The sequence below is a fragment of the Aureimonas sp. D3 genome (genome assembly GCF_001463805.1).
Lineage (GTDB): Bacteria > Pseudomonadota > Alphaproteobacteria > Rhizobiales > Rhizobiaceae > Aureimonas > Aureimonas ureilytica_A.
This window is the reverse complement of record NZ_BBWM01000034.1, coordinates 1-54843: the sequence shown is the minus strand read 5'-3', so window position 1 is coordinate 54843 and position 54843 is coordinate 1. Positions and strand designations below refer to the sequence as shown.

The window sequence follows — 54843 nt, the reverse complement described above, 5'->3', positions numbered from 1 at the left end:
GGAGACCCGTGCCTTCGCCCTGGAGCATGGCTGCCACCATGTGATCGATCACTCGCGGCCCATGGCCCCGCAGATCGCCGAACTCGGCCTCGGGCCGGTGGACTATGTTTTCGCCCTGACCCAAACCCCTGCACATATGAATGACATCGGAGCGCTGATCCGCCCGTTCGGCGAACTCTGCGTGATCGACAGCGCCGCGCTGGACCTCGCGCCGATCCGCTTCAAGTCCGTTTCGCTGCATTTCGAGTACATGTTTACGCGGCCTCTCTTCCAGACCGCCGACATGATCGAGCAGCATCGGCTCCTGTCGGAGATTTCGCGATTGGTGGATGCCGGGCGGCTTCGCTCGACCCGCACGCGCACGCTTTCCCCCATCTCGGCCGCGACGATCCGCGAGGGCCACAGGCTCAGCGAGACCGGCACGATGCTCGGCAAGGTCGTCGTCGCCGGCTGGCCGGAGCGGGAGGACAAGGACGCCAGCAGCGCTTGATCGCCGGGCGCGCCGACCTGGCCACCCGCACGGTTTCGTGACCGGGAAACGTCGCGGATCGGCTCGCGCTCGACGTCCGGTGCTCCCATCTCCTTCGCGACCGCCCGGCAGAGCGGATGGAATTTCCAACGGAGACCAGAACCATGGGCTTTCTCAACGGGCTTCTCGGCCTTGCCAGCGATCTCGATGTCGGCAGCCTGTCGAGGGAACTGGAGCCGGTTCTCCTGCCCAACGAAGGGATCGAGATCGCCTTTCAGCTGATGCGGGACCAGCTCGTCTTCACCGACCGGCGCGTCATCCTGATCGACAAGCAGGGCATGACCGGGCGCAAGCGTCAGTATCATTCGATCCCCTATCGCGCCGTCACCATGTTCTCAGTGGAAACCGCCGGCTCGTTCGACACGGATGCCGAATTGCGCATCTGGGTGTCGGGCCAGACCCAGCCCTTCACGCAGAACCTGTCGCGCGGGGCCAACATTGCCGGCATTCAGAAGGCGCTGGCGGGCGGCGTGCTCGGGCGCGGCTGAGGGTCTGGCGAAGCGCGAAGCAGACGAGGCATTTTCGCGCGCGTCAAGCCGTTGCCGAGCCGGCGCCGAGGGGGTACGACCCTTCCCGATGAACCATGCTCTTGCCGAATCGCCGCGTGATTTTTTATCCCGCGCAGGATCGGAAATCGCCCATCATGGTTAATGCCAGATGAAGACGATCGCCGCAGAGATCCGATTGGCCGAGGCCCGCGACGCGGCGGGTCTTTCCCGTACACACGAAGCGTCTTGGCGCGGCACCTATGCCGGGCTGATCCCCCACAAGGCTTTGTCGCGCATGATCGAGCGCCGCAATCCGGCTTGGTGGGAGAGCGCGATCCACAATCAGGCGACCATTCTCGTCTTGCAATATGGCGGCGAAATGGGCGGCTATGCGACGCTTGGGCGAAATCGCACCCGCGCGCTGGGCGTGGAGGGCGAAGTCTACGAGCTTTATCTCCGGCCCGAGTTCCAGGGCATCGGATATGGGCGGCGGCTCTTCTCGGCCGCGCGCATGTTGCTCCGCTCGCGCGGCCTGACAGGAACCGCCGTCTGGGCGCTCGAGGACAATGACGGCGCGGTTCGCTTCTACGAGGCGGAAGGGGGTCTCGACGTCGCCTCGGGCACTGAAACCTTCGAGGACGTGACCCTGCGCAAACTGGCCTTTACCTTCGCCTGAGGCGGGTTTCCGATCTGGGTTCGAGAGGGCGAGGTCGGCGTCGCCTTCGTTTGGGGTCGGCCCAGCGCTGATCTTAACCTTCCAGCAAGGAAATCAGGGCCTCCAATTGCCTCGGGGCCGGCGAGCGGTTAGACACGCGCGACGCTTTCGAGGAGTTTTCCCATGCGCATCGACGCCATCGCCCGGGGCACGAACCCACCCGAGGACATCAACGTCATCATCGAGGTGCCGGTCGGCGGCCACCCGATCAAGTACGAGATGGACAAGGAGTCCGGCGCTCTCTTCGTCGATCGCTTCCTGTACACGCCGATGACCTATCCCGGGAACTACGGCTTCGTTCCCCACACGCTGTCGGACGATGGCGATCCGATCGACGTTCTCGTCTGCTCGACGCGCCCGCTCTTCCCGAGCTGCGTGATCAACTGCCGCCCGATCGGCGTCCTCAAGATGGAGGACAACAAGGGTCTGGACGAGAAGGTCATCGCCGTTCCCTCGCCGGCCCTGACGCAGCGCTACGTGAAGGTTGAGGAATATACCGACCTGCCGGAAATCACGCTCAAGCAGATCGAGCACTTCTTCGAGCACTACAAGGATCTGGAGCCCGGCAAGTGGGTGAAGATCGGCGGCTGGGGCGATGCGGCCGAAGCGCGCAAGCTCATTTCCGAAGCTGTGACGCGCTATGACGAAGCGTCCGAAAAGGAAAAGAACAAGACGCCGGTCGGCCAGGAAAACGCCTGATCGCGTGCTCCCATTGAGCCTCACAAATTGAAAAGGCGCGGGGCTCAGATCGAGCCTCGCGCCTTTTGCGTTGGGGGTCGTGACACGGCCGAGGCCGGATCGACACGCTCCACACGTTCGCGTCAGGCGTCTTGCGACGAGGCCGCGAGCGGATGCGCGCGCAGCGCCTCGTTCAGCCTCGCCTCGTCGCCCTCGAAGCGCAACCGCTTTTCCCGCCCCTTGGAGCCCGAGGCGATCGAGAGGCTGGATTTCGGAACACCGAGACCGTCCGCGATCACACGGATCAGGGCCTCGTTGGCGAGTCCCTTTTCCGGCACGGCCCGGACCCGCGCCTCAATGCGCCACCCCTCGGGCGAAGCCTCGATCCGGTCGATCCGGTCGCTCGACGCGCGCGGCGTCAGGCGCACGGACAGAAGCATCAGATGCCCGCGCGGTAGATCGCCGGCACGATGTAGAGATAGATCAGCTGCTGCAGGAAGAAGATCGCAATCAGCACCACGAGCGGCGACAGGTCGAGTCCGCCGAGATTGGGCAGCATATTGCGGATCGGCCGATAGAGCGGCTCCGTCATGCGATTGAGCGTATCGGTGACCGTGCGCACGAAATTGTTGCGATAGTCGAGAATGTTGAAGGCCAGCAGCCAAGACAGGATGGCCGAGACGATAATGATCCACCAGAGGATGTTGAGGATCAGAAGAACGACCTGAACGACGGCAAGCATGGGGAGCCTCTGGCTGATGAACCTTGTGTGCTATCGCACAATCGGTCAGGGAGATGGGGATTTTCCTAACGCAGCCCATCCCCATGCCGCCAATTTGAAGGCCGTGGGCCGAATCAGATGCGGCCGCTTGACAGTCACCCCCTCCCCGATCTAAATCCGCTCTCACCGGTGGACGGGGCTGTAGCTCAGTTGGGAGAGCGCGTCGTTCGCAATGACGAGGTCAGCGGTTCGATCCCGCTCAGCTCCACCATTTCACCGGCCTTCCAGACAGATTCGAAGTCAAGCAAGCGAAGCCGCTCCGTGTGTCGAGCGTGGCCGGGTTGCTGTCGCGCGGCAGGCGCGGGAATTGGCCTTTAGGCTCCGCTTCCCCGGTTTGCTCGGCGCCTTCCCCACGCGCCAGGACGCTTGATGAGCGCTTGCGCGTCTGGCCTGCGATCATCCACCGCGCGTATAGGTCTGCTGGCAACACGACGGGTAGAGCCAGCAAGCGCCTTTCCGATGCCGCGAGGCTTCCGATGCAGTGGGTGCCAGCGGCAGGGCCGAGGATTGGCAACGAAGCGACGGCGAAAAGCCGCCGGCCCGCCCCAAACCCCTCTCCAGCCAACAAGTCTCCAGAGAGACCCTCAACGCAGACAAAGCCCTCCGAAACGACACAGGCCGGACGGTTGCGCGCCCGGCCTGTCCTGAGAGGGCTTTGCGCGCCTTATCGGCTCATGCGCTCGAACCCGTCTCCGCCGTCGAGATCCAGCGAGAAGCCGCCGCTGCTCGCCGGCTTGGCCGCCGCAAAGCCCGCCGCCTGCGCTTGAAGCGAATGGACAGGGTTGGCGGCCGGGCCGCTTTCGAACAGATCGTCTTCGACGGATGCCAGCTTCACTGGCAGCTTGGCGGGGCGCGCAGACTTGGGCGCGCCGGCGGAGGCCGATGCGGCGGGCTTTGCGGCAGGCGAAGCCGTCGCCTTGGTCACCGTTTTGACCGGGGCCGCCGGCTTGCGCGCGGTCTTGCGCGCTTCGGTCTCGCGATTGGTGGCTTCGATCTCCAGCGCTTCGGCCTGGATCAGCGCGTCGCGCTCGGCATCCGTCATCCGGAAGTAGCCCGCGCGCTCTTCGAGGCGGCCCGCTTCGGACGCCAGTTGCTCGGCCGTCGCCGTCATCTCGTTGGCCGCGCCGGCATTGGCCTGCGTGACCTGATCCAGCTGCCCGATCGCCTGATTGATCTGCTCGATGCCGATCGACTGTTCGCGGCAGGCCGCCGAGATTTCCGACACCAGCTCCGCCGTCTTTTTGATGTCCGGCACCAGCTTTTCCAGACGCGAGCCGGCATCCTCGGCGACGATCAGCGTGCGGCTCGACAGATCGCCGATCTCGGTCGCCGCCGCCTGACTGCGCTCGGCGAGCTTGCGCACTTCCGAGGCGACGACCGCGAAGCCCTTGCCGTGCTGTCCGGCGCGGGCCGCCTCGATGGCGGCGTTCAGCGCGAGCAGGTCCGTCTGACGGGCGATCTCCTGCACCACGGCGATCTTTTCGGCAATCTCGCGCATGGCCTGCGTCGATTGCGCCACCGCATCGCCTGTGGTGCCGGCATGTTCGGCGGCCTGCGCCGCGATCTTCTCGGTGGTGGACGCGTTGTCGGCGTTCTGGCGGATGTTGGCAGTCATCTCCTCGATCGCCGCCGAGGCCTGTTCGGAGGCCGCAGCCTGCTCGGTCGAGCCGGACGACAGCTTCTCGGCGGTGGACGCCGAGCGGGCGGAACCGGCCGCAACCAAGGACGACGAGGCGCGAACGCCCGAGACGATTTCGGAAAGCTTGACCGTCATGTCGCTCATGGCGCGCTGGAGATCGGCCAGCTCGTCACGGCCCTTCACCTCGATACGCTGCGTGAGGTCGCCCGATCCGATGCGGCGCGCCAGATCCACGGCGCGCGACAGGCCGCGCGAGATCGACAGGCCAAGCCAGGCCGCCAAAACCAGACCGATCACGACGGCGCCGCCGACCAAAGCCGACAATTGCACGAAGGTCTGGTGGTCAGCCGCGTTGATTTCCGCTGTCAACGCGTCCATGCGCTTCTTCTCGCGCGACAGCTGCGTCTTCACTTGGCTGATCATGGCGACCATGGTCGGCTGCATTCCGCCACCCAAGATCGAACGCGCGCTCTCCAAAGCCTCGGCTCGCCGGGTCGGATCGCTCGCTGGGGTCGTCAGCAAGTCCGAAGCTTGCTTGGTCATCCGCAGATAGGTCTCGATACCACCCTTCAGCGTATCGACGGACGCTCGCTCGGTTTTGGGAGCCTGTTCGCGATATTCCGCGAGTGTGGCGAACGCGCTGTCGGCTCGATCCTGAATGGCCTTTTGCGTGTCGCCGAACGTGCTGCCGTCTACCGAAGGCAAAGTGTTGACCAGGCGCCCGATGTCGGAAACGGACGTGCGAACCGAGAGCAGCCGCTCGTTCTGCGCAATGGGCCCAGTTCGCAGAGCCTCCATCCGGTTCTGCGAGGCTTTCAGGTTATAGGCCCCGATCCCGCCCAGAAACAGGCTGAGACACACCATGACGGCAAAGCCACCGGCCAATTTGGTACGGATCGATAGTTTCACGGACCCCTCCTAAACTTCTGATAGGAGTAGAAGCCGAGAAGACTGCCAATCCGTGAAGCCGGCGCGAACACCTCGAATCGCAGTGAATCGTTTCTTGCTGCAGCGGGGCGCGGCATGGTGACGCATCGATGCATTTTCTCGCGCAGCGCGTGTGGTTCGCTCCCGGAAGCGAATGAAGCCGGAGGACGGGATTCGTTCAAAACCCGGCATCCGATCCGACGCGATTGCCTCACAAAGACTTGACGCCGGACCTCCGGTTATGAATCTCTGCCGCGACCGCGCGATCTGATCCGGACACGTGGCCACGCCTGCGTTTGCAGTGAAGTTTCGGCCGTCCCCGGCTGGAGCTTCGGGCGGCGCTGGCGATTCGCATGTCCCCAGTTCCCTCGAAAGGCGGCCCCTTCCCCTCCTCCCGCTTTGCCGAAGGCTCGGGCCCCACAAGGGTAGGCGCCAAAGGCCGGGCGACTGGCGCGCGAGACGGCCGGACCCATCATGCCGAGCGACGACGCACCTCTCTCCTCTCCCTCCGGCGACGCGCCGGTCCATACGCCGGTGGACGATCGCTTCGCCGCCTTCCGCAACAAACGCTTTCTTCGCTACTGGCTGGCCCGCTTCTTCGCCGCCTTCGCCGTGCAGATCGTCTCGGTCTCCGTGACGTGGCAGATCTATGCCCTGACGCGCGACCCGTTCGATCTCGGCCTGATCGGCCTGTGCCAGTTCCTGCCGGCCTTAGCGCTCGTGCTGGTGACGGGCCCGGTGGCCGATCGCTATTCGCGGCGCTGGATCATGGGCCTCTCGACCCTGGTGGAGGGCATCGGCGCGGCGCTGCTTCTGGCGCTGACCTGGATGGATCTCGTATCGCCCGTGCCGGTCTTCGTCATTCTGATCGGCTTCGGCATCGCGCGCGCCTTTTTCGGGCCGGTAGCCTCCTCGCTCGTGGTCAATCTCGTGACCAAGGACGAGTTGGCCAATGCGGTCGCCTGGAACTCTTCCTCCTGGCAGGTCGCCTCGATCGTCGGGCCCGTGGCGGGCGGGCTTCTTTACGGCCTGTCGCCCCATATCGCCTATGGAACGGCGCTCGCGCTCTTCCTGGTGGGCTCGGGTCTCGTCCTGTCCATCTCCGCGCCAGCGCAGCATTCCTCAGGCGAGCCGGCGAGCTTTCAAACGGTCGTCGCGGGCTTCCGCTTCATCTTCCGCGAAAAGGTGGTGCTGGGCGCGATCTCGCTCGATCTCTTCGCCGTGCTGCTCGGCGGTGCCGTCGCGCTCATGCCCGTCTTCGCGCATGACGTTCTGGGCGTCGGCCCTTGGGGCGCGGGGCTTTTGCGGTCCGCGCCCGGCGTCGGCGCCATTGTGACCGCCGCCTGGCTCGCCGCCCACCCCGTGCGTGATCGCGCGGGCCATATCATGTTCGTCTTCGTCGCCCTGTTCGGCGTGTTCACGGCGCTGTTCGGCCTGTCCACGACGCCCTGGCTGTCGATCCCCGCGCTCGCCCTCATGGGCGCGGCCGACATGATCTCGGTCTATATCCGCGAAACCCTGCTCCAGCTCTGGACGCCGGACGAGGTGCGCGGGCGCGTCAACGCGGTGAACGGCATTTTCGTCGGCGCATCCAACGAGCTGGGCGAGTTTCGCGCCGGCCTGATGGCCGCCTGGCTCGGCGCGGTCCCGGCCGTGGTGATCGGCGGGATCGCGACCGTGGCGGTCGCCGCCATTTGGTCGGCCGCCTTCCCGCAGCTGCGGCAGGCCCGCAGCCTCGCCGCACGCGAATAGGCCTCGTTCAAAACCGCAACGAAAAAGGCCGGGGCGGCGATCGCCCCGACCTTTTTCATGAGCTGAATGATGACGGCCTGTCAGTGGACGAGTTCGTCCTCCGCCGAGATCGGCGCGACGGGAGGCTCGGCGGAATGCGCGAAGGCGCGGTTCCAGGCGTCGAGCGAGGCGATCTTGTAGGCTTCGGCGAGCGTCGGATAATTGAACGTGTTGTCCATGAAATAGTCGATCGTGCCCTTCAGGTTGAGAACGGCCTGACCGATATGGATCAGCTCGGTCGCGCCCTCGCCCACGATATGGACGCCCAGGAGACGGCGGGTCTTCTTGGAGAAGATCATCTTCATCATGCCCCGGTCGAGGCCCATGATGTGGCCGCGCGAGGTCTCGCGGAAACGCGCGATGCCGCATTCATAGGGAATGCCGCGCTTGCGCACGTCCTCTTCGCTCATGCCGACGGTGGAAATCTCCGGCACGGAATAGATGCCATAGGGGAAGAATTCGGGCGGCGGAGGCGGCTGAAGACCGAAGGCGTGGCAGGCGGCGAGGCGGCCCTGCTCCATCGAGGTGGAGGCGAGCGAAGGAAAGCCGATCACGTCGCCCGCCGCGTAGATATGCGGCACGGCAGTCTGGAGCGTCTTTTCGTTGACGCTGATGCGCCCGCGCCGATCCACCTCCAGCCCGGCGGCTTCGAGGTTGAGGCTGTCGGTCGCGCCCATGCGCCCGGCGGCGAAGAGCAGCATGTCGCTGGTGACGTCGCGGCCCGTGGCGATGCGGCAGACCGTGCGGCCATTGGCGTCGAACTCGATCTTGGTGACTTCCGCCCCTAGGCGCAGCGACAGGTTCCGGTCGCGCAGATCGTGGACGAAATCCTCCATCAGCTCCTTGTCCACGAAATCGAGGAAGCTGGCGCGCGGCTCGACCAGCGTCACCTGCACCTCGAGCGCGGAGAAGATCGTGGCATATTCGACGCCGATGACGCCCGCGCCGATCACCGTCATGGAGCGCGGCAGCTTCGGCACGGAGACGATCTCGTCGGAATCGAAGACATTGGTGCCGTTGAACGGCACGTAGTCCGGGCGGAACGGCTTGGTGCCGACCGCGATCAGGATGAAATGGCCGGTGACGACGCGCTCGTCCTCGCCCTCGTTGCGCACGACGATTTCGTGCGGCGAGCGGAAGGAGGCCTCGCCGCGCATGACCTTGACGCCGTTGCGCGCGAACTGGTGGTCGAGCACGTCCACCTCGTGCTCCAGCGTCTTGCTCATGCGCGCCTGGATGTCGGCGGCCGAGATGTCCTGTTTCACGCGGTAGGCCCGGCCATAGAAGCCGCGTTCGCGCCAGCCCGACAGGTTCAGGACGGTCTCGCGCATGGTCTTGGAGGGGATCGTGCCCGTGTGGACGGACACGCCGCCGACGCGGCGATTGCGCTCCACGACGAGAACGGAGCGGCCGAGCTTGGCGGCCTGTACGGCAGCCCGGCGGCCGGAGGGCCCGCTTCCGATGACGATGAGATCATAAGTCGACATGCGGCCTCGCGTGGTGCTCGGGAGACGGAAAGGAGTGAGCGCCCTGCCGTCCTAAGTCTGTTCGTGCTCCAGACTTACACCCGCGTCTGCAAAGCCCGAGTAAACTTGGCGCTCTTTGCGATGCTCTTTGTTGCGGTGCGAAGCGCGCTTCACATCGGCGGCGGCGCGGCCAGCGTGCTGCCGCTGGCGCTGCGCCCGAAGATGACGGCCAAGAACTGCTCCAGCCAGCGCTTCACCGGCGCATCGTGAACGGCGCGGCCGTGAAAATGCTCGCGGCGCGGCTGTGCGCCCGGCAGCGACAAGCGCGCATGGCCGTGGGTCGTCCAGCGATGCAGCATGGCAAGCGTCAGCTCGGCATGGAACTGCACGCCGTAGGCATGATCACCGTAGCGCATGGCCTGGTTGGGGAAATCCTCGCCTTCCGCCAGACGCGTCGCGCCATGGGGCAAGCCGAAGCCCTCGCCGTGCCACTGATAGACCATGGACGGCCAGCCCGGCATCAGGGCACGCCCGGCCGCCGTCGCTTCGATCGGGTAATAGCCGATCTCCACCAGACCGTCAGGGTGCGGGCCGACGGGCGCGCCGAGATGTTTCGCCAGCATCTGCGCGCCGAGGCAGATGCCGAGAAAAGGGCGATTCTCCTTCAGCGGAATTTCCATCCAGTCGATCTCATGGCGCAGGTGCGCATCGGGATCGTTGGCGCTCGGCGGCCCGCCGAAGACGATGGCGCCGCGATGCCGCTCCAGCGTACCGGGCAGCTTTTCGCCCAGCACCGGGCGGCGGATATCGAGCCGGACGCCCGCCGCCTCTAGCACTTGGCCGACGCGCCCCGGCGTCGAGGTCTCCTGATGCAGAACCACCAGAACCGGCCGTGTTTCATGCGGATCGTGCAGCGTGAAGCGCTTGGGCGCGGCCGCGCTTTCGGAGCGCGAATGGGGAAGGAGATCAGCCATGCTGGGGCGTGCGTACCTTGTTCTGCGCCTCGCGCTTGGCCAGCATTCGGTCCCGGCTGGAAACGCCCAGAAGCTCGGCCACGCGCCAGACCACGTTATCCTCCAACTCGTGAACATCTCCGTCCGCGAAGACGATCTCCCATAGACGTTCCACGAATTGCAGACGCTCCTCGGCGCTCCAATGGCGCAGAAGGACATGCGTGAAGCGGAAGAGATCGACCGCCTCGGCATCGGCCTCGCGCCCGGCGCGCCGGACCTCTTCGGCCCGCCAGGGGGCAAGCCCGTAATCATGGATCAGGACATCGCGCAGCGCGTCGGTTTCGCTCCGGGTAAGCGTGCCGTCCGCCTCCGCCACATGGAACAGGAGCGCCGAGGCGGCGATCAGCGGATCGTCCTCGCCGCCGAGACGCCCGGTCGGCTCGCCCGACAGGTTGCGCAGGAAGTCCTTGAAGGCGTCGAACATGGGCGGCGTCCGGTCTGGGTCGTCGGGTGGAACGGGTCGGGTCGTCGATGCGGCTTAGGACTGCGCTTCGAAAACGGTCGAGAGCGGCCCAGAGTTCAATCTGTTTCGCTGTGACGCCAGTCCTTTAGAAACAAAAAGGCCCGGAGCGCTGGGCTCCGGGCCTTTTTGTTGTTCAGCGTGGCGCGTTAGCGTCGCTTCCCATGACCGGCGTCAGGCCGGCGTGCGCTCCAGCGAGGACTCGCTCTTGCCTTCAGTCTCGTGGTGAGCCGCGGCCGCTTCGTTCAAAGCGGCGGCTTCCGCTTCGTCCGCCGGCAAGCGCGCGTCGATGAAGACACGGCGGTTGGGGTCGGTGTTGGGAACATGCTGCATTCCGCGCATCATGCGCCCGACGCGGGCGACCAACGCCGGATCGCTGTCCTGCGGCACCGTCCATTCATAGGCGTCGAGGCGGCCCGTGGTCGGCGAGACCGGACGCCAGCCCTCGGCCGGCGCGCCGTCCACGGTCCAGGACGGGTCCTTGGGCGCGTGAAGGGCACGGCTCATCCACTGGCGCACCAGCGCGTCATTGCCGGTTTCGGCATCCTCGATATCGGCCAGAAGCAGATAGGCCGATTCGCGCGGCGCCTGCTCGGCCGCTGCCATGGCTTCGACGCGGGCCGTGCCGAACTCGCGCGCGTCGAGCGCGGCACGGGCGAGCGCCATGCGCGATTCGATATGGCCGGGTTGGAGGCTGGCGAGATGGCGCGCGCGCTTGAAGCGCTCGGCCACGCCGTCGCCCGGCCAGAGATGGATGTAGAGCGCGGCGAGCTCGGGATGCGGATTGGCCTTCCAGCCCGCTTCCAGCGCCTTCTGGGCCGCGCGATACTCGTTGAGCCGGATCATGGAACGCGCGGCGATGACGCCGGCGGGCACCAGATCGGGGGCGAGCTTCTGCGCTTCGCGGGCGGCGTTCCTGGCGCCGGCCGGATCGCTGTCGGCGAGTTCCTGCGCCTTGCCGGTCAGGAGCACGGCGCGCAGGCGGCGGCTTTCCGCCTTGTCCACCAGGCGCGAGTCGCGCTGCGCCTCCAGAATGTTCAGAGCGCCGTCATAATCGCCTTGCGCGGCCTTGAGGTCGAGAACCGCGCCGCCGGCCCAGGGCACATGCGGGGCGATGCGCACCGCGCGCTCGGCATAGGAGCGCGCCGCTTCCCGGTCGCCCAGGCGCTCGGCTTCGAGATACAGACCGCGAAGGCCGACCAGCCGGGTCTCGGGATCGCCTTCCAGCGTCTCGAAAATGGAGCGCGCCTTGGCGTGGTCGCCCTCGATCAGCGCGGTCTGCGCGTCGAGGAAGCGCACCATCGGCTCGCGCCGGTTGGAAAGCTGCTTCTGCGCCTGCTTGACGAGGCGGCGCGCCATGACGGCATCACCCGCGCCGGCGGCAATCATGCCGGCCGAAAGCGCGCGATAGCCCTTGTCGCGGCGGCGCGTCGAGAAGAAGCGCGACACGCGGTCGGGCGCCTTGAAGAAGCCGCGCACCAGCCAGAACAGAAGCACGGCCGCGACCACGAGCGCGATCTGAAGGATCACGAAGACGGTGAAGCTCGTGCCCACCTCCTGGCCTTGCCAGAGGATGGAGACGGAGCCCGGATGATCGGCCAGCCAGGCAAAGCCAAGGCCGCCCGCGAGCACGACGAGGAAAAAAGCGAGAATACGCAGCATGTCAGCCCTGCGACGCGGAAGCGCCGACGGCGCTGTTGATGGTCTGGCGAATGAGATCGTCCGCGCTGGCGCGGGCGCGAACCTTGTCGGCGAAGCCTTGCGAGACGGACTTGGCGGCCTCGGGCAGCTTGTCCCACTCGGTCAGCCAGCCGGCGAAGTCGCCGCGCTGGAGCGCCTCGTCCATGCGCGCGACGGCCGCTTCCGGCCCCGGAGCCTCGGCCGTCACGTTGGAGCCGGCGGGGCGAACGGTGACGAGCGAGCGCAGGCTGTCGAGAACCTGCGTCTTGACGTTGGCCGTGTTGTCGACCGGGCGCAGCGCGGTCAGGATCTGCGATTCCGCGTCGCGCCACTGGGTGTCCAGCGCGGCGGTGGTGGGAACGCCGGAGGCCGCGAAATTGCGCAGCGAGGCGACGGCCTCGCCCGTGTTGCCGCTCGCCTTGGCGAAGCTTTCCAGCTCCTGCATGAAGGGGCGACCGCTGTCGATCGCGCCTTTCAGCCCGGCCGCCGACAGAGCGATGGCGGCGCGGCGGTTGGCTTCCTCGATCGATTGGACGCGGGTGCCGATCTGGTTGACCGTTTCGCGCGTCTCGTTGGCGGCGGTCTGGGCGTTCTGGGCCGCCTGCTGCGCGTTCTGCGCGGCGGTCTGGGCCGCCGTGGCGGCGGTTTCTGCGCGGGTGGCGATGCCTTGCGCGTCGGTCGCGGCGGCTTCCGCCTTGGTGGCCGTGTCGCGCGCGCTCGTGGCCGCGTCATTGGCCTCCTTGGCGGCGGCGGCGGAATCGCCGTTGGTCTGCGCATAGCGCTCGTTGGCCGTGACCCGGTCCGAGAGCTGCGTGAACTCGGTGCGCGAGACATTGCCCGAGCCCGCGCCGCCGGCCGCTTGGGCCGACTGGAGCTGCTCGACCGTGCCGCGCAGATTGCCGATATCGCCGGTCAGCTTCTGCACTTCGCCGGCCGTGGCGAATTGCTGGGTCGGGACGGCCGCCTGTTGCGCCGCCGGAGGGCGAACCGCACCGGAATAAAGAAGCGCCGCACCGCCGCCGAGCGCGATCACCGCGCCCAGAAGTCCCGCGCCCAGAAGCGGGCCGAAGCCGGGGCCGCCATGCGAAGCGCCGGCCGCCGCGTGATAGGGGCTGGAGGTCAGCGGGTCGGGGCCGGCCGGCTCGGAATGCGTGCCGGGCAGAACCGTCTCGTCGTCCTCGAATTCGCCGAGATCGCGCCGCTTGGCCGCGACGCCATCCTCGCGCAGGGGATCGACCGGCTTGTCGCCCTCGGGCGAAAGCGGGTCGGCCGCGCCGGGCGAAAGAAGTCCGGCCTCGCTCGCAGCGCCGGACTCGGCGGGCGTGGTTGTAGCGGGCACGGAGGCGACAAGAGCCGGGTTCTCCAGCGCGTCGGCCGAGGCGCTGCCGCTGGCGATCTCGTTCTTGCGCTCGCGCGCCGCCGCGTCCTCCGCCGTGGCGGAGAGGAGCGCATCCTCGTGGCGCTCTTCCGGCGTCATGGCCTCGTCGCGGGGCCTCGTCGTGTCGTTCATCGAAAGCGTCTCGTCCTGTTGGGCCGCTGCGGCCGGGCCCGTCTCAATATCACTTTCGGCGCCCTCGGGCTTGGCGACGCGCTCGGCTCCGAGGTCGATCGTGGTTTCCGGTCGTGCGCCTGGCTTCGACCGGCGCGGACGATTGGCCATCCGAGAACTCCTTCATGTCGCATCCCATGGGCGGCTGGCTGGCGAACCGGCCGGCGCGAGCCGAATTCCCTTCGGCCGATGTATCGGACGAGTCAACGTCTCGATCTAGCGTGCGCTCCGCAAGCTGCAACGAAAAGATGCTCAATCGCGCCCTTCGCTCCAGTTTTTGATCGCGTCCACCAGCGAGACGAAGCGCGGAGCTTCGGCCACCACCGCATTCTTTCCAAACTGGGGCGAAAGTTCCAGTGCGATCGCGTCCGAAAGGCAGAAGAGTGCGACATCTTCCCCTAGGACATGACCCGCGCGTTCCGCGAAGCGCCCGAACGCCCGCGCCTGCCCGCGCGAGAGGATGAGCACGCCCTGCGCCGGCCCGCCGGCGCGGGCCTGTTCCAGCGTCGCATCGCTCGGCATGGCGGGCACCGTGTCATAAGCTTCCACCACCCGAAGCGGCAGGCCGGCTCTCGCAAAACCCGCTTCCAGATCGGGCAGGCGCACCCGCCCGGCAGCATAGAGAAAGGTCTCGCCCGCCCGCGTCGGCAGCATGTCGGCGAGGCCCACGAGATCCGCCGCCCGGCCCGGCCCCGCCCGCACATCGGCAAAGCCGGCCGCGCGCAGGGCCTCGGCCGTCATCTCCCCCACAGCCAGAACCGGCAGGGCACTGCCGAAATAATGGCGCGCGAGCCAGGGCACGGCATGGCGGCTGGTGACGACCAAGCCGGCAAGCGGGTTTTCGGGCGGCGCGGGGTCGAGCGGCGCAATCATGCTCAGCGGCAGGAGAACGGGTTCGAAGCCGGCTTCGCGCAGAAGCACAGCCGAGCGCTCGCCATCCTCGCGCTCGCGCAGAACCAAAAGACGAAGAGGAGGCCGCGTGCTCAGCGCCGCCAGCCCTCGAAGAACTCCGCCCCGGCCTCCGCCACCAGCCGCAGCGCCGCGTCCTCGGCCATGCGAAGCGCGTCGGCCCGGCTGCCTTCGACATGGGTCTCGTGCATCCGCGCGCCATCCGGCGTCAGGATCATACCGTGAAAGCGGAACTGATCGCCCTCCAGCGTGCCATGGGCGGCGATGGGCGTACGGCAGGAGCCGTCGAGAACCGCCAGAAAGGCGCGCTCGGCCGCCAGAACGCCGTGCGTGTCCGCATGATCGACGGCCGCGACGAGCGGGGCGATGCGCCCGTCCCCGTCCCGGATCTGGATGCAGATGGCCCCCTGCCCCGGCGCGGGCGGGAAGCTCTCGCTGTCCAGAATCTCGCTTGCCACCTCGGCGTCGCCGAGGCGCTTCAGCCCGGCCAGCGCCAGAAGCGTGCCTTCCACCTCGCCCGCGGCGAGCTTGGCGAGGCGCGTCTGCACATTGCCACGAAAGATCACGAGTTCGAGATCGGGCCGTATCCGGCGCAGAAGGGCCTGCCGGCGTAGCGAAGCCGAGCCGACGCGCGCGCCTTGCGGTAGGTCCGCGATGCGCGAGACCGAGCGGCCGATGAAGACGTCGCGCACATCCTCGCGCGGGAGATAGGCGGCGAGCGCCAGCCCGTCGGGCACATGGGTCGCCATGTCCTTGGAGGAGTGGACGGCGAGATCGACCCGCCCATCCAGAAGCGCTTCCTCGATTTCCTTGGTGAAGAGCCCCTTGCCGCCCGCCTCCGACAGCGCCCGGTCCTGAATCCGGTCGCCCGAAGTGGACAGGACGGTGATCGCGAAATCCTCCTCGCGCAGGCCATGCGCGGCCATCAGGCGAGCCCGCACCTCTTCGGCCTGCGCCAGCGCGAGGCGGCTGCCGCGCGTGCCGATGCGGATGGGCTGGGTCATGGGTCTGCCTTCCTTGCCTCAGGCTCCCGGCCGAAGGGAGCTTGAAGGGATCGCCGATCTGGAACCCTTCGAAACAGGGTCTTGCGCGTGTTCTGATCGCCTCCCGGCCTGTTTGCAAGTTCGCCGGTCTCGGAGGCTGCGCGGTTTTTGGCGAAGCGCGGACGCGTGTGGGATCGGCCATCGGCCTCGGGCGCGCGTCCGCGCTGGCGAAACGGCGTGCGAGACGTTATCTCGCGGGAGAAGACCTCAGCAAAAGAGCGGCTCGTCCCTTGCCCAGCGCCTCCCCCCCTGCCCGATCCGTCCGTCCGCTCGTTCTCGGCATCGAGACGAGTTGCGACGAAACGGCGGCGAGCGTCGTCGGGCGGGGCGCGGACGGGCGGCCCGTGGTTCTGTCCAATGTCGTGCTCAGCCAGATCGAGGAACACGCGGCCTTTGGCGGCGTCGTGCCGGAAATCGCCGCGCGCGCCCATGCCGAGAGCATCGGCCCCATCGTCGAAGCCGGCTTGGCGGAGGCCGGCGTCACGCTGGACGAGATCGACGCCGTGGCCGCGACCAGCGGGCCGGGCCTCGTCGGCGGGCTCATCGTCGGCGCGCTGGTCGGCAAGGCCATCGCCGCCTCGCGCAAGCTGCCCTTTCTCGCCGTGAACCATCTGGAGGGCCACGCGCTGACCCCGAGGCTGACGGATGCACTCGCCTATCCCTATCTCCTGCTGCTCGTGTCGGGCGGGCACACGCAGATTCTTCTCGTCTCCGGCCTCGGCCAGTACGAGCGCTGGGGCACGACGATCGACGACGCGCTGGGCGAGGCCTTCGACAAGACCGCCAAGCTCCTGGAACTGCCCCATCCCGGCGGCCCGAGCGTCGAGCGCATGGCGCGCGAGGGCGACGCCCGGCGCTTCGACCTGCCCCGGCCGCTGCGGGGCGAGAAGCGGCTCGACTTCTCCTTCTCCGGCCTCAAGACGGCGGTGCGCCAGATCGCGCTGGCCCACGCGCCGCTCAGCGAACAGGACGTGGCCGATCTCTGCGCCGGCTTTCAGCGCGCGGCGGCCGAGAGCGTGCGGGACCGCGTGACGCTGGCGCTCGCCCGCTTCCGCGAGACCTATCCCGGTCTCGAAGACCCGGTTCTGGCGGTGGCCGGCGGCGTCGCGGCCAATGGCGAAATCCGCGCGGCGCTGCGTGAGGCGACCGAGCGCCATGGCGTGCGCCTCGTTTCGCCGCCGCTGGCACTCTGCACCGACAATGGCGCGATGATCGCCTATGCCGGGCTGGAGCGGCTGGAAGCGGGACTGACCGACCCGCTCTCGGCCCCCGTGCGCCCGCGCTGGCCGCTGGACGAAACCGCCGCGCCGCTGGTCGGCTTCGGCAAGCGCGGAGCCAAGGCATGAGCGTCAGTGTGATCGGCGGCGGTGCCTGGGGCACGGCGCTCGGCGCCATGCGCGCGCGGGACGGAGAGCCCGTGCGCCTCTATGCGCGGGACGCCGAGAGCGTCGCGGCAATCCGAACATTGGGCGAGAATCCGCGCTATCTCCCCGGCATCGCACTGCCCGCCTCGCTGGAGGCGGTGAACGACTTGGGCCTCGCGCTGGAGGGGGCCAATATCGTGCTCCTCGTCCTGCCGGCGCAGGCGCTGCGCCTCGCCTGCCGCGACCTGAAACCGCATCTGAGACCCGGCGCGGCCCTCGTCCTCTGCTCCAAGGGGATCGAGCGCGACACCGGGCTCTTCGCCTCCGCCGTGGTGGAGGAGGAACTGCCGGGCCACCCCGTCGCGGTTCTCTCTGGCCCGAGCTTCGCCTCGGATGTCGCGGCGGGCCTTCCGACCGCCGTGACGTTGGCGGCCAGCGAGGGAGCGCTCGCGGCCAGCCTCGCACAGCGCCTGTCCTCGCCCGCTTTCCGCATCTACGCGGGGGACGACATTCTCGGCGTCGAGGCCGGCGGCTCTTTGAAAAATGTTCTCGCCATCGCGGCCGGGGCCAGTGCGGGGCTCGGCCTCGGCGCTTCGGCGCTCGCCGCCCTCGTCACGCGTGGCTTCGTGGAACTGCGCCGGTTGGGCGAAGCGCTGGGCGCGCGGCCCGACACGCTGCTCGGTCTGTCCGGCCTCGGCGATCTCGTACTCACCTGTTCGGGCGCGCAGTCCCGCAACTTCGCCTATGGGCTGGCGCTCGGCCGGGGCGAGGACACGCGAACCTTGAAGCTGGCGGAAGGCGTCTATTCCGCCGCCATTGCAGCTCAGCTGGCGCGCGAGCGCGGCATCGAAGCGCCGATCATCGAGACCGTGGCCGCGATGCTGGACGAGGGCCTGCCGGCGGCCGACGCCATGCGCGCGCTGCTCGCGCGCCCGCTCAAGCGCGAGTTCGATTGAAGCGCTGACGAAGCGCCCTCGATTGACAAAGCCCGTCGCCATCGGCCAGACGCGGGCAGCATCGCAGCCGGCTCCGGCCGGCCCATTCGGAGACGCCCCATGCTGTTTGCCCTTCTCTGCGAAGACCGCGCCGACGCCGGCTCGCTGCGCGCCGAAACCCGCCCCGCGCATCTGGAGCACCTGAAGGCGCTCGGCCCCGTCCTGAAATTCGCCGGCCCCTTCCTCGGATCCGATGACAAGCCGAACGGCAGCCTTCTCGTGGTCGAGGCCGAAAGCCTGGAGGCGGCCCGCGCGCTGGCCGATCAGGATCCCTATGCCAAGGCCGGGCTCTTCTCCTCCGTCACCGTCCGTCGCTGGAACTGGACCGTAAACAATCCCGAGCAGGCCTGACCCATGGCGTTCTGGCTGTTCAAGTCGGAGCCGTTCAAATGGTCCTTCGACGAGCAGAAGGCCTGCGGCGCGGCCGGCACGGAATGGACGGGCGTGCGCAACTATCAGGCGCGCAATTTCATGCGCTCCATGCAGATCGGCGAACGCGGCTTCTTCTACCATTCCAACGAGGGCAAGGCCGTGGTCGGCGTGGTGGAGGTCTCGGCCCTCGCCCATCCCGATTCCACGGCCGATGACCTGCGCTGGGAATGCGTGGACATCCGCGCCGTCTGCGACATGCCGAACCCCGTATCGCTGGATGTCGTGAAGGCCGAGCCGCGCCTGAAGGACATGGTGCTCGCCACCAATTCGCGCCTGTCGGTGCAGCCGGTGACGGAAGCGGAGTTCCACGTCATCTGCGAGATGGGCGGGCTCGATCCGGCCAAGGCTCTGGGGTGATCGAAGCGGCCGGCCCAAAGCGTCGCAGCGGGCCGGCGGAACCTCGGGCAGAACAGAACATTGTGGGAACAGACCCTATCAGGAGAGTTCCCATGACGTCATCCCAGCCCAAGGTCGACGCGCCGTCCAATGCCGAGAAGAACCCGGACGACTGGACCACCGGCGACGAGCCGATGACGGGCGCGCAGGCCTCCTATCTTCAGACGCTCTGCGAAGAGACGGATCAGGCGTTCAACCCCGACCTGTCGAAGGCCGACGCCTCGAAGATGATCGACGAGCTTCAGGGCAAGAGCAAGCGCCTCAAGAACGCCTAAGAGCCGGGGCGCAAGGACCCTGCGGGCCGATCCGCCGGGTCCTTGCGCCCCTATCATCGTTCCCGATGCTCCCCGATGCGCTGCATCGTCTGCGCTCGGCTCCTCGTCGGGAACGCAAGTCCCTCGCCGGCTTTCCGCCGTAGGGTTCTGTCCCCGGCTCTAAGACCGAAAGCCCCGCTTTTGGGAGCAGGACATCTTGTCGTCATGATGCGAAAGCCCGCCGCAATGGTCTCGCGGCGGGCTTTTGCACGTTGGTGCTTGCCTTTTGGTGATTGCGTTCGGCTCAGAGATAGCCGAGCAACCAGATGATCAGGATGATGGGGAGCGGGATGCCGATCAACCACAACAATCCACCCTTGAGCATCGCACGAACTCCCTGCTGTCTTTTGTTGAGGGAAAAAGGCTCTGGGAGCTCGAATGGTTCCGCCCTTCGTCAGCCGGCCAAACAATGACGACCGCGACGGCCGATCGGCGCGCCTTCATTCTCGCCAACACGTCGCGTCTGCGCCCGCCCCATGTGCCCGAGCTCGAGTTGCATCTGGCGAGCGAGGTGCATGATCTCTGGATTCGCACCGAGGAAGAACTGGAGGCCGAGGGCCTGCCGCCGCCCTTCTGGGCCTTTGCCTGGGCCGGCGGACAGGGGCTTGCCCGCTTCGTCTTGGATCACCCCGATCGCTTTGCCGGCCAGCATGTGGTGGATTTCGCCACCGGCTCCGGCCTCGTCGCGATCGCCGCGATGAAGGCGGGCGCGGCCGAGGCGCTGGGGCTCGACATCGATCCGTTCGCGGTGGAGGCGGCGCGGCTCAATGCCGAGCACAATGGCGTCGCGCTCACGCTGGAGCGGCGGGACGCGATCGGCGAAGCGCTGGACACGGACATTCTTCTAGCCGGCGACGTGTTCTACGACCCGAACTTCTCGCTGACGCTGGAGCCCTGGTTCGACCGGCTGGCGGCGAGCGGCGTCGAAATCTATGTCGGCGACCCCGGCCGCTTCTATCTGCCCCATGCCCGCGTGATCAAGCAGGCGGTCTATGAGGTGCCGGTGACGCGCATTCTGGAAGATGCCGAGGTCAAGCGCACGACGGTCTGGCGCTGGCGGGCGGACTGAACCCGGCCGCAGCGGCGGGGAAACCGAACGCCCTCCGATTTCACGTGAAACATCGCACCTGAAGCCGACAACAAAAAAGGCGGCCGAAGCCGCCTTTTGTTCATGGATGACGGAGGGGCTCACCCGCGCGGGGCGAGAACCATCATCATCTGGCGGCCTTCGAGCTTGGGCTCGGCTTCCACCTTGGAGATTTCGGCCGTGTCTTCCTTGACGCGGCTCAGAAGCTGCATACCCAGTTCCTGGTGCGCCATTTCGCGACCACGGAAGCGCAGCGTCACCTTGACCTTGTCGCCTTCCTCGAAGAAGCGGCGAACCGCCTTCATCTTGGTCTCGTAGTCGTGATCATCGATGTTCGGGCGCATCTTGATCTCTTTGACCTCGATGACCTTCTGACGACGACGCGCTTCCGCCGCCTTCTTCTGGCCTTCGTATTTCAGCTTGCCGAGGTCGACGATCTTGCAAACGGGCGGAACGGCATTCGGCACGATCTCCACGAGATCGAGGCCGGCCTCTTCGGCCATCGCCATGGCTTCGGCCGTATTGATGACACCCCGGTTCTGCCCGTCCGCATCGATCAGCTGGATCTGGGGAACGCGGATGTCCCGGTTGGAGCGCGGACCTTCCTTCTGGGTCGGCGGCGCACGAAATGGTCTGCGAATGGTCGTTCACTCCCGCTGTTGACGACGTGGTGCGAAGTCTTGAAACAATGCCTCGCCCAAGCGGCGACCTCGCCGCGAAAGCGAAGGCTGCCCTCAAGTCGAGGTCTTAGCCTCTCATATAACACGGTGGCGACACGATTTCACCGGACCTATCCAGTTTTTTCCATAAGCTTTCCTTAAAGCCGTCTTGACAAGCGGCGCTTTAGCTCCGGTACGCAGGGTTCTGGACCTCAAGGACGCGGGCTTCTAATGCCACTCCTGCCCCCCCTCCGAACGATGGAGAGACCCGTGACATCCTCGACCGACAGCCCCCTTTCCGTCCCCGCGCCTCAGGGTCATAGGCTCGCCGCGCTCCATGTGGCGGGCCGCGCGCCGACCGTCGTCTGGCTCGGGGGCTTTCGCTCCGACATGCGCGGCACCAAGGCCGAGCGCCTGTCGGAGCAAGCCGCACGCTCGGGCCACGCCTTCCTGCGCTTCGACTATTCCGGCCATGGCGATTCGGAGGGTCGGTTCGAGGACGGCACCATTTCCTCCTGGACCGAGGATGCGCGCGCCGCCATCGAGGCGCTTGCGCCCAATGGCCCGCTGGTTCTCGTCGGCTCCTCGATGGGCGCCTGGATCGCCCTGCGCCTTGCCATGTCCTGGGCCGACCAGCCCGGCCGCGTCGCCGGCCTCGTACTTCTGGCCCCCGCGCCGGACTTCACCTCGCGTCTCCTGGAGCCGCGTTTGACGGAGGCGCAACGCGCCGAGATGGCACAGAACGGCTTCGTGGCCGAAGCCTCGCCCTATGACCCGCGCCCCACCGTCTACACGCGCGCGCTGATCGAAGACGGGCGGAACGCCAGCGTCATGACGGGGCCGATCCGCACCGGCTGCCCGGTCCACATCATCCAGGGCATGGCGGACCCCGACGTGCCGCACACCCATGCGCTGGAGCTTTTGAACTTTCTGCCGGGCGAAGGCGTGGCGCTGACGCTGGTGCCGGGTGGCGATCATCGCCTGTCGCGCGAAGAGGATCTGTCGCGCATGGAAAAGGCGGTTGCGAGCTTTCTGGAACTCGCGCAGTCTTGAGCGACGAGGCCATCGCGGCTGATTCACGAGAATTGTGACAGTTCCGCAACATTTCGGCGTCACGACGTCGAACCCGGCGTAAATCAGCGATTTTTCGCCGGGATAGGCCCTTGCCCTCCCTATCAGCTGCGCCATTTTGCGCCGCCTTTTCGCCCATCTTGTCGATATAAGGGGCCCATCGCAGCTCGGCTGCCCGTCCCGTCCGGTTGACAGGCTATCGCGCCGCACACACGATGCGGTCGGACCAGGGAAACGGGCCTGTCCAAAGACGGAGATCGCGATGATTTTTCGGCGCGTATTGGGCGCAACGGCTTCGCTTTGCCTTTTTTCGGCGCTCATGCCCCTGAGCGCTCTGGCGGCGGATGCCTTCATGCCGCTCGGCGATCCGACGCTTCAGCCTTTCGGCCATCGCGACTTCTGCCTGCGTCAGCCCGGCGAGTGCGATCCGATCGCGGGACCGGCCGCCACGCCTGTGACCCTCGACCTTCAGTTGAAGCTTCTGGTGGCGCAGGTGAACACGGACGTGAACACCGAGATCGCCCCCGATTCCGATCAGAACCTCTACGGCACCGAAGAATACTGGACCTATCCGACCAAGGGTAAGGGCGACTGCGAGGACTACGCGCTGGAAAAGCGCCGCCGCCTGCACGAGGCCGGCATTCCCATGGGCGATCTTCTGATGACGGTGGTGCGCAAGCCCGATGGCACCGGACACGCCATCCTGACGCTGCGCACGGTCTCGGGCGACTTCGTGCTCGACAATCTCGACTGGCGCGTGCGGCCTTGGACCGAGGTGTCCTACCGCTTCATCAAGCGCCAGCAGGTGGAACATCCCGGCCGCTGGGTTTCGATCGAGCGCGACGGCGAACCCCTGGTCAGCGCCGTCGAGAAGTAAGGAGGCGGGCGGCCCATGCCGCCCACCCAGTCCTGTCAGGCCGCCGGCCGTGTGCGTTCGATGCCCCGGCCGAGCGTCAGCATGACGAAGGCCCCGACCGTCACGGCAAGCGCCGAGTAGAGCGTGACGCCCACCGGGCCGAACCCGTCCACCAGCAGCCCGCCGACGATCGCGCCGCTGGCGATCGCCACCTGAAAGGCCGAGGACAGGAGCGCGCCGGAGCTTTCGGCCAGAGCCGGCGCGGCGCGCGCGTTCCAGATCGAGGCCGAGACGGGAAAGCCCCCAAAGGCAAAGCCCCAGACCGCCGTCGCGGCCATGGCGACCGCCGGCACAGCCCCTTGCAGGACGAGAACCAGCGCCGTCACACCGATCAGAAGCGAGGCGCTGGCAACAGCCCAGGCCGGGCTGCGCTCGGCAATGGCACCGCCCGCGACATTGCCGAGAAAGCCGCCGATGCCGAAGGCCAGAAGTGTCAGCGAAATGGTCGAGACACCCAGACGCGGCACCTCCTCCAGAAACGGACGGATGAAGGTGAAGCCGGCGAAATGGCCGGACACGACGATCACCACCGTCACGAGGCCCACCGCCACCGCGCGGTGCGACAGCGCCGTGCGGAAATCCGACAGGCTCGGCGCGGCGCTGGACGGGAGCGAGGGGAGCGTCACCAGCTGAAACAGGAGCGCGGCCGCGCCGATGCCGGACGCCGCGAGGAAGGTCGCGCGCCAGCCCCAAAGCTCACCCAGCGCCGAGCCGAGCGGGGCGGCGAAGACGGTGGCGAGCGACACACCCATGATGATGATGGAAATGGCGCGCGGCACCTGCGCGGAGGGCACGAGCCGCAGGGCGAGCGCCGTCATCATCGCCCAGAAGCCGCCGAGCGCAAAGCCGAGCAGGCCGCGCGCCAGAAGCAGCATGGGGATGCCAGTCGCAAAGGCCGCCATGACGCTGGAGGCAATCAGAAGCGCCATCAAGGCGAAGACGATGCTGCGCCGGTCGAGCCGGCCGGAGCTGAGCACCAGAAGCGGGCCGGCAAAGGCGGCAACGACGGCGGTCGCCGTGATCGCCTGCCCGACGGCTCCGTGCGACACGCCGAGATCGGCGGCCATCGGCGTCAACAGGCTGACCGGCAGGAATTCCGACGTCACGAGGCCGAAGACGCCGAAGGACAGGGAGACGACAGGGGCCCAGGCCGTGCGCTCCGCAGGCGGACGAACCTCCGCAAGGGCCAGATCGGGCGAGCAGATCGTGTCGGACATGAATGTCCTCCAAGTTGATGCAGTGCGAGATGGCCGCACCATAGGCTCGTGGCCTTGGCGTTTCCATGCTAGAAACTCTCGACTTCTTGTCCGATCGTCCAAAGCCTTTCGGTCAAGTCGAGGACGAGGGAAGCGTGCTGGAGCGTTCGAGCGAACGAGGGATACGCGATGGATGCACTGACGGATATGCTGCGGGGCCTTCGCCTCGACGGGGTGGAATATGGCCGCTGCCGCCTGTCGGGCGAGTGGAGCTTCCATTACCCCGCGCAGACCCATGCCTATTTTCATTTCGTGGCGGGCCGGGGCTGCTGGCTGCAGGAGCCGGACGGGACCTGGAGCGAGTTGACGGCGGGCGACGCCATTCTCGTGCCGCGCGGCGCGGCCCATACGCTGGCCAGCGCGCCGGGCGTGACGCCGCGCGCCTTTCCGCGCCGCGAATGCCTCGCCATCTGCGAAAGCGTCTTCGACTATACCGCCACGGATGTGGAAAGCGACGAGGAGACGCTGCTCTTCTGCGGCTCCATGCGCTTCAATCTCGACGGGCTGCATCCGCTCCTGAAGCTCATGCCCGACCTCATGCGCGCGCGCGAACTCATGGTGAGCGAGCCGGCGATCCCGCATCTCCTCCAGGCCATGGTGAGCGAGTGCGCCATGAGCCGCGTCGGGGCGAGCGGCATTCTGGCCCGGCTGGCCGATGTCATGGCCGCGCAGATCATCCGATCCTGGGTGGAGGTCGGTTGCCATCTGTCGAAGGGCTGGCTGACGGCCTTGCGCGATCCGCAGCTCGGCCAGGTTCTGGCCGCGATCCATGCCGAGCCGGAGCGCGACTGGACGGTGGCGGACCTCGCCGACAGGATGGGCGTCTCGCGCTCGGGCTTTGCCGCGAAGTTCACCGCGCTGGTGGGCACGACCCCGGCGCGCTACGTCGCTGAGATTCGCATCCACCAGGCCCGGCAGTGGATCGGCCGCGACGGAATGCGCATCGCGGAGGCCGCGCATCGGCTGGGCTATGATTCGGAAGCGTCCTTCAGCCGCGCCTTCAAGCGCATCACCGGCACCGCGCCGGGGCGGCTCAAGTCCGTACCCCGTCAGCGCTCCTCGCCGCTGCCGCTGCCGCCGGGCGAAGCGTCCGGTTCGTCGGCCGAGCCGGGAATGACATAGGCGCCCGACAGCCAGCGATGGAGGTCCACCGACTTGCAGCGGGGCGAGCAGAAGGGGAAGTCGGCCTGCGAGGAAGGCCGGCTGCATTCGGGACATTTGCGACGGGGGCGGAGCGGCGTGACGCTGGCGCTCATGGCGTGACCCTTTCGTTCAGGCGGGAAGGCCCGCCGAAACCGCGGGCAGGACGAAGCCTTCGCCTTGCAGAAGCGCCATCGTCTCATAAAGCGGCAGGCCGACGACGCCCGTATAGGAGCCGACGAGCCGCACCACGAAGGCCCCGGCCAGACCCTGGATGGCGTAGCCGCCCGCCTTGCCCTGCCACTCGCCCGAATCGATATAGCGCGAGATGTCGTCGCGCGAGAGGCGCTTGAAGCGCACGCGCGTTTCCGACAGCTTCTCGCGCACACGCCCGTTCGGCGAGACCGTGCAGACGCCGGTGAAGACGCGGTGCGTGCGGCCCGACAGGAGACGCAGGCATTCGATCGCCTCGTCCTCGATCTCGGCCTTGGGCAGGATCTGCCGACCGACGCCGACCACCGTATCGGCGCCCAGCGTGAAGCGACCGGCCGTTTCCCCGCGCCCCTTCAGGGCCTCGTAGGCCTTCATCGCCTTGAGGCGCGCAAGGCGTTTGGCGAGATGGCGGGGGTGTTCGGAGCGCTCGGGCGTCTCGTCCACATCGGCGGGCAGAAGGCGCTCGGGCTCGATCCCGGCCTGCTGGAGGAGTTCGAGACGGCGCGGCGAGGCCGACGCCAGAACCAGGGCGCTCGGCGGCTTCATGCGGGCTTACTTGAAGCGGTAGGTGATTCGACCCTTGGTGAGGTCGTAGGGCGTCATTTCCACGAGCACCTTGTCGCCGGTGAGAACGCGGATGCGGTTCTTGCGCATGCGGCCCGCCGTGTGCGCGATGATCTCATGGTCGTTCTCGAGCTTGATGCGGAACGTCGCGTTCGGCAGGAGTTCGGTGACGACTCCCGGAAACTCGAGAACTTCTTCTTTCGCCATGCGTCTGTTAACCTTCGGGTATAGGGGCAGCGGGATCGGACCCCGCCCCTCGGATAAGGGATACGGCCCGCCTTCGGCAGGTCTGATCAATGGATTCGCGCCCTAGATCGGTCTTCGGGCGCGAAAAAGCAAGCGTTTCCGACGCTGGCGCGTCCAGCGCCGCTGGATCGCGTCAGGAAGAGATGCGCTCGATCTCCGCGCCGCAGGCGCCGAGCTTCTCTTCCAGCCGCTCGAAGCCACGGTCGAGATGATAGACGCGGTTCACCGTCGTCTCGCCCTCGGCCGCCAGCCCGCCGATGACGAGCGAGACGGAAGCGCGCAGGTCCGTCGCCATGACGGGCGCGCCGGCCAGGCGCGGCACGCCCTCGATGCGCGCCATCTGGCCCGACAGCGAAATCTTCGCGCCGAGCCGCGCCAGCTCCTGCACATGCATGAAACGGTTTTCGAAGATCGTCTCGGTGATATGCGACACGCCGTCGGCGCGCGTCATCAGCGCCATGAACTGCGCCTGGAGATCGGTCGGGAAGCCGGGGAACGGGTCGGTCACGACATCCACGGGGCGGATGCCATTGCCGTTGCGCCGAATACGGATGCCGTTCGGCACGTCGCTGACCTCCGCGCCCGCATCGCCCAGCGCCACCAGCGCGTTGCGCAGAAGGTCGCCCTGCGTGCCTTCCAGCGTCACGTCGCCGCCGGTCATGGCGACGGCCATGGCATAGGTGCCGGTCTCGATGCGATCGGGCAGGACGCGGTGGCGCGCGCCCGACAAGGCTTCGACGCCCTCGATCGTGATGGTGGAGGTGCCCGCGCCGGAAATGCGCGCGCCCATGGCGTTGAGGCAGGCGGCGAGATCCTGCACTTCCGGCTCGCGCGCGGCATTGTCCAGCACCGTCTCGCCCTTGGCGAGCGAGGCGGCCATCATGAGAACATGGGTCGCGCCGACCGACACCTTGGGGAAGGAGAAATGCGTGCCGACGAGGCCCTTGGGCGCTTCGGCGACGACATAGCCGGCCTCGATGTCGATCTGCGCGCCGAGCGCGCGGAGCCCATCGATGAACAGATCGACCGGGCGCGTGCCGATGGCGCAGCCGCCCGGCAGCGACACGCGAGCGCGGCGCATGCGCGCCAGAAGCGGGCCGATGACCCAGAAGCTCGCGCGCATCTTCGAGACCAGCTCGTAGGGAGCGGTCGTATCGACGATGGTGCGGGCGTTGAAATGGATGGTGCGGCCCGAGCCCATCGTGGTCGCGAGGCGCTTGCCCGAGACCGAATAATCCACGCCATGATTTCCGAGAATGCGGATCAGCTGCTCGACATCGGCCAGATGCGGCACGTTTTCCAGCGTCAGCGTGTCGTCCGTCAGGAGCGAGGCGATCATCAGCGGCAAGGCGGCGTTCTTGGCGCCCGAAATCGCGATCGTGCCGTTGAGGGCGTTGCCGCCGCGAATGCGAATCCGATCCATGAGAAGCCCTTGCAGTCTGGTGGGACGGCTCGCCGGCGGGAAGCCGACAAGACATGGCGATGGTCCGCGCCGGGGGATGCGGTCTTTTGCGGTCTCTCGGGGCGAGGCGAAGCTCCTGTCCCGAAACGAACTCCGCGAATACGCGGCCCCTCCAGCGCCGACAAGCGACGAAGCCCGGTGCTCTACACGAGCGAGCCCCGGTGAGCAAATCCGTCAGCCAGCCGAGCGATTCAGAGCTTCAAGCGGTTCGCCTCGTCGCGCCTTCCCACCGCATCGAAGCTTTTTCGTGATCGAGGCAGGCGAGGTCTTCAATGCGGGCGCAGCACCACGTCGAGGCCGAACAGGATCATGGCGGCAATCGCGATCTTCCAGAAATCGCCGCGCCGGCGCAGGCCCGGCCAGCCGAGCGGACGCCAGATGTGGAAGGCCATCACGAGAATGATGAGAAAGGAGAAGATCTTGTTCATGCGCGCCGCCGGTGCCCTCAGAGCGTCTAACAATATCTCGCGGGGTCGGCTGGAGGTTTTGCTAGACGATCTCGGCCCTCTCTAGCGGGAAAAGCGCGCGCCGTCGCCCCGCCGACGAAAAAGGCCCGGACGCTGCCGTCCGGGCCTTGTCATGCGGTCAAAGATCGAGTGATCAGGCGCCCTTGGCCGCCTTCATCTTGGGCATCAGCACCGAGCCGATCACATGCACCACGCCGTTGGACTGCTTCACATCGGGCGTCTGGATGGCGGCGCTCTTGCCGGTGCGGTCGATCACGGTGAGCTTCTTGCCGGAAAGCTTCACGGTCAGCGGCTCGCCTTCCACGGTCTTCAAACGAACCTCGCCGCCATTGCGGCGCGCTTCGCGCATCAGGCGCTCGGCCGAATAGTCGCCGGCCACGACGTGATAGGTCAGGATCTTGGTGAGAGTCGCCTTGTTCTCCGGCTTCACCAGCGTTTCCACGGTGCCCTTGGGCAGCTTGCCGAAGGCGTCGTTGGTGGGCGCGAAGACGGTGAACGGACCCTTGGACGCGAGCGTGTCGACGAGACCGGCAGCCTTTACGGCGGCGACCAGTGTCGTGAGGTTCGGCGCTTCGGGCGCGTTCTGGGCGATCGTCTTGTTGGCATACATCGGCGCGCCGCCGACCATGACGGGCGACTGTGCGAGGGCTGCGCCCGACACGCCCAGCGAAGCGGCGACGAGCAGGACGGCGAAGGACTTGCGGATCATGGATAGTCTCCCCTGAAGCGTCCCGCCTTGTTCCGGCGGGGTCGGGCAGAGCTACGAGGCGAGACGGTGCGGCGGATGCAGGGGCGGAGAAGTTTTTTTCGTGACGGCTTTTTTTGGAACGATGGGCCGGTCTTCCGACATCGGGCACCTGCCAACAAACCGGCTGCGTTCAGCCGGCTTATCGTTGGGTCTAAAGGGCGTGCGCCGACTTGGAGCTCGAGACAGACCCCTTCGGGTTGGTCCACCCGGTCTTGCCGCCGGGCATCGTTGCCGGTGCTCGTCCATGGCCGGCATCGGCTGACATCGACAACGACAACGAAGGCTTGAGCGAAAAGCACCGCCGGGCCGACCCGGCGGACTTCCGAAACAGTCTCTCAGACCGAGCGCAGCGCACCCGTGCCCATGACCGGGCCGGTCGGCTGGCCCGTCGGCGAGCCGCCCTCGGGCTCGGCCGAGATGGCGAGCGTGACTCCGCCGCGCTTCATCATGCCTTCCGACATATCGCTGCGGGGCAACTCGATGCGCAGGGACCGGCCGGGCTGGAGAAGGCCGAGCGAGATCGGCGGCTTCCCGTCTGGAATCAGCCAGAGTTCGGGCACGCGCCCCTCGGGCATGGTCATGTCGGCGGGCATGAGCATGGCGTGGCCACTGGCCGGATCGAACACGGCCGTGACCAGCGACGCGCCGTCAGCGGACGCGACGGAGGCCATCATGGCGGGCATGGGCGCGGGCGCGGTGACGAGCAGCGTGATGGCCGCAAGGCTCGCCGCCAGAAGCCCGGTGGAGCCGAGCGCGAACCAGCGCCAGACGGGCGCGACCAGGCGCTCCACGCGGGCGCCGGGGGTCGGCTGCGGAACGGGCCGGGGCACGGGGCGGGGCGCGGGCAATTCGCGCTCGATCGCGGCCCAAAGCGCAGCGGGCGGCGTTTGCGGGCGGATCGCCTCGCCCAGCGGCGCGAGCCGGCGTTCCCAGCCTTCCACCTCGGCGGCGAAGCTCAGGTTCTGCCGGGCGAGACGCTCGGCGCGCAGGCGATCGGGCGCGGGCAGAACGCCGAGCGCGTATTCCGCCGCCAGCCAGTTCTCTCCACCGTCCTCGCCGCCGCGATCGGCCTCGCCGTCCTTCATTCGCCCAAACATCCTTTCAATCGGATCAGGCCGCGCCTGATCGTGCTCTTCATCGTGCCGAGCGGAACGCCCGCTTCGCAAGCCAAATCGTCATAGGTGCGCCCTCCGAAAAAGGCGCCCAGAATGGCTGATCGGGCGCGCCCTTCCAGCTCTTCGAGGCAGCTCTTCAGCCGCGCCGCCTCGTCCGACGCTTCCAGCTGAGCCAGCGCGTCGGGCGTCTCGTCGGCCACGGCCTCGGCCGCGTCCAGATCGCTCGCCACGGCACGCGCCGGCCCGAGCGCCCGCAGCCGGTCGATGGCGCGGTTGCGCGCGATCGTCGCCAGCCAGGTGATCGGGCTGGCCCGCTCCGCGTCGAAGCGCCCTGCCTTATGCCAGACCGTGACATAGACGTCCTGGAGAACGTCTTCCGCCTCGACCCTGTCGTTCAAGATACGCAGGCACACGCCGAAAAGCTTCGCGGAGGTCAGATCATAGACGTCGCGCAGCGCTTCGCGGTCTCCCTCCGCCACCGCGCCGAGGCGACGGGCGAGATGATCGCGAGAGGTGTTCGGCATGGATCGTGGCGGCATCCGTCTCCTCCGGCGAGCGGGCGCACCGAACAGGTCCGGCCGCCGCTTGTCAATCGGGGGAGCATCGATCGGGCGTCACCCACAGGGAACCCGACGCCATGACGCCCGCTTATTTTCGTTCAGGAAACAACCGATCGACCTCTTTCAAGGGAGACCCCGCCATGTCCCAGACCCCGGCCATCCGCATCGAACCCGAGCCGCGCGCCGTGCAGATTCTGTTCCACGACGCGGTGATCGGCAGCACCAAGCGGGCGCTGAAGCTGATCGAAGGCTCGCGCGAGCCCGTCTATTACATTCCGCGCGAGGATGTGGAGATGGCCTTCTTCCAGGACAGCGACCGGACCACGACCTGCCCGCACAAGGGCGAGGCGCGCTACTGGTCGATCTCGGCCGAGGGCTATGCCGCACAGAACGCCGTCTGGAGCTACGAGCAGCCCAAGGAAGCGGCCCGCGCCATCGCCGGCCACCTCGCCTTCTATCCCGACAAGGTGCGTATCGCGGTGGCCGAGGATCGCTGATCCTTCTCCCATCCGCATCTTTTGCGCCCGGCAGCATCTTTTGCTGCGGGGCAGCGGGAACGGAACAGGCTGTCCCGCCATTGTGGCCGCCGAGGGACCTTTAAGGATACCATATCATGCGTAAGATCATTCTCGCTTCCGCCGCGCTGGCGCTGCTCGCCGGCCCCGCTCTGGCTCAGACCACGGTGGTCACGACGACCGAGCCCAAGAGCGATGGCGAGCGCGCGGCGGGCACACTGGCCGGCACAGGCGCTGGAGCCGTCGCGGGCGCGCTGGTGGGTGGCCCGATCGGGGCCGTCGTCGGCGGCGTCGCGGGCACGGTGATCGGCGGCGCGGCCTCGGCCCCGGACGACGTGCAGCAATATGTCGTCGCCAATCCGGTCAACCCGGTCGTCGTGCAGGGCGACGTGAAGACGGGCTATGTGGTGCCCGAAACCGTGACGCTGACGCCCGTGCCGTCCAACCCGGACTATGTCTATTTCTACACCAACGATCGTCCGGTGATCGTCTCCAAGGCCGACCGCCGCGTGGTCGCCTATGTCGAGCGCTGAGCCCGGCGCGGCAGCCCTCGTCTTCTGACCATCAGGGGCCGTGCTTCCGCCAGCGGGAGCACGGCCTTTCTTGTTTCAAAGACGGACTCGGCGCGTTCAGCGGTCGCTATGGCCGAGGCTTCGCTCGGGGTCGATGACGTCGCGTACCCTTTGCTTCAACACCTTCGCCTCGGGAAAGCCGCCATCGGCCTTGCGCTCCCAGACCTGTTGCCCGTCGCAATGAATCTCGAACACGCCGCCGGTGCCCGGCACCAGCGCCACCTCGCCGAGGTCGGGCCCGAACGTGGAGAGAAGCTCCTGCGCCAGCCAGGCGGCGCGCAGGAGCCACTGGCACTGGGTGCAGTAGCGAATCGAGACGCGGGGACCGGGCGTGGGAGCGAGATCGGACATCGGGCGCTTTCCTTCGATCGTCGGCGTTTTATCGGGCGATTGAACCAACCGCTCGCGGGGGCTGCGACCTTTGTGCCGGCTCGGGCGACGTGTCGTCAATCGCCCGGACCATGCCGTCCCGCCGATCGATTCCGATGCTTTTCGTAAATAATATATAGCTTATTAAGAGCCCCCTATCTATATGAGGGACATGGAACAGGCTGATCCCCAACTCGCGCCCGCCGACCTGAAGGCCGTCTTTGCGGAAACGCTGGTCAAGACGGCGCGCAAGCTGCGCACGCGCTTCAACGCGCGGGTCGTGGCGCGTGGGCTCACCTATCCCCGCGCCCGCGCGCTCGCCGCGCTCAGCCGCCAGCCGATGACACAGCGGGAACTCGCCGAGGATCTGGAACTGGAAGGGCCCACCGTCGTGCGCCTTCTCGACGGGATGGAGCAGCAAGGCCTCGTGCGGCGCACACCAGTGCCGGGAGACCGGCGTCTGAAGCGCATTGAGCTGACCGCGCATGGCGCGGAAACCGCCGCCGTCGTTTCCGGCATCTCGCATGAGCTGCGCGATCTCATCCTGCGCCACGTGCCAGAGGCCGACATGCAGACGGCCCTGAAGGTTCTGAATCTGGTGTCGGACGCCATCGAACGGGATCGGACCCATGGCGGATAGCGCAACCCTTCGCGACAACGAACCGGACGTCGAGCCGACGAAGCCGACCGCCTCGATCGGCGGCCCGGCCCCGTCCGACACCAGACCCGACAGCGGCCCGGCGGCTCCGCCGCGCCGGCGCGGCGCGCCCATGCCCGCGCCCGCGCCCTATGTGCGCAAGCCGCCCGCCATGATGGCGCTCTATATGCTGGCCTCGACACTGATCGCGGCCACGCAAGGTCTCGGCCTCAACCTCATCACCGCCAATCTCTACCAGCTTCAGGGTCCGCTCGGCGCGACCGTGAACGAAACCGTCTGGCTGAGCGCGGCCTATCTGGCCCCCAATGTCAGCTTGACGCTGCTTCTGACCAAGCTGCGCGCGCAGTTCGGCCTGCGCAACTTCGCCGAATGGGCGATCGCCGGCTTCGTCACGGTGACGCTGCTGCATCTTTTCGTGGACGATCTTCAGTCGGCGCTGGTGGTCCGCTTCTTCGCGGGCGCGGCCGCCTCGCCCATGTCCTCGCTCGCCTTTCTCTACATGCTGGAAAGCTTCCCCCCCGAAAAGAAGCTCTCCATCGGCATGAGTCTGGCCCTCACCAACACCGCCATCGCCCCCACCCTGGCGCGCCTCATCTCGCCCTCGCTGCTCGATATCGACGACTGGAACGGGCTCTTCATGCTGGAAACGGCGATGGCGTTGATGAGCTTCTGTGCCATCCGTCTCCTGCCGCTCAACTCGCCACCCAAGACGCCGGTGATCGAGACGCTCGACATCGTGTCCTATGTCTTCATCGCTCTGGGGCTCGGTTGCATCGCCATCGGCATGACGCTCGGCCCCTTCGACTGGTGGTTCGAAGCGCCTTGGATCGGCTGGGCGCTGGCCGCCGGCGCGCTGAGCCTCACTGTCGCGGCGGTGATTGAGCTGAACCGCACCAATCCGCTGGTGGACCTGCGCTGGATCACCTCCAAGGAGGTGCTGCACTTTGCCGGCGTCATCCTTCTATTTCGCCTGCTTCTGTCGGAGCAGACGAGCGGCGCGTCGGGCTTCTTCCAGGTGATCGGCCTGCGCAACGAGCAGATGGTGGTTCTCTATCTCGTGATGCTCGGCTCGGGCGTCACGGCGGGCCTCGTCTGCGCTTCCATCCTAAAACCCGGCCGCGCGCCTTACATCCATATCGTCGCGCTGCTTTTCCTGATCACCGGCGCGCTCATGGACGCCCGAGCGACCTCGCTGACCCGGCCCGAGCAGATGTATCTGAGCCAAGGCCTCATTTCGGCGGCAGGCGTTCTGTTTCTGCCGCCCGCCATGGCGCAGGGCTTCGCCTCGGCCATGAAGAAGGGGATGAACTACATCCTCTCCTTCCTGATCATCTTCCTGACGACGCAGGCGCTCGGCGGGGCGATCGGCTCCTCGCTGTTTCGCACCTTCGTCACGATCCGCGAGAAGTTCCATTCCAGCCAGATCGCGGAAAACATCACGCTGGCCGATCCGATCGTGGCCGCGCGCATCGCGGTGCTCGGCAACAGCTACCGCGCGACCATCGCCGACCCCGTGCTGCGGCAGGCCGAAGGGCTGGCGCTGCTCGGCAGCCAAGCGACGCGCGAGGCCAATATCCTTGCCTATAACGATGCGTTCCTCATGACGGCGGTGCTCGCAGCCATGGGCCTTGCCTTTCTTCTTCTTCATCTGGCCTTCAACGGACTGCGCGCCCGTCTTGCGCCCGCGCCGGCCTCCGCCTGATCTTTCGCCCGGACCCGTTTCCCATGCGCATCTTTCGCTCTCTCGGCACCTATGTCGCTCTTCTCGTCGGCCTCGCCGGCGTTCTTCTGGCGCTCTATGCCTGGCGCCTGCCGCCCTTCGCCTCCAGCGTGGAGCGCACCAACGACGCCTATGTCCGGGGTCAGGTGACGGTGATCGCGCCCCAGCTCGCCGGCATCGTCGCCGAAGTTCCGGTGCAGGACTATGAGACGGTGGAGGCGGGCCAGCTCATCGCGCGGATCGACGATCGCATCTTCAATCAGCGTCTGGCGCAGGCGCGCGCGGGTCTTGCGGGCCAGAAGGCCGCGCTCGCCAATTCGCAGCAGCAGCGCCAGTCGAGTCTGGCCAAGATCGCGGCCAACGAGGCGGCGGTGAAGAGCGCGCAATCGGCGGCCGAGACCGCCAGCGCCAGTCTCGCCCGCGTCCAGCCCCTGGCCCGCCAAGGCTATGTGCCGGGCAGCGATCTCGATGTCGCGACGCGCCAGAACAACCAGGCCGCCGCCGCGCTCGATCAGGCCAAGGCGCAGCTCGAAGTCGCCCGGCAGGATCTTCAAACCGTGATCGTCAACCGCCAGACGCTGGAAGCGGCGGTGGACAATGCCGAGGCCGCCGTGAAGCTCGCCGAGATCGATCTTGCCAACACGCGCATTCTCGCGCCCAAGGCCGGCCAGCTCGGCGAAGTCGGCGTCAAGGTCGGCCAATATGTGCAGGCCGGAACACAGCTTACCAGCGTCGTGCCGGACGCGATCTGGATCGTGGCGAATTTCAAGGAAACCCAGCTTCCCGGAATGCAGGTCGGCCAGCCCGTGCGCTTCCTGGTGGATGCGTTCGGCGGTCAGGAAATGAGCGGCCATATCGAGCGTTTCGCGCCCGCGACAGGCTCGGAATTCGCCGTGCTGCGCCCCGACAACGCGACGGGCAATTTCACCAAGGTCGCCCAGCGCGTGCCGGTGCGCATCCGCATCGACCCCGGCCAGCCGCGGATGAACGAACTGTCCCCCGGTCTCTCCGTGGTGGTTCTCCTGGACACGGCGTCCGAACCGGACGCGTCAGTGGCGACGCGCTGAAACACCTGCCCAGCCCTTGCAATATCGCATGGCTCCCCTGCGCTTGACCTGATCCGGTGCATTTGAGGTTTCGCCGGACAAACTCCTTAAACGGCTCACCAGTATCCCTGCATCCAGAAGAAGGGAGCCCCCTTCCGCCTCGGCGAGCCCTAGCGAATCAAGGCTTTGGCGAGTCGGCGGCGACGTTGCGACAGGGAGCGGGAGGCGTGTGGCGTCCCTGGTCGCGGCGGCATCCCATGCAACGAGGCAGGTTGATCATGCGCGTGACCATCAAGACGAAACTTCTCGCCTCCTTCGGGAGTCTTTTGCTTCTGACAGGGGTCGCCGGCTATGCGGGCGTATCCAGCCTGTCCCACAGCTACAAGAGCATGGAGACCTTCGCGGCGCAGCCGCTGGAGCAACTCCGCCAGATCAAGGCTCTCGACACGGACGTGATGGCGACACGTCGCCAGCTTCTGGCCCTTATCGTCTATCAGGATGCCAAGAGCCAGGACGCCATCCAAAAGGACTTCGCGCGGATCTGGCAGTCCATCGACGCCGATCTCCAGCAGTTTATGGCCGCCATCCCCGAAGCGCGAAAGAGCGAAGTCGCCGATCTGCCTGGCCTTATCCAGTCCTACCGCGAGATCATCGACAAGTCTCTGGCGCTGATCAAGGCACAGGACAAGGCGCCGGTCGCGACCAGTCTGGCCCGCACGGCCGACGACTTCAACGCGCTGAACACGCAGCTCCGCGAGCTCGGCACGCGCTATCCCGCGAGCCCCATTCCCCTGCAACTGGTACAAGCCGCCGGGGCCGCGCGTCTGGCGCTCGTCTCCACTTTTGCCAGCACCGATGTTGGTTTGCGTGAGCAAGCCGCCCGCGATCTCGCCTCGGCCGAGACCGCTTTCGCCTCCGGCCTTGCCGCGCTGCGTACGTTGCCCACTGTCGCGCCTGATGCCCTGTCGCGTGTGAAGGCCAGCGCCGATTCGCTGTTCGCCACCGGGCGCGCCATCACGCAGGATGGCGTGAACCGTACCGACGCAGCCATGTTCGAATATCTGAACGGCTCCGCCATTCCCAAGGCCAAGGCCGTGTCCGCCGAGGTCGCCAAACTGGTGAGCCGCGCGCAGGAAATCAGCCAGACCTATGTCGAGCACTCGCGCAGCAATTACGAGACGACGCGCCTGACGCTGGTCGCCATCGTGGCGGGCGCGATGATGATCGGAACCCTTGCCGCACTCTGGATCGCGATTTCGATCTCCCGCGCCCTGTCGCGCTCGGCGAGTTTCGCGCGCGCCATCGGCGAGGGCGATCTGACGCAGACACTTGAAACGCGCGGAAGCGACGAGATCACCACGCTGCAACGTGCCATGAACGATATGGTCACCCAACTGCGCGGCATCGTGACAGGCGTTCGCCAGTCGGCGGAGCATGTGGCCGGCGGCTCGCACCTCTCCGCCAGTACGGCGGAGCAGCTGAGCCAGGGCGCGAGTGAACAGGCCGCCGCGACCGAGCAGGCCTCCGCCGCGATGGAAGAGATGAGCGCGACCATCCGCCAGACGGCCGACAATGCCCGCCTGACGGAGAAGGTCGCCATGGAAACCAGCCATCACGCCGAGCGCAGCGAAAAGGCCGTGGCCAACTCGCTGGTGGCCATGCGCGAGATCGCCGGCAAGATCGCCGAGGTCGGCGAGATCGCCCGCCAGACCGATCTTCTGGCGCTGAACGCGGCCATCGAGGCGGCGCGAGCCGGCCAGCATGGCAAGGGCTTCGCGGTGGTCGCCTCGGAAGTGCGCAAGCTCGCCGAGCGCGCCCAGCGCACATCGGGCGAAATCGCCGACCTGTCCGGCACCTCGCTCGCGACCTCGCAGGAAGCGGGCGATCTCCTGCGCGATCTCGTGCCCGGCATTCACCGCACGGCCGAACTGGTCAGCGAGATTTCGGCCGCCTGCAACGAGCAGAATCTCGGCGCGCAGCAGATCAATCAGGCGATCCAGCAGCTCGAACAGGTGACGCAGGTGAATGCAGCCGCCGCCGGCAGCATGTCCGCCACCGCAGCGCAACTCCAGGCGGAAGCCGTCGGCCTCAACGAGCGCTCCAGCTTCTTCCAGCTGGCCGCGTCCGCTCCCGAGGCCGCAGCCCCGAAGGCGTCCATTCCCGCGCCCCGCTCGGCCGAGGTGACGACGCTGCGCCCGCAGCCGCCTCGCAGCCCCGCTGCCCGGCAGGACAACGCGGACGAGTGGGAGCGCCTCAGCGCCTAACATGTCCTCCCTGAAGACCAGACGAAAGGGCCGCATCACGGCCCTTTTTTCGTTCGCTGGCCCGATGCCGAGCGCGAGGCGCGTGACAGCGCTCTTGAACGCATCCGCCGCCGCCGCTAGGAGAAACATGAAATAAAAAGTCAGGATTATCGAATGAGCCGCAACGCGCTCACGCGCCGGAGCTTCGGCCGGTTCTGCCTCGCGGGCGCGAGTCTTGCAGCTTGGCCTGCCGGGGCGCAGGCGCAGACCTTTCCCCAGCGCATTGCGGTGATCGATTACGGACTGGCCGAGGCCCTGATGCTGATCGGCATCGCGCCGATCGCCGTCATGTCGGCGGCGGACTGGAAAATCTGGGTGGTGGAGCCCGCTTTGCCGCCCGGTGTCGCCGATCTCGGCGCATCGGTGGAGCCCAATTTCGAGCGGCTGGCGGCGCTCCAGCCCGACCTCATCCTGACAACGAACTATGTCGCCATGGCCGAGCCGACGCTGCGGCGCATCGCGCCCGTCCGGCAGCTGACGATCCATGGCGGTGCGGATGGCTACGCCCCGCTGGCACGCTCCGCCGAGGTGACGCGCGAGCTGGGTCGCCTGACCGGGCGCGAGGCCGAGGCCGAGAAAGCCATCGCGGATTTCGACGCCGAGATCGCCGCGCTCGGTGCGAGGCTGCGCCCCCGGCACCCAAGGCCCATGCTTTTCGTGTCCTTTCTGGAGCCGAGACACGTGCGCGTTTACGGTGAGGCCGGCCTTTACGGCAACACGCTGGCAAAGCTCGGCCTCGCCAATGCCTGGACGGGCGAGGTCAACAGCTGGGGCTTCGCGACGGTCGGCGTCGAGGAGCTGGTGAAGGCCGGCGAGGCCGAGTGTGTCGCCATCGAGCCCGTGCCGCCCGATGTCTGGCCGGCTCTCGCCCGCTCGCCGCTCTGGACGGAACTTCCCTTCGTGCGCGCCGGGCGCGTCGCCACCATGCCGGCTTCGCTGATGTTCGGCACCCTGCCCTCGGCGCTGCGCTTTGCCCGCCTTCTGGAGCAACTGCCGCCGGAGCGCCCGGCGTGAGCGGCTCGTCGCTGGCCCGCGCCGCCCCGCGCCTGCGCCCCCGTCTCGGCGCGGCCCCTCTCGTGCTGCCGCTCCTGGCGCTCAGCTTCGTTGCGGCGGCGGCGTTGCTCGGGCCGCCGCTCGCTCATCTCTGGCAGGGTGGCGGGCTTGAAGCCGGCTACGATCCGGCGCGCATGGTGTTCCTCTACGCGACGCTGCCGCGCGCGGCGATGGCGCTTGTGTGCGGTGCGGCACTCGGGGCCTCCGGCGCGCTCCTGCAACAGGCGCTGCGCAACCCGCTGGCCTCGCCCACGACGCTCGGCATCGATGCCGGCGCGCGGCTGGCGCTTGCGGTCGCGACGCTCTGGGCGCCGGGGCTGCTCGGCTTGGGGCGCGATCTCGTGGCGCTCGGTGGCTCGGCGCTTTCGACCCTTCTCGTCTTCGCCCTCGTGCGTCGGCGCGGCTTTGCCGCCGTCACGCTGATCCTCGCTGGGCTCGTGGTCGGCCTTTACGCCGGCGCGCTGTCGGCCCTGCTGACGCTTCTCAACGAGCGCTATCTCGCCTCGCTCTTCATCTGGGGCGCGGGTTCGCTCAGCCAGCAAAGCTGGCAGCCGGTGCAGCAACTGGCCTTGCGGTTGCTGGTGCTTCTGCCCTTCGTGCTCCTGATCCTGCGGCCCCTGGCGCTGCTCGATCTCGACGATGCGAGCGCGCGGGCGCGCGGGCTCGATGCCGGCCGCCTGCGCGCGCTGGCGGTGGGGCTCGCGGTCGTGATGTCGAGCATAGTGGTGAGCACGGTCGGCGTCATCGGCTTCATCGGTCTCGTCGCGCCCATCCTGTCGCGCCTCGCCGGCGCGCGGAACCTCAAGAGCCGGCTTCTCGGAGCGACGCTGATCGGCGCGCTGCTTCTGTTTCTGGCCGATAGCGGCGTGCAGCTTCTGGCCGGGCCGCTCGAAACCTTCCTGCCGACCGGGGCCGTGACCGCGCTTCTCGGCTCGCCGCTCCTGCTTCTGCTTCTGCCGCGCCTGCCCAAAGCCGAGCGCCCGCCGCTTGGGGCCATCAGGGCGAGCCAAGGCCGGGCGCTGTCGCCATGCTCACGCAACGCGCTGATCCTCGGGTTTTCGCTCGCGCTTCTGGTGTTCGCCCTCTTCTTCGGCCGCGACGGGCTGACGGGCGGCTGGCATTGGCTCGCGCCGGCCGAGTTCGCCGAAATCCTGCCCTGGCGCTGGCCTCGGATGCTCGGCGCGGCGGCGGCGGGCTGCATGTTGGGCTTTGCCGGCTTCATTCTTCAGCGCCTCACCGGCAACGAGATGGCGAGCCCGGAAGTGCTGGGCATCAGCGCCGGCGCGGCCTTTGCCGCCGCGCTTTCGCTGTTTTTGGCGGCGACGCCCCATGCCTCGCTGATCGGTCTGATGGCGGTGCTCGGCAGCCTCGCCGTGATCCTCGCGATCCTGGCGCTCGGCCGTCGCTCCGGCTTCCAGCCCGAGCGGGTTCTGCTCGCCGGCATCGCGCTGAACGCGCTGCTCGACGCCGTGGTCGGGCTTCTTTCGGCGACGGGTGACCCGCGCGCGCTGATGCTCTTTGCCTGGATGGCGGGCTCCACCAGCGGGCTCGACGCCGCCACATCGCTCTGGGCGGCCGGCGGCGCGGTCCTCTTCACGGCGCTGACGCTTATGGCCGCGCGCCCGCTCGGCCTCCTCCCGCTCGGCCCCGCCGGCGCGGCTTCGCTCGGCCTACCGCTCGCCCGTGCGCGGCTGTATCTCTTCCTCTTGGCCGCCGGTCTGACAGCCGCCGCCACGCCGCTGGTCGGCCCGCTTACCTTTGTCGGGCTGATGGCCCCTCATGCCGCGCGGCTTCTGGGGCTGCACCGCGCCGCGCCCGCGCTTCTCGCCTCCGCCCTGTCGGGTGCGCTGCTTCTCGTCATGGCCGACTGGCTCGGCCGCACCCTCGCCTATCCCTGGCAGATGCCGACCGGCATCGTCGCCGCGCTGATCGGCGCGCCGGCCCTGATGCTACTTCTCAACCGCCGCTCCGCATGAGGTCCGCCATGCTCGACACGCCCGCGCCCGCGCGCGCCGCAGCCGCCTCACCTGAGCCTGATGGCTTCTCGCTGGATGGCGTCTCCTTCGACGTGCCGGGCCGCCGGCTCCTCTATGACGTGACGCTGGACCTGCCCGCAGGCCGCGTCGTCGGGCTGGTCGGGCACAATGGCTCGGGCAAGTCGACGCTTCTGAAACTCCTCGCCCGGCAGGAAAGCCCGAGCGCCGGTCGCCTCGCCTTCGCCGGCCGGGATATAAGCCAATGGGGTTCGCGCGATTTCGCCCGCGCCATCGCCTATCTCCCCCAATCGACGCCCGCCGCACCGGGCATGAGCGTGCGCGAACTCGTCGCCCTCGGCCGCTATCCCTGGCACGGGCCGTTCGGACGCTTCAGCGCGGCCGACCGGCAAAAGGTGGCCGAGGCCTTGGCGCTGACGGATACGGAGACGATGGGCGATCAGGCGGTGGACGCGCTGTCGGGGGGCGAGCGCCAGCGCGTCTGGCTCGCCATGCTGGTGGCGCAGGATGCGCGCTGCCTTCTTCTGGACGAGCCGATCTCCGCCCTTGATGTGGCCCATCAGATCGAGATTCTGGATCTTGTTCGCCGGCTCAGCCACGAGAAGGGCGTCGGGGTCGTCGCCGTCCTGCACGAGGTCAATATGGCCGCGCGCTTCTGCGACGAGATTCTGGCGCTGAAAGGCGGGCGGGTCGTGGCGCGCGGGCGGCCGCGCGAGGTGGTCTCGTCCGAGCCTCTCAAGCGCATCTACGGGCTCGACATGGCCGTGATGCCGCATCCCCAGTCGGGCGATCCAATGGCGTTTCCACTCTGAGTTCAAAAGCCGGCCCTTTCGAGCCGGCTTCTTCATGATTCATGAAAAGAGAGAACGCCGCTCAGTCCACCGCCGCCACGCGCAGGATGGTGGACGAGCCCTCGCCCTGCCGGCGCTCGGTCAGCGCATAGACCGCGCCGTCCGGGCCGACCTTCACGTCGCGGATGCGCGCTTCGAGCGGCACGCGCTCCTCGCTCTTCACCCGGTCGCCGTCGAGATGGACGATCACCAGACCCTGCGTGACGAGGCCGCCCATGATGAAGGCGTTCTGCCAGGCCGGGAATTCCTCGCCGCGATAGAGTGTCATTCCCGATGGGCCGATCACCGGGTCCCAATAATAGGCGGGCTGCTCCATGCCCTCCATCGCCGTCTTGCCCTCGCCGATCGGGCCGCCGCCATAGTCGATGCCATAGGTGATGACGGGCCAGCCGTAGTTCTTGCCCGCTTCCGGGCGGTTCAGCTCGTCGCCGCCGCGCGCGCCGTGCTCCACCGTCCAGAGCCGCCCGTCCGCATCGAGCGCGGCGGACTGGATGTTGCGGTGGCCATAGCTCCAGATCGCGCCTTGCGCGCCCTCGCGCTTCACGAAAGGATTGTCCTCGGGGATCGAACCGTCAGCGTTGACGCGGAAGACCTTGCCGAGGCCCGAATTCAGATCCTGCGCCTGATCGCGGATCGGCGTGTCGGAGCGTTCGCCGACGCCGAGCAGGATTTTGCCATCGGGCGCAAACACGATGCGCGAGCCGAAATGCTTGTCGCCGTCATAGGCGGGCACCTGCTGGAAGACGACCTTCATTCCCTCCAGCTTGGCTTGGTCGCCTTCCATCACGAGCTTGGCGCTGGCGAGCGAGGTGCCGTTGCCCCCGCCCTCGCGCGGCTCGGAGAAGGTGAAGTAGATCATGCCGTCATCCGCGAAACCCGGCGCGAGCGCGACGTCGAGCAGGCCGCCCTGGCCGCTGGACTCCACCTTCGGGACGCCGCTGACGGTGGTCCTGGTCTTGCCGTCGGCCGAGAGCACCATCATCTCGCCCTTCTTGGCGGTGACGAGCATCCGGCCGTCGGGCAGGAACTCCATGGCCCAGAGATGCGGCAGGTCTTCGACAACGGTGGTGGTCGTGACCTTGGCAAGCTCGGCCGGCTGCGGCGCGCGCGTCTGGTTCTCGAAGGCGGGTTTCTGGTTCGGCGCGTTGGCCTCGGCGGTTTCGGCGGGCTGGCCGGGCGCGTTGCCGGCGTCCGGCAGGTTGCCGTCCACATGCGACAGGCGGTCGGCCTGCGAGCCCTCGGCCTGGGCTAGGGCGGGGGCTGCGCCCAGAAGCGTGGAAGCGAGAAGCACGGCGAGAAGGCGGGATGACGAGCGCATCGGGTCGGGTCTCACGAGTTGGAGGCAGCGACTCTTCGGCCGCTCTGACCCAGCCAAGTGGCGTCGGCCCGCCGCCCAACAACAGGCTTCGCGCCGATGTGATTCATCCGTGTTGACGCGATTGTCTGGCGCGCGCTCGACCTGAAAGCCTTTTTCCATATGGCTTTCCAACGAAAAGGGCCCGCTTGCGCGAGCCCTTCACGATCGTGGGAGGTCGGATCAGACCTGCGGCCACTTGTGGTGGAACACGCCTTCCCGGTCGAGCCGGCGGAACGTGTGCGCGCCGAAGAGATCGCGCTGCGCCTGCGTCAGGTTGGTGGTGCCGCGCGCGTGGCGATAATCGTCGAAATAGGCGAGCGCGGCCGAGAGCGCCGGAATGGGAAGCCCGGCCAGCGCCGCCTTGGCGACGACGCGGCGAAGGCTCGCCTGCCCCTCGCGCACACGGCTGGCGAAGTGCGGGGACTGGAGGAGGTTGACGACCTCGCCCGCCTCGTAGGCCTGCGTGATGTCGTCCAGAAAGCGCGAGCGGATGATGCAGCCGGCGCGCCAGATACGCGCGATGCCACCGAGCGGCAGGTTCCAGCCGAACTCGCGGCTGGCCTCGGCCATCACGGCATAGCCCTGCGCATAAGCGATGATCTTGGCGGTCTCGAGCGCAGCTTCCAGCTCCGCAAGCCCGTCATGGTCGCCATGGAACTCCGCGCGCGCCGTTTCGATATCACCGAACAGCTTTTCGGCTTCGGCGCGCTCGGCGCGGCGCGAGGAGATGCCGCGTGCCGAAACGGCCGCTTCCAGCGTGGTCGCGCCGACGCCAAGCTTCTGCGCCTCGATCACCGACCAGCGGCCCGTGCCCTTCTGGCCGGCTTCGTCCACGATCACGTCCACCAGCGGCTTGCCGGTCTCGGGGTCCTTCTCGCGCAGCGTCACGGCGGTGATCTCGACCAGATAGGACTGGAGGCCCCGCGTGTTCCAGTCGGAGAAGATGTCGCCGATCTCGCCCGCCGACAGGCCGATGCCGTCGCGCAGGACGCCGTAGATCTCGGCGATCATCTGCATGTCGGCATATTCGATGCCGTTATGGATCGTCTTGACGAAATGGCCCGCGCCATCCGTGCCGAGCCAGTCCACGCAGGGGCTGGCGTCGAACTTGGCCGAGATCGGCTCCAGCAGCGGCTTCAGGCGCTGCCAAACGGCCTGATCCCCGCCCACCATGATGGAGGGGCCGTGGCGCGCGCCCTCTTCGCCGCCCGAGACGCCCATGCCGACGAAGTGGATGCCGGTGTCCTTGATCGCGCGCTCGCGGCGCACCGTGTCGTTGAAATCGGCATTGCCGGCGTCGATCAGAATGTCGCCGGGGGCGAGATGCGGCAGCACGAGGTCGATCTGCTCATCCACCGGCTTGCCGGCATTGACCATGATGACCACGACGCGCGGGCTCTTGAGCGTCGAAATGAAATGCTCGATCGAGTCGGTGGGCACGAGGCGCTCGGCCAGCGCGGGATTGCTGTCCCTGATGCCATAGGCCTTTTCCACCGTGCGGTTGCCCAGCGCCACGGTGAATCCGCCATTGTCGGCGAAGTTCAGCGCCAGATTGGCGCCCATCGTGCCCATGCCGAGCACGCCGAGATCGGCTTGTTGTTCGCTCATGTCGTCCTGTCCCCCTGTTGCGGCATCCCGCCTGCCGCCGTCCACATCATGAAAAGGGGGCGGCCGGATCGCTCCGCCGCCCCACCCGATCGTCAGCCCTTCAGACGGTCCGCGTGGTAGCGCAGATGATCGTCCATGAAGGTCGAGATGAAGTTGTAGGAATGGTCGTAGCCCTCGCGCATGTTGAGGGTCAGCTTGATGCCAGCGCGCTCGCAGGCCTTGGCCAGAAGCTGCGGGCGCAGGCCGGTGTCGAGGAACGAGTCGGCCGTGCCCTGATCGACATAGAATTCCGGGAAGCGGTGGCCGTCCTCGATCAGCGCCGTCGCGTCGTAGAGGCGCTGCGACTTGGCGCCGACGCCCAGATACTTGTCGAGCGCGGGCTTGGACCAGTCGGCCGTGGTCGGCTGGACGATCGGCGCGAAGGCCGAGGCCGAGCGATAGGTCTCGGGATTGCGCAGCGCGATGGTGAGCGCGCCGTGCCCGCCCATGGAATGGCCGAAAATGCCTTGGCGCTTCATGTCGGCCGGGAAGTGCGTGGCGAGATAGCCGGGCAGCTCGTCCGTCACGTAGGTGTACATGCGGTAGTTCTCGGCATAGGGCTCGCGCGTCGCGTCCACATAGAAGCCCGCGCCCGAACCGAACTGCCAATTGTCCTTCTCGTCCGGCACGTCGGCCCCGCGCGGGCTGGTGTCGGGCAGAACGATCATCAGGCCGAGTTCGGCGGCAAGCCGCCGGTATTCCGCCTTGTCCATGGCGTTCTGGTGCGAGCAGGTGAGGCCCGAGAGATACCAGAGAACGGGAACGCGCCCCTCGCTCGCCTGCGGCGGCACGAACACGGCGAAGGTCATCAGCGTGTCGGTCGCCCGCGAATGGTGGCGATACACGCCCTGCGTGCCGCCATGGGCCTTCGCGGTGGAAACGATATCGAGCGGCATGGTCAAAGGTCCTTGCGCGAGAAGCGATCAGGGATGAAACGCGGCGCCCGCGTGGCGTCGCATATCGACATGGGGAATGTCGTCTTCGAGATAAGTCTCCGACACGGGCTGGAAGCCGTGCTTGCCATAAAAGAGTTGAAGATGGCTTTGCGCCGACAGAACGATGTCGGCTCCGGCAAAATTCTCGGCACAAAAATCGAGCGCCTCGCCCATCATGCGATGGCCGAGCCCGGTGCCGCGATGCGCCGGCGAGGTCGCGATGCGCCCGATGCGCGCCGGCTCGCCAAGCCGTTCCGGCGCAAAGACGCGCAGGCATCCGGCCAAGAAGCCCGCCTCCCGCCGCAGGAGATGGAAGGCCGCCGGGTCCTGCCCGTCGATTTCGGCAAAGGCGCAGGCCTGCTCCACCACGAACACATCGCAGCGCAGCTTCAGAAGGTCGTGGAGTTCGCGAACCGTCAGTTCATCGAACCGCCGCCAGCGCCATTCCTCATCCGTCATTCCCGGCACCTGTCTGGACATTCGTCGGCCGGACGGCCGACAAGAGAATCATGGACGTCGCAAGGCGCCGATCCCTGTCATGCTAAGGGCCGAGCCCCCGCCCTGGCAAGCTCGGTTCCAACGCGCAAACCCCGCCGCGCGGACGCGGCAGGGCTCGACCTCAGGATCGGGACAGGCCCGACCACATCGACAAAAGCGATCTTAGTAAACCACCACCGAGCGGATCGACTTGCCTTCGTGCATGAGGTCGAACGCCGTGTTGATCTCGTCCAGCGGCATCTTGTGGGTGATGAGGTCGTCGATGTTGATCTTGCCGTCCATGTACCAGTCGACGATCTTGGGAACGTCGGTGCGGCCGCGCGCGCCGCCGAAGGCCGTGCCCTTCCAGACGCGGCCGGTGACGAGCTGGAACGGACGGGTCGAGATTTCCTTGCCCGCCTCGGCCACGCCGATGATGATCGACTCGCCCCAGCCGCGATGGCAGCATTCCAGCGCCTGACGCATGACGGTCGTGTTGCCCGTTGCATCGAAGGAGAAGTCCGCGCCGCCGCCCGTCAGATCGAGGATCGCCTGAACCACCTTGTCGTAACCGACCTCGTTCGGGTTGATATAGTCGGTCATGCCGAACTTGCGGGCCATCTCGACCTTGGCGGGGTTGAGATCGACGCCGATGATCTTGTCCGCACCGACCATGCGCGCGCCCTGAAGCACGTTGAGGCCGATACCGCCCAGACCGAAGACCACGACATTGGCGCCCGGCCAGACCTTGGCCGTGTAGATCACGGCGCCGATGCCCGTCGTCACGCCGCAGCCGATATAGCAGATCTTGTCGAAGGGGGCGTCCTCGCGCACCTTCGCCACCGCGATCTCGGGCAGAACGGTGAAGTTCGAGAAGGTCGAGCAGCCCATATAGTGGAAGACGGTCGCCTCGTCACAGCGGAAGCGCGAGGTGCCGTCGGGCATCACGCCCTGGCCCTGCGTCGAGCGGATGGCGGTGCAAAGATTGGTGCGCTGCGACAGGCAGCTCTTACAATTGCGGCATTCGGGCGTGTAGAGCGGGATCACATGGTCGCCCGGCTTCACGGAGGTGACGCCCGCGCCGACCTCGCGCACGATGCCCGCGCCCTCATGGCCGAGAATGGCGGGGAACTTGCCTTCGGAATCCAGACCCGACAGCGTGTAGGCGTCGGTGTGGCAGACGCCCGTCGCCATGATCTCCACCAGCACTTCGCCCGGCTGCGGACCACGAATGTCGACGGTCTCGATCGTCAGCGGCTTGCCGGCTTCCCAGGCGACGGCGGCACGTGATTTCATCGTCTTCGCTTCCTCATGCAAGGCCGCGCCGGTGCGACACGGCTATTTCCCTCGCGCTGTCGTTACACGATACGAGGCGGGTCGCGCCACCATGTGAGCGACAAGGACGGGCGTCTATCCGACATGGAAACGTGTGCCCGGCTTGAGTCGCGCCAAGATAAGCCGGCAAAGCGCAGCAACACCCTTCGAGCCAGATGGGCGAACGATGCGTGGGTCGCGTCCCACGAAGACTTGCCCATGCCCCGTCGCATCCACGCGCTCCGCTCCACCGGGATGGACGGAAACGTATTGTCCACGTTCGGCTCAAAAGCTTCGCCTGACGCCCTTACGCCGACGCCCCCGCCAATGGCAGCCCGGCCAGCGCCAGCGCGCCGTCCAGGGCATCGCCCATCGGCTCGGCAAGCCGGCGGGCCAGCGCTTGGGGGAGATAGGGCTGGATCGCGGTGGACAGGCCGCCGATCAGCGCGATACGCGGGCAGCCGGCGGCCTCCAGCGTCGCGGCGAGCGCGGCCAAAGCGTCGCCCGCGCTCTCCATCAGAAGCTGGGCCACCTTGTCGCCGCGCTCGGCATGGAGCGTCACGAGCGGAGCCAATGCGGCATAGTCGGTCGGCGTCGCGCCGTCGCACCAATGCGTCATGGCCGGAGCGCGCGCGCCGAAGCGATCCAGCAGCGCTTCGGTCAGCGGCGTCGGCTGAAGCCGGCCGTCGAGCGCCTGAAAGGCCGCTTCCATGGCGGAGAGGCCGAGACGCGCCCCCGAGCCCTCGTCGGAAGCCGGAAAGCCATAGCCGCCGAAGCGCAGCGTCTCTCCGCCCCGCAGCGCATAGGCGATGGAGCCCGTGCCGGCGATCACCACCCCGCCATCCGCACCGCCATGGGCGCCGAGACATGCGATCGTGCCGTCATCGGTGAGGGTCAGGCTTTCGAACGGATGCGGCCGCAGGGCGAAATCCTCCGCCACGCCCTCGCGACGAAAGCCGGCAATGCCGGCCGCCGCGCGCACCCGGCCGAAGGCGAAGGGGCCGAGTTCGGCCGCCCGCCAGGCCTCGCGCGCAGCCGACATGATGGCGTCGAACACCGCTTCGACGCCCAGCCGCGCCGAGGCCGGCCCCGCCGCGCCTTCCCCGAACAGCGCGCCGCTCTCGTCGATCAGCCGGGCGCGGCAGGCCGTACCGCCCGCGTCGATGCCCAGAAACAAGATGCTCATGCCCGCTCCCCCGAATCAGCTGGGGATGATGCGCGGCCGATGCCCGCGAGGCGAGAGGGGCCGAGGCGAAAACCATGCATCCCGTAGAAACGCGTCAGGCCGTATTCGCGAGCGCGGCTTGGGCGGCGCGGATCGTGTCGATCGTCGCAACCGCTCCGCCACAGACGAGGACCAGAACCGAACGGAAGCTCGAAAGGTCGGCCGCGCCCTCATCCAAAGCCGCCAACGCCGCGCCGCAGGCGGGTTCGACCAGAATGCGGTGATCGTCCAGAAAGCGCTCGCAGGCCGCCAGCGCCGCGCGGTCGCTAACGAGAACGGGGCGGATGTCGTGGCGCTTGGTCATCTCGAACGCCTGCTCGCAGACCTGCCGGGCGGCGAGCGAGGTCGCGACGGTTGCGATCTCGGAAAGTTCCACCCGATGCCCGGCTTCCACCGAGCGCGCCAGCGAGGCCGCACCGTGCGTTTCCACGGCGAAGACGGGCGTGCTCAATCCTCTGCGCTTCAGCCCTTCCACCACGCCGGCGAGAAGCCCGCCGCCGCCGACCGAGAGAACCACGGCGTCGAAGCGCGCGCCTTGGCCGATCGCCTCGTCGATCAGGCTCGCATGGCCCTCCCAGAGAAGCGGATCGTCGAAGGGATGAAGAAAGGCCGTCGCCTCGTCCACGAGCGACAGCGCCAGCGCGTTGGCCTCGTGCCATGCTGCGCCGTGGACGCGCAGTTCCGCACCCTCGGCCTCGATCAGGGCGCGGGCGCGGGCGCTCGTGGTTTCCGGCACGACGACCGTCACGGGCAGGCCGAGCCGGCGGCCGGCATAGGCGACGGCCAGCCCCGCATTGCCGCCGGAGGAGGAGACGAAGCGCCGTTTGCCGGCTTGCGCATGGCGCTCGCAGGCGTGGCCGATGCCCCGGATCTTAAAGGAGCCGGGCGGCTGGAGGGCTTCGAGCTTCAACAGGACGTCGAGCCCCCTCCTCGACAAAGGCGAGGAGGCGATAAGAGGCGTCTCGATATGAAGCGGCATGTCGGCTTTCCCCACAAAGCCGGCACGTGCTCGCCGGCTCGTTCGAAAGGCCGGCTTAGCGCCCCGGTGTCGCGCTGGGAAGGGCTGCCCCCCTTAGAGGATCCGGCGAGCAGCGCGGCCACTTCGAGGCGGGCATCCCGATGGATGGGTCGGACGCCGGCCCCACGCCGACGCCACCGCAGCCCGCATGAAACGGAGCGACAGACCGGCGCTCCGCCGCTGCCGAGCGGTTCGGCGCGGGGTGTTGGGCCGTCGAGCGGAGGCGCCGGGACCGCTCTTCCCGATCAAACCCGCCTTCAAGGCGCGGCGCGCGAATACCAGAGCGCCAGCGCGTCGATCTGCTCTTCGGTCATGTTGGTGGCGATCGGTATCATCACATGGTTGAACGGCGTGCCGCCCCGATGCTTGTCCTTCCAGAGTTGGAGCTGGGTGGCGATGAACCATTCCGGCTGGCCGGCCAAACGCGGGTAATGCGGGTTCTTCTCGCGCCCCGCCGCGCCATGGCAGGTGTCGCAGGCGGCGAGCTTGCGCTCGGGCAGGCCTTCCTCCGCGATGCGTCGGCCGAGGTCCAGAAGGCCCGAGGGGCTGTAGGGCGGGCCATGCGCAGCGGCATGGTCGACCTCGGCGGCCGAGCCGGTGGCGGCGGGCTCCGTCGCCGGCGCATTCGGGCCGACGCTGCCGCGCGGGAGGCGCGCCGCGCCCTCGTATCCGATCGTGACGCCCGAGGGCGGCGGAATGTCTCCGCCGGCCGCCGGGCCGGGGTCCTGGCTCGCATACCAGGCGGCGAGTTCGCGCAAGACCGCCTGATCGTGGATGCCGGCGGCGGGCGTCATGATGCCGCTTTCGCGCGTGCCGTTGGCGTAGGCGATCAGCGTTTCCGCGAGATAGGCTTCCGGCTGGCCAGCGATATTGGGGAAGGAGCCGGCCGCGCCGCGGCCGCGCCCGTCATAGCCATGGCAGCGCGCGCAATCGGCCAGCGCCGGCACGCTTCTCTGCCCCAGGCCCGCCAGCGCCGGCTTCAACGCCGCCGGCACGGGCGCGCCACCCATGCCGCCGCCCGCGCCACCCAGCGCCAGATCGGCATAGGTCTCGGGCGTCATGTCGGGCAGAGCGCGCAGGAAGGCGACGAGCGACCAGATTTCGTCCGGCCGCGTCTGCGTGGTCCAGGAGGGCATGCCGGAATATTTGATGCCATGGAGGCCAAGCCAGTAAAGCTCGCGGTCCTTCCACTCGCCGATGCGCGCTTCGAGCCGGGGCGGCGGCGGCACCATGTAGGAGGTGAGCGGCGACTGAAGCTCCCCCGGCCCGCCGTGGCAGGGTGCGCAGCCGCTGGCGAAATGGCCGGCCGCGCGCTGGATCAGCACGGGGTCCTTCAGATCGACGCCGTCCGGCACCTTGATCGGCAGAGACTGGGTCGAGACGGCGCGGTTGAAGGTCCAGTGGAGGAACCATTCGACCGGCGCGAAATGGCCCGACGAGGCAGCGATCGACACGAGGCCGGAGCCGCCGACGAGAAGCGCGCCGGCAACGCCCACAACCGGCAGAAGAGCAAGGCGGGTCCAGGTGATCTTGATCGTCCGCTTCATGGGCGCGCCTCGGCTTCGGGTATGCTGAGAGCTGGGGCCGAAACCTCGCGGGGTCGGCTGGTCGGCTCTTTTCGACGCTCGCTTCGTCCCGAATACTCGCCGATGCCGCCGGCATCGACTGCGCTTCGCTCCTCGTGATCGAACGAAAATCTCTCGGCCATCCTCTGCCCGGACGTTCCGTCCCCAGCTCTTAGAACGCCGGCAAGCAGAGCGATCCCGCCCGCGAGATAGGCCGCGCCGCCGACGAGCAGCATCAAGGTACCGCCGAGTTGTTGGTCCTCCAGCGGGGTCAGCGTCGCCAGCGGCGAGCAGAGCGTGCCGCAGCGATAGAGCGGGCGCGGCGCCAGAAGCAGAAGCGCGCCGAGCAGCGTCATATGCATGGAGGTGAGAAGCAGGCCCGCTGCCCCGGCCGCGCGCGCGCCGGTCTGCGGGCTGCCGAGACTCCCGAGCGCCGTCGTCCAGAGAAACAGGCCGGCGAGCAGGAACGAGCCCTGTTCCAGAGCGAAGAGGCCGATATGCTGGCGCGCGGCGTCATGCAGCGCCGGGGCGTGCCAACCCCAGATGAGCAGGAATTCGAGAAGCGCGGCGGGCAGGACGAAGCGCCCCGTGCCGGCGCTCGCCGGCAAAAGGCCGGATCGCCCGAGCGAGAAGGCCAGAAGCGGCGCGGCCAGCGCCACGACGCCCATATGCAGGACCATATGCGCGGCAAAGGAGGTCTCCGCCCGCGCCGGCAGCGGCCCGACCCAGAGCACGGCGAGAAGCAGGAGGGCGAGACAAAGCGGCCCATGCCGCCGAAGCGCGGGGGAGCTCATCGGCAATCCGCGACGAGAAGCACGGGCAGCGCCGTGAAGATGACGGCGAGGAAGGAGAGACCCGACAGAAGCACGGAGGCGATCTCCATCTGCCGCTCGCGGTCGGCCTTCGTGGGCTGATCATGCGGCGGCTCGCCGCCTTCCGCGCGCCATTCGCGCCACGCGCGCAAGCCGGCAAAGAAGCAGAAGGCCAGTGCCAGAACGGTGGCGATGGCCACCCCGATCCGCGCCGGGGTGATGGACTTGAACACATCCTCGTTGGGCGCGCAGGCGCTCGCCACCCAGACATAGGACAGGAGGAAATGCAGCGCCCAGACCGTGGGCGTCGCGATCATGGTGATGAGACTGTCGCGCGTGCCGCGCCTTAGGCCGAACATCGCAGAGTGACTTTCGAGACCTCCGGGCGGAGGATAGTGGAAGGATTTTGGTCGTCGGCAAGACGCCGACCGCAGTCGATGCCGGCGGCATCGGCTGACATCGGCAACGATGCCCGGCGGCGAAAAGCCTCCGCCAGCCGACCCCGCGAGGTTTCGAAAGTCACTCTACCCTCCCGCCACGAGAGGGAACCAGCCGACGGTGAGCACCGTCACGAGGCCGGTGGCCGCCGCAAAATGCGTGTAGAGCGCGACATTCGACAGATCGATATCGTAGCGCCCTGTCAGCTTGCCCGCGAAGGAGCGCGCCAGACAGTAAGCCAGCATCAGCGCGCCGACGCCGGCATGGATCGCAGTCCAGATGCACAGAATCCAGACGGTCGCGGGATAGACATGGACGGTCGGCTGAAGCCCTGTCACATGCGGAGCCCAAAGCAGCGCCGCGCCGGCGCCAAGGAAGGCGACGAGGCCCAGCGCCATCAGAGAGCGCGCGAGCATCGCGCCGCCGCGCTTCAACACGCGATGCGACAGGAGCGTCGCGCCCCAGCCAAGCACGAAGAGCGCCAGCGAGACGCTCGGCCAGACCTGGCCCGGCCCGGTGTCGCCGGGCGGCGGGAAGTTCTCGTGGATCGTGAAGAAGAAATAATAGCCGAAGACGAGGCTGAGAAAGGCCGTGGCGTCGCCGATCATGGTGATGAACATGGCCCACCAGGAGACCGAATGCGGGCCGGACATGTAGGTCGGCAGGGTCAGGCCGAGCCCGACATATTTCTCGTCCTTCTCGGGAATGACGGCGGTGGCCTTCCAGAGCCAGAACATGATCACGGAGATCGCGATCACCAGCGAGGCGATGGTCAGCGTCCAGTAGTGGAAGGTCGCGGCGATGAAGCAGGCGCCCAGGAAGACCGCCGCGCCCATCGGCACGAAGGACGGGCCGGGCACGCGCAGGCACTGGATTGGCTCGGCGTCGAGCACGCTCGTCACCAGCGTTTCGCGCTTTCCCTCCTGCGCGTCGGGCAGATAGAAGCGGCCCTTGTCGATATCGTCCACGAAGCCCGGCTGATCCCAGAGCGGGTAGCGCGAGCGGATGATCGGCACGGAGCGCACGCCCCAGGGCTGGTCCGGCACCTCGCCCGACCATTCCAGCGTGCCGGCGTTCCAGACATTGCGGTCCGCATAGGGGTCCTTGCGGGGGCGCAGCATGTCGGCCACCACGATCAGGAAGCCGGCCGCGAAGATGAAGGCGCCGATTGTCGATATGAGGTTGGGCAGTTCGAGCCCGAGCGCGGCCGGATAGGTGTAGACGCGGCGCGGCATCCCGATCATGCCGGAATAGTGCATCGGGAAGAAGCCGACATTGAAGCCGACGAACATCAGCCAGAAGGCGATCTTGCCCCAGCGGTCCGAGAGTTTGCGCGAGGAGACGATCGGCCAATAATAGTAGAGGCCCGCCACGATCGGAAACAGCACGCCGCCGATGATGACGTAGTGGAGATGGGCCACGACGAAATAGGTGTCGTGCACCTGCCAGTCGAAGGGCGCGATCGCGACCATGACGCCGGTGAGACCGCCCAGCACGAAAATGCCGAGCGAGCCGGACACGAAGAGCATCGGGACGGCGAAGATCACGCGGCCGGCAAGGCATGTCGCCAGAAACACGAAGATCTGCACCCCGGTCGGGATCGCGACCGCTTCCGACGCCGCCGAGAAGAAGCCGAGCGACATGGCCGGCAGGCCTGTCGTGAACATGTGGTGGACCCAAAGGCCGAACGATAGGAAACCGGTGCCGACCGCCGCGAGCACGATCCAGGAATAGCCGATCAAGGGGCGGCGCGCGAAGGTCGGGATGATCATCGCAAAGAGCGCGATGGTCGGCAGGAAGATGATGTAGACCTCCGGATGACCGAAGATCCAGAACAGATGCTGCCAGAGCATCGGATCGCCGCCGCGCGTCGGATCGAAGAAGGGCCAGTCGAACAGGCGTTCCATCTCGAACAGGACGTCGCCGGCGATCAGCGGCGGAAAGGCGAAGAGGATCATCGCCGCGACCACCAGGACATACCAGGCGTAGAGCGGCATGAGGTTCAGCTTCATGCCGGGCGGGCGGCACTTCAGCGCGCCGACGATGAGTTCCACCGCCGCCGCGATCGAGGCCACCTCGATGAAGGACAGGCCGAGCAGCCAGATATCCGCCCCGTAACCCGGCGTGAAGCGCGCCTGCGTGGTCAGCGGGGGATACATGAACCAGCCGGAATCGGGCGCCTGCCCGAAGAAGATCGAGCCGCAGACGAAGATGCCGCCGATCAGGAAGCACCAGTATCCGAAGGCCGAGAGACGCGGGAACGGCAGGTCGCGCGCGCCGAGCATTTGCGGCAGGAGGATC

At 67.4% G+C, this 54843-nt stretch carries 55 protein-coding genes and 1 tRNA gene (1 of these 56 only partly in view); 24 read left to right on the top strand and 32 right to left on the bottom strand.

The window, feature by feature from the left end:
- The 4 genes from AUL36_RS09510 to ppa all read left to right on the top strand — a co-directional run.
- Positions 1-490 carry the 3' end of a zinc-binding alcohol dehydrogenase family protein gene (locus tag AUL36_RS09510; RefSeq protein ID WP_062220025.1) on the top strand. Its footprint begins 551 nt before the window's first position, so only the last 490 of its 1041 coding nucleotides appear in the window; its start codon lies off the left edge, out of view; the stop codon is at positions 488-490.
- 143 nt (positions 491-633) lie between these two features.
- Positions 634-1017 carry a PH domain-containing protein gene (locus AUL36_RS09505; protein ID WP_062220023.1) on the top strand — a complete coding sequence of 128 codons (384 nt, stop codon included), beginning with the start codon at positions 634-636 and terminating at the stop codon, positions 1015-1017.
- A gap of 169 nt (positions 1018-1186) precedes the next feature.
- Complete coding sequence (locus tag AUL36_RS09500; RefSeq protein WP_058599420.1) at positions 1187-1693, top strand: GNAT family N-acetyltransferase; 507 nt, start codon at positions 1187-1189, stop codon at positions 1691-1693.
- A gap of 162 nt (positions 1694-1855) precedes the next feature.
- Entirely contained in the window at positions 1856-2431 is a 576-nt protein-coding gene (ppa, locus tag AUL36_RS09495; RefSeq protein ID WP_058599419.1) for an inorganic diphosphatase, read from the top strand.
- 122 nt (positions 2432-2553) lie between these two features.
- Here the strand turns inward: ppa and AUL36_RS09490 are convergent, their stop codons facing one another.
- Complete coding sequence (locus AUL36_RS09490; protein WP_062220021.1) at positions 2554-2850, bottom strand: DUF167 family protein; 297 nt, start codon at positions 2848-2850, stop codon at positions 2554-2556.
- A complete protein-coding gene (locus AUL36_RS09485) occupies positions 2850-3152 on the bottom strand; it encodes a YggT family protein (protein ID WP_058599418.1) in 303 nt (100 codons plus the stop codon). The genes AUL36_RS09490 and AUL36_RS09485 overlap by 1 nt, the downstream gene beginning before the upstream one ends.
- Positions 3153-3326: 174 nt before the next feature.
- Here AUL36_RS09485 and AUL36_RS09480 point away from each other — a divergent pair.
- Positions 3327-3402, top strand: a tRNA-Ala gene (locus tag AUL36_RS09480).
- A gap of 453 nt (positions 3403-3855) precedes the next feature.
- On the opposite strand, the gene AUL36_RS09475 is transcribed toward AUL36_RS09480, so the two are convergent.
- The gene (locus tag AUL36_RS09475; RefSeq protein WP_156418321.1) at positions 3856-5739 is read right to left on the bottom strand and encodes a HAMP domain-containing methyl-accepting chemotaxis protein; all 1884 of its coding nucleotides are present in this window, start codon (positions 5737-5739) and stop codon (positions 3856-3858) included.
- Between the two features lie 492 nt (positions 5740-6231).
- On the opposite strand from AUL36_RS09475, the gene AUL36_RS09470 reads away from it, so the two are divergent.
- Positions 6232-7509, top strand: coding sequence for an MFS transporter (locus AUL36_RS09470; RefSeq protein ID WP_244497089.1), 1278 nt, complete (start codon positions 6232-6234; stop codon positions 7507-7509).
- A gap of 80 nt (positions 7510-7589) precedes the next feature.
- On the opposite strand, the gene sthA is transcribed toward AUL36_RS09470, so the two are convergent.
- The 7 genes from sthA to hemC form a co-directional block, all read right to left on the bottom strand.
- Positions 7590-9035, bottom strand: coding sequence for a Si-specific NAD(P)(+) transhydrogenase (gene sthA / locus AUL36_RS09465; protein WP_058636443.1), 1446 nt, complete (start codon positions 9033-9035; stop codon positions 7590-7592).
- A gap of 149 nt (positions 9036-9184) precedes the next feature.
- A complete protein-coding gene (locus AUL36_RS09460; RefSeq protein WP_062220017.1) occupies positions 9185-9988 on the bottom strand; it encodes a glutamine amidotransferase in 804 nt (267 codons plus the stop codon).
- Positions 9981-10451, bottom strand: coding sequence for a TerB family tellurite resistance protein (locus AUL36_RS09455; protein WP_058599414.1), 471 nt, complete (start codon positions 10449-10451; stop codon positions 9981-9983). Before AUL36_RS09455 ends, AUL36_RS09460 begins: the two co-directional genes overlap by 8 nt.
- Positions 10452-10661: 210 nt before the next feature.
- Positions 10662-12149: a heme biosynthesis protein HemY gene (locus AUL36_RS09450; RefSeq protein WP_244493376.1), complete on the bottom strand. Its 1488-nt coding sequence runs from the start codon at positions 12147-12149 to the stop codon at positions 10662-10664.
- Position 12150: 1 nt separating this feature from the next.
- Positions 12151-13827, bottom strand: a complete 1677-nt coding sequence (locus AUL36_RS09445; RefSeq protein ID WP_062220015.1) for a hypothetical protein — start codon at positions 13825-13827, stop codon at positions 12151-12153.
- A 141-nt stretch (positions 13828-13968) separates the two neighbouring features.
- Positions 13969-14676: a uroporphyrinogen-III synthase gene (locus AUL36_RS09440; RefSeq protein ID WP_062220013.1), complete on the bottom strand. Its 708-nt coding sequence runs from the start codon at positions 14674-14676 to the stop codon at positions 13969-13971.
- Positions 14677-14699: 23 nt separating this feature from the next.
- Positions 14700-15629, bottom strand: coding sequence for a hydroxymethylbilane synthase (gene hemC / locus AUL36_RS09435; protein ID WP_062220011.1), 930 nt, complete (start codon positions 15627-15629; stop codon positions 14700-14702).
- A gap of 269 nt (positions 15630-15898) precedes the next feature.
- On the opposite strand from hemC, the gene tsaD reads away from it, so the two are divergent.
- The 6 genes from tsaD (at position 15899) to AUL36_RS09405 (ending at position 20238) form a co-directional block, all read left to right on the top strand.
- Positions 15899-17014, top strand: coding sequence for a tRNA (adenosine(37)-N6)-threonylcarbamoyltransferase complex transferase subunit TsaD (gene tsaD, locus AUL36_RS09430; RefSeq protein WP_062220149.1), 1116 nt, complete (start codon positions 15899-15901; stop codon positions 17012-17014).
- Positions 17011-17988 carry an NAD(P)H-dependent glycerol-3-phosphate dehydrogenase gene (locus AUL36_RS09425; protein WP_062220010.1) on the top strand — a complete coding sequence of 326 codons (978 nt, stop codon included), beginning with the start codon at positions 17011-17013 and terminating at the stop codon, positions 17986-17988. The genes tsaD and AUL36_RS09425 overlap by 4 nt, the downstream gene beginning before the upstream one ends.
- Before the next feature lie 99 nt (positions 17989-18087).
- On the top strand, positions 18088-18378 hold the full coding sequence (locus tag AUL36_RS09420; RefSeq protein ID WP_062220008.1) for a YciI-like protein: 291 nt from the start codon (positions 18088-18090) through the stop codon (positions 18376-18378).
- 3 nt (positions 18379-18381) lie between these two features.
- Complete coding sequence (locus AUL36_RS09415) at positions 18382-18816, top strand: EVE domain-containing protein (protein WP_062220006.1); 435 nt, start codon at positions 18382-18384, stop codon at positions 18814-18816.
- Positions 18817-18908: 92 nt separating this feature from the next.
- Positions 18909-19130 carry a DUF3072 domain-containing protein gene (locus AUL36_RS09410; RefSeq protein WP_058636438.1) on the top strand — a complete coding sequence of 74 codons (222 nt, stop codon included), beginning with the start codon at positions 18909-18911 and terminating at the stop codon, positions 19128-19130.
- 448 nt (positions 19131-19578) lie between these two features.
- Positions 19579-20238: a class I SAM-dependent methyltransferase gene (locus AUL36_RS09405; RefSeq protein ID WP_062220004.1), complete on the top strand. Its 660-nt coding sequence runs from the start codon at positions 19579-19581 to the stop codon at positions 20236-20238.
- Between the two features lie 119 nt (positions 20239-20357).
- Here the strand turns inward: AUL36_RS09405 and infC are convergent, their stop codons facing one another.
- On the bottom strand, positions 20358-20897 hold the full coding sequence (gene infC, locus AUL36_RS09400) for a translation initiation factor IF-3 (protein WP_082640160.1): 540 nt from the start codon (positions 20895-20897) through the stop codon (positions 20358-20360).
- A gap of 288 nt (positions 20898-21185) precedes the next feature.
- On the opposite strand from infC, the gene AUL36_RS09395 reads away from it, so the two are divergent.
- Positions 21186-21968, top strand: a complete 783-nt coding sequence (locus AUL36_RS09395; protein WP_244497088.1) for an alpha/beta hydrolase — start codon at positions 21186-21188, stop codon at positions 21966-21968.
- Positions 21969-22305: 337 nt separating this feature from the next.
- Positions 22306-22863: a transglutaminase-like cysteine peptidase gene (locus AUL36_RS09390; RefSeq protein ID WP_244493374.1), complete on the top strand. Its 558-nt coding sequence runs from the start codon at positions 22306-22308 to the stop codon at positions 22861-22863.
- 35 nt (positions 22864-22898) lie between these two features.
- Here AUL36_RS09390 and AUL36_RS09385 read toward each other — a convergent pair whose 3' ends face one another.
- Positions 22899-24119 (bottom strand): MFS transporter, encoded by a 1221-nt coding sequence (locus AUL36_RS09385; RefSeq protein WP_082640159.1) that lies wholly within the window; start codon positions 24117-24119, stop codon positions 22899-22901.
- 168 nt (positions 24120-24287) lie between these two features.
- Here AUL36_RS09385 and AUL36_RS09380 point away from each other — a divergent pair, with 168 nt between their 5' ends.
- Complete coding sequence (locus tag AUL36_RS09380) at positions 24288-25280, top strand: AraC family transcriptional regulator (RefSeq protein ID WP_062219998.1); 993 nt, start codon at positions 24288-24290, stop codon at positions 25278-25280.
- Here the strand turns inward: AUL36_RS09380 and yacG are convergent.
- The 8 genes from yacG to AUL36_RS09345 all read right to left on the bottom strand — a co-directional run bounded on the left by yacG (position 25208) and on the right by AUL36_RS09345 (position 30637).
- Complete coding sequence (yacG, locus tag AUL36_RS09375; protein ID WP_062219996.1) at positions 25208-25414, bottom strand: DNA gyrase inhibitor YacG; 207 nt, start codon at positions 25412-25414, stop codon at positions 25208-25210. The two genes, AUL36_RS09380 and yacG, sit on opposite strands and share 73 nt — an antisense overlap.
- Positions 25415-25430: 16 nt before the next feature.
- The gene (locus tag AUL36_RS09370) at positions 25431-26057 is read right to left on the bottom strand and encodes a Maf-like protein (protein ID WP_062219994.1); all 627 of its coding nucleotides are present in this window, start codon (positions 26055-26057) and stop codon (positions 25431-25433) included.
- A 6-nt stretch (positions 26058-26063) separates the two neighbouring features.
- Complete coding sequence (gene infA / locus AUL36_RS09365) at positions 26064-26282, bottom strand: translation initiation factor IF-1 (protein WP_019994787.1); 219 nt, start codon at positions 26280-26282, stop codon at positions 26064-26066.
- A 172-nt stretch (positions 26283-26454) separates the two neighbouring features.
- The gene (gene murA, locus AUL36_RS09360) at positions 26455-27744 is read right to left on the bottom strand and encodes a UDP-N-acetylglucosamine 1-carboxyvinyltransferase (RefSeq protein ID WP_058636432.1); all 1290 of its coding nucleotides are present in this window, start codon (positions 27742-27744) and stop codon (positions 26455-26457) included.
- Between the two features lie 308 nt (positions 27745-28052).
- Complete coding sequence (locus AUL36_RS24210) at positions 28053-28211, bottom strand: hypothetical protein (RefSeq protein WP_192843374.1); 159 nt, start codon at positions 28209-28211, stop codon at positions 28053-28055.
- 172 nt (positions 28212-28383) lie between these two features.
- Entirely contained in the window at positions 28384-28959 is a 576-nt protein-coding gene (locus AUL36_RS09355) for a fasciclin domain-containing protein (protein ID WP_058599399.1), read from the bottom strand.
- Between the two features lie 374 nt (positions 28960-29333).
- Positions 29334-30083: an anti-sigma factor gene (locus AUL36_RS09350; RefSeq protein ID WP_062219992.1), complete on the bottom strand. Its 750-nt coding sequence runs from the start codon at positions 30081-30083 to the stop codon at positions 29334-29336.
- On the bottom strand, positions 30080-30637 hold the full coding sequence (locus tag AUL36_RS09345; RefSeq protein WP_244497087.1) for a sigma-70 family RNA polymerase sigma factor: 558 nt from the start codon (positions 30635-30637) through the stop codon (positions 30080-30082). The genes AUL36_RS09350 and AUL36_RS09345 overlap by 4 nt, the downstream gene beginning before the upstream one ends.
- Positions 30638-30813: 176 nt before the next feature.
- Here AUL36_RS09345 and AUL36_RS09340 point away from each other — a divergent pair, with 176 nt between their 5' ends.
- Positions 30814-31170, top strand: coding sequence for a DUF427 domain-containing protein (locus tag AUL36_RS09340; RefSeq protein ID WP_062219987.1), 357 nt, complete (start codon positions 30814-30816; stop codon positions 31168-31170).
- Between the two features lie 116 nt (positions 31171-31286).
- The gene (locus AUL36_RS09335; RefSeq protein WP_062219985.1) at positions 31287-31721 is read left to right on the top strand and encodes a DUF1236 domain-containing protein; all 435 of its coding nucleotides are present in this window, start codon (positions 31287-31289) and stop codon (positions 31719-31721) included.
- Between the two features lie 96 nt (positions 31722-31817).
- On the opposite strand, the gene AUL36_RS09330 is transcribed toward AUL36_RS09335, so the two are convergent.
- Positions 31818-32111, bottom strand: a complete 294-nt coding sequence (locus AUL36_RS09330; protein WP_058599520.1) for a SelT/SelW/SelH family protein — start codon at positions 32109-32111, stop codon at positions 31818-31820.
- Positions 32112-32301: 190 nt separating this feature from the next.
- On the opposite strand from AUL36_RS09330, the gene AUL36_RS09325 reads away from it, so the two are divergent.
- The 7 genes from AUL36_RS09325 to AUL36_RS09295 all read left to right on the top strand — a co-directional run bounded on the left by AUL36_RS09325 (position 32302) and on the right by AUL36_RS09295 (position 41715).
- Complete coding sequence (locus tag AUL36_RS09325) at positions 32302-32769, top strand: MarR family winged helix-turn-helix transcriptional regulator (protein ID WP_062219983.1); 468 nt, start codon at positions 32302-32304, stop codon at positions 32767-32769.
- A 130-nt stretch (positions 32770-32899) separates the two neighbouring features.
- Complete coding sequence (locus AUL36_RS09320) at positions 32900-34489, top strand: MFS transporter (protein WP_062220145.1); 1590 nt, start codon at positions 32900-32902, stop codon at positions 34487-34489.
- 23 nt (positions 34490-34512) lie between these two features.
- Positions 34513-35574, top strand: a complete 1062-nt coding sequence (locus AUL36_RS09315) for an HlyD family secretion protein (RefSeq protein ID WP_062219981.1) — start codon at positions 34513-34515, stop codon at positions 35572-35574.
- A 257-nt stretch (positions 35575-35831) separates the two neighbouring features.
- Complete coding sequence (locus tag AUL36_RS09310; RefSeq protein WP_062219979.1) at positions 35832-37817, top strand: HAMP domain-containing methyl-accepting chemotaxis protein; 1986 nt, start codon at positions 35832-35834, stop codon at positions 37815-37817.
- A gap of 153 nt (positions 37818-37970) precedes the next feature.
- Complete coding sequence (locus AUL36_RS09305) at positions 37971-38870, top strand: ABC transporter substrate-binding protein (RefSeq protein ID WP_082655736.1); 900 nt, start codon at positions 37971-37973, stop codon at positions 38868-38870.
- Positions 38867-40885, top strand: coding sequence for a Fe(3+)-hydroxamate ABC transporter permease FhuB (fhuB, locus tag AUL36_RS09300; RefSeq protein ID WP_082655735.1), 2019 nt, complete (start codon positions 38867-38869; stop codon positions 40883-40885). The genes AUL36_RS09305 and fhuB overlap by 4 nt, the downstream gene beginning before the upstream one ends.
- 8 nt (positions 40886-40893) lie before the next feature.
- A complete protein-coding gene (locus AUL36_RS09295; RefSeq protein WP_062219977.1) occupies positions 40894-41715 on the top strand; it encodes an ABC transporter ATP-binding protein in 822 nt (273 codons plus the stop codon).
- 61 nt (positions 41716-41776) lie between these two features.
- Here AUL36_RS09295 and AUL36_RS09290 read toward each other — a convergent pair whose 3' ends face one another.
- From AUL36_RS09290 to AUL36_RS09240, 11 genes are all read right to left on the bottom strand, one after another.
- Positions 41777-43072: a PQQ-dependent sugar dehydrogenase gene (locus AUL36_RS09290; protein WP_062219975.1), complete on the bottom strand. Its 1296-nt coding sequence runs from the start codon at positions 43070-43072 to the stop codon at positions 41777-41779.
- A gap of 219 nt (positions 43073-43291) precedes the next feature.
- Entirely contained in the window at positions 43292-44719 is a 1428-nt protein-coding gene (gene gndA / locus AUL36_RS09285; RefSeq protein ID WP_062219973.1) for an NADP-dependent phosphogluconate dehydrogenase, read from the bottom strand.
- 92 nt (positions 44720-44811) lie between these two features.
- Positions 44812-45654 (bottom strand): S-formylglutathione hydrolase, encoded by an 843-nt coding sequence (gene fghA / locus AUL36_RS09280; protein WP_058635499.1) that lies wholly within the window; start codon positions 45652-45654, stop codon positions 44812-44814.
- A gap of 27 nt (positions 45655-45681) precedes the next feature.
- Positions 45682-46152, bottom strand: coding sequence for a GNAT family N-acetyltransferase (locus AUL36_RS09275; protein ID WP_058599387.1), 471 nt, complete (start codon positions 46150-46152; stop codon positions 45682-45684).
- A 201-nt stretch (positions 46153-46353) separates the two neighbouring features.
- Positions 46354-47466 (bottom strand): S-(hydroxymethyl)glutathione dehydrogenase/class III alcohol dehydrogenase, encoded by a 1113-nt coding sequence (locus AUL36_RS09270; RefSeq protein ID WP_062220140.1) that lies wholly within the window; start codon positions 47464-47466, stop codon positions 46354-46356.
- A 325-nt stretch (positions 47467-47791) separates the two neighbouring features.
- Positions 47792-48670 carry a BadF/BadG/BcrA/BcrD ATPase family protein gene (locus AUL36_RS09265; protein ID WP_062219971.1) on the bottom strand — a complete coding sequence of 293 codons (879 nt, stop codon included), beginning with the start codon at positions 48668-48670 and terminating at the stop codon, positions 47792-47794.
- Between the two features lie 94 nt (positions 48671-48764).
- Positions 48765-49688 (bottom strand): pyridoxal-phosphate dependent enzyme, encoded by a 924-nt coding sequence (locus AUL36_RS09260; protein ID WP_062219970.1) that lies wholly within the window; start codon positions 49686-49688, stop codon positions 48765-48767.
- 296 nt (positions 49689-49984) lie between these two features.
- Positions 49985-51274 carry a c-type cytochrome gene (locus AUL36_RS09255; RefSeq protein WP_062219969.1) on the bottom strand — a complete coding sequence of 430 codons (1290 nt, stop codon included), beginning with the start codon at positions 51272-51274 and terminating at the stop codon, positions 49985-49987.
- Complete coding sequence (locus AUL36_RS09250) at positions 51271-52086, bottom strand: cytochrome c oxidase assembly protein (RefSeq protein ID WP_244497086.1); 816 nt, start codon at positions 52084-52086, stop codon at positions 51271-51273. Before AUL36_RS09250 ends, AUL36_RS09255 begins: the two co-directional genes overlap by 4 nt.
- Positions 52083-52463, bottom strand: coding sequence for a hypothetical protein (locus AUL36_RS09245; protein ID WP_062219967.1), 381 nt, complete (start codon positions 52461-52463; stop codon positions 52083-52085). Before AUL36_RS09245 ends, AUL36_RS09250 begins: the two co-directional genes overlap by 4 nt.
- Before the next feature lie 165 nt (positions 52464-52628).
- On the bottom strand, positions 52629-54843 hold a 2215-nt coding region (locus AUL36_RS09240; RefSeq protein WP_062219965.1), incomplete at its 5' end, for a cbb3-type cytochrome c oxidase subunit I.

What these genes read in the sequence shown, in the direction of transcription:
- AUL36_RS09325 (WP_062219983.1), top strand. Translation starts at nt 32,302, where the DNA reads ATGGAACAGGCTGATCCCCAACTCGCGCCCGCCGACCTGAAGGCCGTC.
- AUL36_RS09410 (WP_058636438.1), top strand. Translation starts at nt 18,909, where the DNA reads ATGACGTCATCCCAGCCCAAGGTCGACGCGCCGTCCAATGCCGAGAAG.
- hemC (WP_062220011.1), bottom strand. Translation starts at nt 15,629, where the DNA reads ATGACCCAGCCCATCCGCATCGGCACGCGCGGCAGCCGCCTCGCGCTG.
- infA (WP_019994787.1), bottom strand. Translation starts at nt 26,282, where the DNA reads ATGGCGAAAGAAGAAGTTCTCGAGTTTCCGGGAGTCGTCACCGAACTC.
- yacG (WP_062219996.1), bottom strand. Translation starts at nt 25,414, where the DNA reads ATGAGCGCCAGCGTCACGCCGCTCCGCCCCCGTCGCAAATGTCCCGAA.
- AUL36_RS09390 (WP_244493374.1), top strand. Translation starts at nt 22,306, where the DNA reads ATGCCCCTGAGCGCTCTGGCGGCGGATGCCTTCATGCCGCTCGGCGAT.
- AUL36_RS09450 (WP_244493376.1), bottom strand. Translation starts at nt 12,149, where the DNA reads ATGCTGCGTATTCTCGCTTTTTTCCTCGTCGTGCTCGCGGGCGGCCTT.
- AUL36_RS09275 (WP_058599387.1), bottom strand. Translation starts at nt 46,152, where the DNA reads ATGACGGATGAGGAATGGCGCTGGCGGCGGTTCGATGAACTGACGGTT.
- AUL36_RS09385 (WP_082640159.1), bottom strand. Translation starts at nt 24,119, where the DNA reads ATGTCCGACACGATCTGCTCGCCCGATCTGGCCCTTGCGGAGGTTCGT.
- AUL36_RS09350 (WP_062219992.1), bottom strand. Translation starts at nt 30,083, where the DNA reads ATGAAGGACGGCGAGGCCGATCGCGGCGGCGAGGACGGTGGAGAGAAC.
- AUL36_RS09345 (WP_244497087.1), bottom strand. Translation starts at nt 30,637, where the DNA reads ATGCCGAACACCTCTCGCGATCATCTCGCCCGTCGCCTCGGCGCGGTG.
- AUL36_RS09500 (WP_058599420.1), top strand. Translation starts at nt 1,187, where the DNA reads ATGAAGACGATCGCCGCAGAGATCCGATTGGCCGAGGCCCGCGACGCG.
- AUL36_RS09270 (WP_062220140.1), bottom strand. Translation starts at nt 47,466, where the DNA reads ATGAAATCACGTGCCGCCGTCGCCTGGGAAGCCGGCAAGCCGCTGACG.
- gndA (WP_062219973.1), bottom strand. Translation starts at nt 44,719, where the DNA reads ATGAGCGAACAACAAGCCGATCTCGGCGTGCTCGGCATGGGCACGATG.
- fghA (WP_058635499.1), bottom strand. Translation starts at nt 45,654, where the DNA reads ATGCCGCTCGATATCGTTTCCACCGCGAAGGCCCATGGCGGCACGCAG.
- AUL36_RS09290 (WP_062219975.1), bottom strand. Translation starts at nt 43,072, where the DNA reads ATGCGCTCGTCATCCCGCCTTCTCGCCGTGCTTCTCGCTTCCACGCTT.
- AUL36_RS09460 (WP_062220017.1), bottom strand. Translation starts at nt 9,988, where the DNA reads ATGGCTGATCTCCTTCCCCATTCGCGCTCCGAAAGCGCGGCCGCGCCC.
- AUL36_RS09305 (WP_082655736.1), top strand. Translation starts at nt 37,971, where the DNA reads ATGAGCCGCAACGCGCTCACGCGCCGGAGCTTCGGCCGGTTCTGCCTC.
- AUL36_RS24210 (WP_192843374.1), bottom strand. Translation starts at nt 28,211, where the DNA reads ATGAACAAGATCTTCTCCTTTCTCATCATTCTCGTGATGGCCTTCCAC.
- AUL36_RS09260 (WP_062219970.1), bottom strand. Translation starts at nt 49,688, where the DNA reads ATGCCGCTTCATATCGAGACGCCTCTTATCGCCTCCTCGCCTTTGTCG.
- AUL36_RS09470 (WP_244497089.1), top strand. Translation starts at nt 6,232, where the DNA reads ATGCCGAGCGACGACGCACCTCTCTCCTCTCCCTCCGGCGACGCGCCG.
- AUL36_RS09505 (WP_062220023.1), top strand. Translation starts at nt 634, where the DNA reads ATGGGCTTTCTCAACGGGCTTCTCGGCCTTGCCAGCGATCTCGATGTC.
- AUL36_RS09455 (WP_058599414.1), bottom strand. Translation starts at nt 10,451, where the DNA reads ATGTTCGACGCCTTCAAGGACTTCCTGCGCAACCTGTCGGGCGAGCCG.
- AUL36_RS09330 (WP_058599520.1), bottom strand. Translation starts at nt 32,111, where the DNA reads ATGTCCGATCTCGCTCCCACGCCCGGTCCCCGCGTCTCGATTCGCTAC.
- AUL36_RS09445 (WP_062220015.1), bottom strand. Translation starts at nt 13,827, where the DNA reads ATGGCCAATCGTCCGCGCCGGTCGAAGCCAGGCGCACGACCGGAAACC.
- AUL36_RS09405 (WP_062220004.1), top strand. Translation starts at nt 19,579, where the DNA reads ATGACGACCGCGACGGCCGATCGGCGCGCCTTCATTCTCGCCAACACG.
- AUL36_RS09415 (WP_062220006.1), top strand. Translation starts at nt 18,382, where the DNA reads ATGGCGTTCTGGCTGTTCAAGTCGGAGCCGTTCAAATGGTCCTTCGAC.
- AUL36_RS09420 (WP_062220008.1), top strand. Translation starts at nt 18,088, where the DNA reads ATGCTGTTTGCCCTTCTCTGCGAAGACCGCGCCGACGCCGGCTCGCTG.
- AUL36_RS09265 (WP_062219971.1), bottom strand. Translation starts at nt 48,670, where the DNA reads ATGAGCATCTTGTTTCTGGGCATCGACGCGGGCGGTACGGCCTGCCGC.
- AUL36_RS09370 (WP_062219994.1), bottom strand. Translation starts at nt 26,057, where the DNA reads ATGAAGCCGCCGAGCGCCCTGGTTCTGGCGTCGGCCTCGCCGCGCCGT.
- AUL36_RS09315 (WP_062219981.1), top strand. Translation starts at nt 34,513, where the DNA reads ATGCGCATCTTTCGCTCTCTCGGCACCTATGTCGCTCTTCTCGTCGGC.
- AUL36_RS09335 (WP_062219985.1), top strand. Translation starts at nt 31,287, where the DNA reads ATGCGTAAGATCATTCTCGCTTCCGCCGCGCTGGCGCTGCTCGCCGGC.
- AUL36_RS09485 (WP_058599418.1), bottom strand. Translation starts at nt 3,152, where the DNA reads ATGCTTGCCGTCGTTCAGGTCGTTCTTCTGATCCTCAACATCCTCTGG.
- murA (WP_058636432.1), bottom strand. Translation starts at nt 27,744, where the DNA reads ATGGATCGGATTCGCATTCGCGGCGGCAACGCCCTCAACGGCACGATC.
- AUL36_RS09355 (WP_058599399.1), bottom strand. Translation starts at nt 28,959, where the DNA reads ATGATCCGCAAGTCCTTCGCCGTCCTGCTCGTCGCCGCTTCGCTGGGC.
- AUL36_RS09310 (WP_062219979.1), top strand. Translation starts at nt 35,832, where the DNA reads ATGCGCGTGACCATCAAGACGAAACTTCTCGCCTCCTTCGGGAGTCTT.
- AUL36_RS09340 (WP_062219987.1), top strand. Translation starts at nt 30,814, where the DNA reads ATGTCCCAGACCCCGGCCATCCGCATCGAACCCGAGCCGCGCGCCGTG.
- AUL36_RS09320 (WP_062220145.1), top strand. Translation starts at nt 32,900, where the DNA reads ATGCCCGCGCCCGCGCCCTATGTGCGCAAGCCGCCCGCCATGATGGCG.
- AUL36_RS09250 (WP_244497086.1), bottom strand. Translation starts at nt 52,086, where the DNA reads ATGAGCTCCCCCGCGCTTCGGCGGCATGGGCCGCTTTGTCTCGCCCTC.
- AUL36_RS09380 (WP_062219998.1), top strand. Translation starts at nt 24,288, where the DNA reads ATGGATGCACTGACGGATATGCTGCGGGGCCTTCGCCTCGACGGGGTG.
- AUL36_RS09245 (WP_062219967.1), bottom strand. Translation starts at nt 52,463, where the DNA reads ATGTTCGGCCTAAGGCGCGGCACGCGCGACAGTCTCATCACCATGATC.
- AUL36_RS09425 (WP_062220010.1), top strand. Translation starts at nt 17,011, where the DNA reads ATGAGCGTCAGTGTGATCGGCGGCGGTGCCTGGGGCACGGCGCTCGGC.
- AUL36_RS09255 (WP_062219969.1), bottom strand. Translation starts at nt 51,274, where the DNA reads ATGAAGCGGACGATCAAGATCACCTGGACCCGCCTTGCTCTTCTGCCG.
- ppa (WP_058599419.1), top strand. Translation starts at nt 1,856, where the DNA reads ATGCGCATCGACGCCATCGCCCGGGGCACGAACCCACCCGAGGACATC.
- AUL36_RS09490 (WP_062220021.1), bottom strand. Translation starts at nt 2,850, where the DNA reads ATGCTTCTGTCCGTGCGCCTGACGCCGCGCGCGTCGAGCGACCGGATC.
- AUL36_RS09295 (WP_062219977.1), top strand. Translation starts at nt 40,894, where the DNA reads ATGCTCGACACGCCCGCGCCCGCGCGCGCCGCAGCCGCCTCACCTGAG.
- sthA (WP_058636443.1), bottom strand. Translation starts at nt 9,035, where the DNA reads ATGTCGACTTATGATCTCATCGTCATCGGAAGCGGGCCCTCCGGCCGC.